This window comes from Streptomyces sp. NPDC001880 (assembly GCF_053594575.1).
In genome coordinates this window covers 1-56,962 of record NZ_JBSFET010000040.1, presented here as the reverse complement: position 1 = coordinate 56,962, position 56,962 = coordinate 1, and the positions used below count along the sequence as shown (strand labels likewise).

The window sequence follows — 56,962 nt, the reverse complement described above, 5'->3', positions numbered from 1 at the left end:
CCCGTCTCGTCGTCGACCCCCACCTGTGCCGTCACGGTGCGGCACACCCGGCCGGTGTAGAACTCGACGGAGCTGTCGGCGTGCACGCCGAGGCCCTTGGCGAAGACCGTGCCGCCGATCGTCAGCGGATGCCCGTCGCCCGCACCGCTCTCACCGTTGCTGGTGTCCCGCTCGACGGGGCCCCAGCCGTTGGCGGCGGAGAGTTGCGGCAGATCGCCGAGGTGGTTGACGCCCGCCGGTGGCGCGACCACCACATGGGCCCGCAACGGAACCGTGGTCCGCACCCGCGTTCCGTCCGGTGAGCGGTACCGGGAGTCGAGTGTCAGGTCGTACGCACCGGTGGGGGTGCCGGCCGGGGCCGTCACCTGCCAGCGGGTGGCCAGGGAACGGCCGGTCGGCAAGGTCGGCGAAGCGGTCGGCGACACCGCCTTCACCTGCCAGCCCGCGGGGCCGGTGAGCAGCGCCGAGACCTTCTTGGCGGGGGTACGGCCCAGGCCGGTGACCGTCGTGGTCAGCGTGGTGGTGCGTCCGGACTCGATCAACGGGCTGGATTCCAGGCCGAGTTCCACGGCGGGCGGATGCGCGGCCCACGTGCCGTCGGCGGCGACCCGCAGCAGCACCGTCCCGTGCGCCGGGACGGTCGCCGCCAGGGTGCCCGCCGTGTTGTACGAGCTGTGCGCCCACAGGTCGCGCATCGTGTACCCGTCGGCCTTCGGCAGCCCCACCGCCGCGGCCGTGGTCGCGATGCGCTGTGCGCTGCCGGTCTCGTTGAAGAGGGCGACGGCACGGCTGCCGTCCTGCATCTCCTTGGCGACCACCCAGCGCCCGCCAGCGGAGGAGACCACGGTGCCCTGCTTGCCGAGCGGGTCCTGATCGACGGCGATGACCTCGCGGTTGGAGAGGATCTCGAAGGTCTCCGCGCTCGCCTTGCGCAGATCGGAGCCGATGAGCAGCGGCGCCGCCATCACGGACCACATGGAGAAGTGCGTGCGGTACTCCGTGTCCGTCATGCCACCGTTGCCGACCTCCAGCATGTCGGGGTCGTTCCAGTGCCCCGGACCTGCGGCGGCCGCGAGGGGCAGGTTCTTCTTCATGATCGACAGCATGCTGCCCCAGCTGTCGTTGATGTCGCCGGTCGTACGCCAGAGGTTGCCGATCTCACCGGCCCATTCCCAGGGCTTGTTCTCGCCCCATTCGCAGATGCTGTAGACGATGGGGCGGCCGGTCGCGGCCAGCGCGTCCCGCATCGTCGTATAGCGCTGCTTCGCGTCGACGCCCAGGTTGTTGCAGTTGTCGTACTTCAGATAGTCGATGCCCCAGTCGGCGAACTGCTGTGCGTCGCTGTACTCGTGGCCCAGCGCGCCAGGGAGTCCCACGCTGTCGCAGGTCTTGGTGCCTGCGCTGGTGTAGATGCCGATCTTGAGGCCTTTGGAGTGGACATAGTCCGCGACTTCCTTGATCCCGTTCGGGAAGCGCTGCGGATCGGCCTCCAGCTTGCCCTCCGCGTTGCGCTGCGGCTTCGCCCAGCAATCGTCGAGATTGACGTAACTGTAGCCCGCGTCCTTGAGACCCTTCTCGACGAAGATGTCGGCGATGCCTTTGACCATCGATTCGTCGAACTCGGCCCGGCAGTGGGTGGAGTTCCAATTGTTGAACCCCATCGGTGGGGTGAGCGCAAGGCCGTTTTCGGACTGCGGTGCCCCTGCGCGATCGGGAGCGGAATCCGGCGAGTCGGCGAGGGCGGGAACGGTCGTGCCCGCGACACACAACAGCCCGGCCATCAGCGCTCCGATGATGACTCCACGGCGGCCGGTTCTGGTTGTACGGGTTGGAAGATGACGCATCGTTACGTTCCTCCATACTCGTGCATGATCGGATGACGACGTGTGCACGCCAATGCGTGCGATTACGTTAGAGCGTGTTGAAGTCTGTTGGTAGAGGGGTGGGCGACGGTAGTCAGACATCTCGTCAAAACCCTTGACGCCGCTGTCGCTTGGGGGTGTGATCCAATCGCACGTTCGGTTGTGTTGGGTTGCATCTCCGGAGGAGTTGGGCATGACGCAGTCTGATGGCGACAGGTCAGGTGTGCCGGGAAGTGTCGCGGGACATCGGATGTCCCGGCGAAGTCTGCTGCGTGGTGCTGCTGTTGGTGCCGGTGCCGTGACGCTGCCCGCGTTGCTCACCGCCTGCGGGGGCGGTCCCGGTGGCGACGGAAAGACCATCACCTTGGGCTCGAATTCCTCCGATCCCGTTCCGAAGAAGGCCTTCGCCGACGCCTTCACCGCGTACGAGGCGCAGTCGGACGGACGAAAGGTGAAGGTCAACACTGTCGACCACAACACCTTTCAGGAGAACATCAGCCGGTATCTCCAAGGCAAGCCGGACGATGTCTTCATGTGGTTCGCCGGCAACCGGATGCAGTTCTTCGCCGAAAAGGGTCTGCTGCACGACATCAGCGACAACTGGCGTGACTACAAAGGATTCTCGCCCGCGCTGAAGGACCAGTCCACCGGGGCGGACGGCAAGCAGTACCTCACGCCCTACTACTACTATCCGTGGGCCGTCTTCCACCGCAAGAGCCTCTTCGTCGACCGCGGTTATCAGGCGCCGAGGACACTCGACGAGTACGTGGCGCTCGCCCGGCAGATGAAGAAGGACAAGCTTGACCCGATCGCGTTCTGCGACAAGGACGGCTGGCCCGCCATGGGCACCTTCGACTACATCGACATGCGGACCAACGGCTACGAATTCCACAAGAGCCTGATGGCGGGGGAAGTCGCCTGGACCGACAAGCGGGTCAGGGAGGTCTTCGACATCTGGCGCCGGCTGCTGCCGTACTGCCAGCAGGGCGCCAACGGCCGTACCTGGCAGGAGGCCGCCAACAGCCTTCAGAAGAAGGAAGCCGGCATGGCCGTCTTCGGACTGCCGCACCCCGGCGCCCAGTTCCCCAGGGGCGAACAGGGCGACATCGACTTCTTCCCCTTCCCCGTCATAAACCCGGAGCACGGGCAGGACGCGGTCGAAGCGCCCATCGACGGTTTCCTGCTGGCGAAGAAGTCGAAGAACCTCAAGAACAAGAAGACCCTGGAGAGCGCCAAGGACCTGCTCAAGTGGCTTGCCACCGGGAAGGCCGAGGACATCTACCTCAAGAGCGACCCGAACAACATCGCGGTCAGCGACCTGGCGGACATCTCCGCGTACTCACCGCTTCAGAAGAAGGCCGTGGAGCTGGTCTCCGGCGCGAAGCAGATCTCCCAGTTCCTGGACCGGGACACCAGACCGGACTTCTCCTCCACGGTCATGATCCCGGCGATCCAGAAGTTCATCAGCGACCCGAACGACGTGGACGGACTGGTCAACGACATCGAACGGCAGAAGAAGACCATCTTCGCCGCCGACTGACCCCGGACGACCCCGATGGCATCCGACCGAATCTGGAGTACCGACCGTGTCGTTGACCCCGGCCCGGCGCACCGGAAGGCGGGCCGCGCGGCGGTTCACCGGCCGCGACCTCGCCGTACTCGGTGTGCTGCTCGGCATACCCGTCCTGCTCGACGCCGTCGTCGTCTGGGGACCGACCCTCGCCTCGGTGGTGCTCTCCTTCACCGGTTGGGACGGCATCGGTGACATCAAGTGGGTCGGTACGCAGAACTACGAGAATCTCTTCACCAACTACCCGCAGTTCTGGCCCGCGGCCCGGCACAATCTGCTCTGGCTCGCCTTCCTCGGCCTGGTGGCCGCCCCGTTCGGGCTGCTGCTGGCGGTGCTCATCGACCGGGGGGTGAGTTTCAGCCGCTTCTACCAGTCGACGCTGTACATGCCCGTCGTGCTGTCGCTCGCCGTGGTCGGGTTCATCGCCCAACTGGTCTTCTCCCGCGACCAGGGCGCACTGAACGCGGTCATCGGGGACAGGGGTTCACCGACGGACTGGCTCGGCGACCCGGACCTGAACATCTGGATGGTCCTGCTGGCCGCCGCCTGGCGGCACACCGGCTATGTGATGATCCTCTACCTCGCCGGCCTGAAGGCCGTCGACCCCTCGCTCAAGGAGGCCGCGGCGATCGACGGAGCGGGCGAGGCCCAGACCTTCTTCCGCATCGTCCTGCCCACCCTGCGGCCGGTCAATGTCATCGTCGGCGTCATCACCGTCATCGAGTCCCTGCGTGCGTTCGACATCGTGTACGCGGTCAACCACGGCCGCAACGGACTCGAACTGCTCTCGGTGCTCGTCACCGACAACATCATCGGTGAGGCCAGCCGGATCGGTTTCGGCTCCGCCATCGCCGTGGTCATGCTCGCCGTCTCCCTGGGATTCGTCGTGACGTATCTGGTCCAGGAGCTCCGAGGGGAGAAGAACCGTTGACCGTCGAAGCCGCCCCCGCCCGCCCCGCCGCCCAGCCGGCGCCGCCGGTTCCCGCCGCGGCCCGGCGCCGGAACCGCGCCGGCCGGATCGGTGTCCATGCCTTCCTGACGGCGGTCTCCCTCGCCTTTCTCACCCCGCTCCTGCTCGCGGTGTACGCCTCGCTGCGGCCGTACGACGAGACCTCGGAGCACGGCTACTTCTCGCTGCCCCGCCACCTCTCCCTGGACTACTACCGGCAGGCGTTCACCGACTCCGGCATGACGAAATACTTCGTCAACACCATGATCATCGCGGTTCCCGGGGTGCTCGTCACCCTCTTCCTCGCCTCGTTCGTGGCCTTCGCGGTGGCGCGCCTGAGGATGCGCGGCGGGCTCGTCCTGCTGATGCTCTTCACCGCGGGGAACCTGCTGCCGCAACAGGTGATCGTGACGCCCCTGTACGTGGTCTTCAACCGCATCCCGTTGCCCTACTGGATGTCCGACTCGATGACGATGTTCGACTCGTACTGGGCCGTCGTCGCCGTCCAGATCGGATTCCAGCTCGGCTTCTGCGTCTTCGTCCTGGCCAATTTCATGCGCACCCTGCCGCAGGAGATCCTGGAAGCGGCCGTGGTCGACGGCGCGGGCGTGTGGACCCAGTACTGGCGGATCACACTGCCCCTGTGCCGCCCGGCCCTGGCCGCGCTCGGCACGCTCCAGTTCACCTGGATGTACAACGACTTCCTGTGGGCGCTGGTCTTCATCTCCGACGGCGACAAGCTCCCGATCACCTCGGCGCTCAACAACCTCAGGGGCCAGTTCTTCACTGACTACAACCTGCTCGCCGCGGGCTCGGTGATCGTCGCCCTGCCCACGATCGTGGTCTTCCTGCTGCTCCAGCGCCATTTCATCGCGGGCCTCACCCTGGGCTCCAGCAAGGGGTAAGGGGTGGGGGCTGTGGCCGCCGCGGAGAACGGATCCACCTGCTCCGCTGGTGAGGGAAGGGTGAGGGAAGGGGAGAGGCGGGGTGACTCTTCGGGGGCCGTCCCCGGCCCGTCCGGTCGAATGGCACGCGGCTTCGGACCGGGCCCCGGCCTCAGCAGTCTCGGTCCGGCGACTGCTGCGGAACGACCGCCAGAAACGCGTCCTGTTCCAGACCATCACCACCTCGACCGCGACGCCCGCGCAGCGGCGGGCGGCCGCGAACTCCTCCGCAGGCCAACTGCCCCGCGGCCCTCCTGCGGGGAAACCGCTCATGCACTGTGCGACGCACACTGCACCCCCTGGTCGTCGGTCGGACAGGTCCGCTCCAACGACCTCCACGCCTCACCGCTACGGCCGTGCGCATCGCCGGACGCATGCGAACGGGCGTCGGCCGTGGGCAGCCGGCGGTTTCGGGCGGGGAACAAGCATCGCCACAGCCGGGTTTTCGCGGCAGGGTGTTGCGGGCAAGCCACAGGGGGCTACGGAGGAGGGGGAACCGTGATCGTCTGGATCAACGGTGCGTTCGGCGCGGGCAAGACGAGCGCCGCGCGTGAACTGATCGATCTGATCCCGAACAGCACTTTCTACGACCCCGAACTGATCGGCGGGGAGCTGCGGCAGTTGCTGCCCCAGAAGAGACTCGCCGAGGTGACGGACTTCCAGGACCTGCCGATCTGGCGGCGACTGGTCGTGGACACCGCGGCGGCCCTGCTCGCCGAGGTGTCCGGTGTGCTGGTGGTGCCGATGACTCTGCTTCGACAGGAGTACCGCGACGAGATCTTCGGAGGACTGGCCTCCCGGCGCATCGCGGTGCGCCACGTCCTGCTCTCACCTGAGGAAACGATCCTGCGCAAGCGGATCGCCGACCGCGTGGAGTATCCCGCCGACCCGGAGCACAGCGAACGGGTACGGCAGTGGGCCTACCAGCACATCGAGCCCTTCCGGGTCGCGCTCGGCTGGCTCAGCCGGGACGCCCACGTCATCGACACCGGCGCGCTCACCCCGTACGGAACGGCCGAGCGCATCGCCGAGGCGGTCAGCAGCGGCGCCGCCACCCCGTGCGAGATCGTGCAGACACCCGAGCCGACCGCGGAGACCGTGGCGGCCGGCGTACTGCTCTTCGACGAGTACGACCGGGTACTGCTCGTCGACCCGACGTACAAGCCCGGGTGGGAATTCCCCGGCGGAGTGGTCGAGTCCGGCGAGGCACCGGCCCAGGCCGGGATCCGTGAAGTGGCCGAGGAGATAGGCATCCATCTCGACCGGGTGCCGAAACTCCTCGTCGTCGACTGGGAGGCCCCCAGCCCGCCCGGCTACGGGGGCCTGCGGCTGCTCTTCGACGGCGGCCTGCTGACCGGCGCCGACGCCCAGCGGCTGCTGTTGCCCGGATCCGAACTGCGCGGCTGGCGGTTCGTCACCGAGGCGGAAGCGGCCACCCTGCTGCCCCCGACCCGGTACGAACGGCTGCGCTGGGCGCTGCGCGCCCGCGAGCGGTCAACCGTGCTCAACCTGGAGGCCGGAGTCCCGGTCGGCTGAGGCGAGCATCGAGGCGGAGAGCGCGTCGAGCACCGCTTCCCTGCTCCCGCTCGCCGCGGACTCCTGAAGCAGTCGTTCAGCCTCCGTCGGCGGTGCCCAGCCGATCCCCGTCCCCTTTGTCACGGGCCGATCCTGTGAAACCGGGCCCGGACCGCCCCGGGGGAGGGTGGTCCGGGCCCGGCCCGGCGGAACGCGGCGCGATCGGTGACGCCTGGTCAGGCGCGCTTGGAATCGGCGTAGTTGCGCAGGAACAGTGCCTCGGCGAGGGACAGCCGCTCCAGCTCCTGGGGCGAGACGCTTTCGTTCACCGCGTGGATCTGTGCCTCCGGCTCGCTCAGGCCGATCAGCAGGATCTCCGCCTCGGGGTAGAGGGCGGCGAGGGTGTTGCAGAGCGGGATCGAGCCGCCCATGCCGGACGTCTGCATCTTCTCGCCCGGGTACGCGACTTCCATCGCCTGCGCCATTGACGTGTACGCCGGGCTGGAGGTGTCCGCGCGGAACGGCTGGCCCTGACCGACCTGTTCCACCGTCACCCTGGCCCCCCATGGGGCGTGGGCCTTGAGGTGGGCGGTCAGCAGCGCGGTCGCCTCGGCGGCGTCCTGGCCCGGCGGGACCCGCAGGCTGACCTGTGCCCGCGCGCTCGCCTGGAGGGACGGTGTCGCGCCGATCACCGGCGGGCAGTCGATGCCGACGACCGTGACGGCGGGCCGGGCCCAGATGCGGTCGGCGACCGTGCCCGTGCCGATCAGCCCCACCCCGTCGAGGACCTTCGCGTCCTTGCGGAAATCGGCCTCCGGGTACTGGAGTCCGTCCCACTCGGTGTCCGTGGTGAGCCCGTCGACGGTTGTGGTGCCGTCCTCGGCGCGCAGCGACGCCAGCAGCTGGATCATCGCGGCCAGCGCGTCCGGGGCGGCGCCGCCGAACTGCCCGGAGTGCAGGTTTCCTTCGAGGGTGTCGAGCGTGACCCGGAGCATCGTCATGCCGCGCAGCGTCGCCGTGACCGTCGGCAGGCCGACCCGGAAGTTGCCGGTGTCGCCGATGACGATGGTGTCGGCGGCCAGCAGCTCGGGGTGCGCCTCCGCGTACCGCTCCAGACCACCGGTGCCCTGCTCCTCGGAACCCTCGGCGATCACCTTGACGGAGACCGGGACGCCGCCGTCGGCCTTGAGGGCGCGCAGGGCGAGGAGGTGCATGATGAAGCCGCCCTTGCAGTCGGCCGAGCCGCGCCCGTACCAGCGGCCGTCGCGCTCCGTCAGCTCGAACGGAGGGGAGAGCCAGGCGGACTCGTCGAGCGGCGGCTGCACGTCGTAGTGCGCGTAGAGCAGTACGGTCGGGGCGCCGGCCGGACCGGGCAGGAAGCCGTAGACCGACCGGGTGCCGTCGGGGGTGTCGAGAAGAGCGACGTCCTGGAAGTCCTCGGCGCGCAGCGCGTCGGCGACCCAGTCGGCGGCCGCCTCGCACTCGCTCTTCGGGAACTGCGCGGGATCCGCCACCGACTGGAAGGCCACCAGCTCGGTCAGCTCCGCCTTGGCACGGGGCATCAGCGAGGCAATGGTCTCGGAAATCGGATGGGCGGTCATGGGCACGCTCCTCGTCGGTGCGACGTTATATGTGTGAATCCGGCTGCATGTGCACCGAGTGTGCGGTGGCGCATGCAGGACGAACGCACGGTCGATCCTCCCACAGCGGGGGCCGGGAGCAACGCGCCGTAGGATGCCGTGAGCAGCATGGGCCACTGGTGGGATCGGGAGCAGAAGCACATCGTGAGCAGCGAGAACGCAGACGCCGTACAGGAGCACGAAGAGTCGTCCGTGTGGGATGTCGTCGTAGTCGGCGGCGGACCGGCCGGAGCCTCCGCGGCATACGCGGCGGCAGTCGCCGGTCGGCGGGTGCTGCTCCTTGAGAAGGCGGAGCTTCCCCGGTACAAGACATGTGGCGGCGGCATCATCGGGTTTTCGCGTGATTCGCTGCCGCCCGGGTTCGAACTTCCACTGCGGGACCGGATCCACGCGGTCACCTTCTCGCTCAACGGGAGGCTGGCGCGGACCCGCCGCTCCAAGCGGATGCTCTTCGGCCTCATCAACCGTCCCGAGTTCGACGCGGGTCTGGTCGAGGAGGCGCAGAAGGCGGGCGCCGAACTGCGCACCGGCGCGACGGTGACGAGGGTCGAGCAGCACGGCGCCTCGGTGCCCGACCGGCGCACGGTCGCCGTGGTGTTGTCCGGCGGCGAGACGGTCCTGGCCCGCGCGGTCGTCGGTGCCGACGGGAGCGCGGGGCGGATAGGAGCCCATGTCGGGGTGAAGCTCGACCAGGTGGACCTCGGCCTGGAGGCGGAGATCCCGGTTCCGGCGACGGTCGCCGAGGACTGGGTGGGGCGGGTGCTCATCGACTGGGGCCCCATGCCCGGCAGTTACGGCTGGGTCTTTCCCAAGGGCGATGTCCTGACCGTCGGTGTGATCTCGGCGCGGGGCGACGGGGCGGGGACCAAGCGCTATCTGGAGGACTTCATCGCCCGGCTCGGCCTCGCCGGTTTCGAGCCGAAGATCTCCTCCGGGCATCTGACGCGCTGCCGCAGCGACGACTCGCCGCTGTCACGCGGGCGGGTGCTGGTGTGCGGCGACGCGGCGGGGCTGCTGGAGCCGTGGACCCGCGAGGGGATTTCCTTCGCGCTGCGGTCGGGGCGGCTCGCCGGTGAGTGGGCGGTCCGGATCGCGGAGTCGCACGACGCGGTGGACGCCCGGCGCCAGGCGTTGAACTACGCCTTCGCCATCAAGGCGGGCCTCGGTGTCGAGATGGGCGTCGGACGGCGCATGCTGAAGCTGTTCGAGCGCCGCCCGGGGGTGCTGCACGCGGTGCTGACCGGATTCCGCCCGGCCTGGAACGCCTTTGCCGGAATCACCCGCGGCACGACTTCGCTCGGCGAGCTGGTCCGTACGCACCCGCTGGCCCAGCGGGCCCTGTCCGCGATGGATCGCTAGGGCGTGTTTCGGAAGTAGCGTCGTCCGCCCGGCGGATCGGGGCCGGGCAGACCCCGGCCGGGCGGACATCGCCCGGCGGATCGGGGCCGGGGAGGGGCCGGCCGCACGGTCAGCCCTCCACGGTGATCCGGAAGACGGGGTGGTCCGGGCAGGCCGCCAGCAGTTCGGCGTCCGAGGACTTCGCGGTGATGCCCTGGAAGTAGTCCTTGACCTCCCAGCCCCACCGCTCCAGGTAGGTGCGGATGACCAGCATCTTCTGCTCGTCGTCCGCGATTTCGACGGCTGTGAAGCCACAGGTCTTCCGGCCCACCCGCAGCTCGCCGCCGCCGGCGACGCGCATATTGCGCACCCACTGGGAGTGGCCCCGGGCGGAGACGAGGTACTGCGCGCCTCCATGGGAGTGGGGGTTCACGGGGATGCGCTGCATCTGACCGCTCTTGCGGCCGCGCACCGACATCTCGGCCGAGCCGAAAAGACTGAGGCCGTGGCGGGCGAGCCAGCCGACGATCCCATTCATCCGGACGTTGAGAGCGCTGCCCTGAAGGTAGTACGGCTGAGACATGGTGACCCCTCGGTGCTTTGAGAGCGGTGCTCTCGCTTGAGATCAGTGTGCACGAGATGGGTGCTCAAAAGCAAGAGCACTGCTCTCGTTCTTGGTCGGTGCTCTGCTTTCATGGCAGACTGAGGGCCATGAGCACTGTCCGAGGAGCCAGAGAGCGGGCCCGCATCGAGGTCACCGCCGCAATCAAGGACGAGGCGAAGAAGCAGCTCGCGGCCGAGGGCGCCGCCAAGCTGTCGCTGCGCGCCGTCGCACGAGAGCTCGGTATGGCGTCGTCCGCCATCTACCGCTATTTCCCCAGCCGGGACGAGCTGCTCACCGCCCTGATCGTCGACGCGTACGACTCCGTGGGTGAGATCGCGGAGGCCGCCCACCGGACCGCCAGTGCCGACGCCGCCCCCCACCTCGCCCGCTGGGTGGCCGTCGCCTGCGCCGTGCGTGACTGGGCGCTGGCCCACCCCCACGAGTACGGCCTGATCTACGGTTCGCCCGTGCCCGGTTACACGGCACCGCAGGCCACGATCGGCCCCGCCTCCCGCGTCGGCTTCGTTCTGATCGCCGTGGTCACGGACGCCTGCCGCACGGACGGCTTGGCCCTGCCGCCGCTCGCCGACGATCTGCGCGCCGAGGCCGAGCGGATGTCCGCCGAGCTCGCCCCCGGCCTTCCGCCGGAGGTCGCCGCCCCGCTGATCGCCGCCTGGTCACAGCTGTTCGGGCTGATCTCCTTCGAGGTCTTCGGCCAGTTCCACCGGGTGGTGGAGGCCAGGGAGGTCTTCTTCCGGGAAGCCGTCACCGAACTGGCCCGCACGGTCGGTCTGCCGAAGACCGTCGCGTAATCCCCGGTGATCGGCGCGCGGCGTCAGATCCGGTGCACAGCAAGGCGGAGGGATGCCCGAGCATGTCCAGCGCGAGCTGCCACTTCGCCCGGTGGTGCTCGCCCGCCGGGATCGGGCGGCGGGATCGGGCGGCGGGCTTGTCGGTCAGGCGCCTGGGCCCCGTTCCAGCCGCGGGGCAGATGCAGCCGCCAGGGCAGCGGGCATGACGCGGTGTCGGACGCCGTGTGGACACCGGCCCCGATCCGGCAGTTCGTGACCCTGCCCCGGGTGCCGGAACACTGTCTGGCCACCCCGGGCTTCGGGAGGCCGGTGTCGTCCACCACACACACCTGCCGGTGCACCACGGCCACCACCCGGCGGGCCGGCCCCGCCCGGACGGTGGACACCGGCCAGGCCGACGAGGACAGGAACTGCTGCGACTGCTGATCGTCCACACCGAGCAGTCCGGCCATCGGCTGGATCGGCCTCCGCCGCCCGTCCAGCAGCAGGCCCCGCAGGTACGGCCCGCCCTTCACCTGCTGATCCGCATGCGCCGGAGGCGCGAACACCTCCCCGGGGCATGTCCCCGGCCGGCCCGCGGCGAGGCTGCCGGTGGACCGGAAGGCCCGTCGGCGCGGGCGGGCCCGTCACACCACCCAGTGCGGGCGGCGGTCAGGCGACGGGGCCTTCAGCCCCTGTTCCTTGGCCAGGGCCATGCGCTGGATCGCCTCGCGCAGGGTCTCGGACGGCCAGGTGTACGGGATGCGCAGACGGTTCTCGAAGACGCCGGGATCGGTGGTGAACCTGGCGCCGCTCTCGATCCGTACGCCGTACTCCAGCGTCCGCTCGGCGAGGACGGAGGCGATGGGTTCACCGAGATCGACCCACAACGACAGCCCGCCCGGCGGTAGTTGCCACTGCCATTGGGGGAAGTATTCGGTCAATGCCGCTGCCAGGGCGTCCCGTTGCTCGCGCACCCGCGCGAGGTGGGCGGGCAGCAGATCCTCGGCGCTGCTGAGCAGCGCTTGCGCCAGAAGTTGGTCCAGCACGGAGCCGCCCAGATCGGAGACGATCCGTTGGGCCGCGAGCTCCGCCACGAGTTGCGTGGGCGCACGCAGCCAGCCGATGCGCAGGCCGCCCCAGTGGGTCTTGCTCATCGAGCCGATGGTGATGACCCTGCTGCCCCCGCCTTGCGCCGCGGAGGCGGCGAAGGGGCGGGGCGCGGGCACGTCGAGAGCCAGATCGGCCATGGTCTCGTCGATCACCAGCCAACTGTCGGCGGCCTGGGCAGCGCGCAGGACGCGGACCCGGTCCTGTTCGGGCATCAGCAGGCCCGTCGGATTGTGGAAGTCCGGCATGAGGAAGGTCAGTCGCGGGACCGTCCGGCGCAGGACGGCCTCGATGGCTTCGACGTCCCAGCCATGGTTCGACACCGGCACGGACGCAGTGCGCAGGCGCTCGCGGCGCATGGCCTCCAGAGCGTTGGGGTACGACGGGTTCTCGACCATGACCCGGTCGCCGGGGGTGGCCAGGAGCCCGAGAACCAGGGTCAGCGCGTGCTGCGCGCCGGAGGTGATCAGGACCTGCTCGGGAACGGTCGCGAGCCCTCGCCGGGTGAACCGCTCAGCGACCGCGGCCCGGAGCTCCGGCAGTCCGTACGGGTGGTATCCGGAAGAGCGTGTGTACACGGCCAGCTGGGGCGTGACCCTGTCGAGGGCCTCGGTCAGCACGTGCGGGGGCAGGCCCGGGGCCGCTCTGGCGAGATCGATGACGGTGTCGGGGGCGGGAAGGGCACGGGCGACGTGCTGGGGCAGTGCCCCCGCGGGCAGAGCCGTCCAGGTGCCGGAGCCCTGGCGGCTGTGTGCGTACCCGTTGGTGCGGAGCAGGTCGTAGGACGCGGTGACGGTCGGCCTGCTGAGATCGAGGGCCGCCGCCAGTGCCCGCTCGGCGGGCAGCCTGATGTGCAGGGCGATCCGGCCGTCGAGGATCAGCGCGCTGATGGCTTCGGACAGCTCGCGGTATACCGGCCGCGCGCCCGTGAGGTCGGGCAGCAAACTGGCCAGTTGTCGTCCGCTGAGGGATCGCGAGGGGCTGCTCACCTGGCCGCCCACAACATATTGGCCATGATTGCCATACCACTCTCCTCGTATTGGCCATCCAATTGCCGCCGCCGACTCTACAGACTCGCCGAGGGCGCAAGGAGCACCCGGAGAGCCTGAGGAGCAGCCATGGGAATCGCCACCGCATCGAGGCGGCAGCAGAACACGCACAAGGGCGGCCCTCCGCTGCCGCCTCTCGGTTACGTGTCACTCGCCGAACGCCCCCTGCGGCGTCTGACCCAGTTGTTCGTCGGACTGGCGCTGTACGGATTCAGCCTGTCCCTGCTTGTCCGGGCGGCGCTGGGTGTCAATCCGTGGAGCGTTCTCTACGAAGGGCTTCAGCGGCACTCGTCGCTGAGTTTCGGCACCATCACCGCCGTCGTGGGGGTTCTGGTGCTGCTGATCTGGATTCCGCTCAATCAGCGGCCGAGGTTCGGCACCTTCGCCAATATCGCCGTGCTCGCCTGCGCATCGGACCTGGGTCTCGCGCTCATCCCCGAGAGCGTGGGACCGGTGGCCCGGACCGGGCTGCTGCTGTCGGGCATCCTCCTCAACGGGTTCGCCGTCGCCGTCTATGTCGGTGCTCGCTTCGGCCCTGGCCCCCGGGACGGTCTGATGACCGGGGCCGCCTCGGTCACGGGGCGCTCGATGCGCCTCGTCCGTACGGCGCTGGAGGTCTCGGTCCTTGCTGCCGGCTGGGCCCTCGGCGGGACAGTGGGCGTCGGCACCGTCCTCTACGCATTGCTGGTCGGGCCGATCACGCAGTTCTTCCTGCCCCGTTTCACGTACCGCCGGGCGGCGGAATCCGCCGACGGAGCCGGGCGTGCAGGGTAAGGCCCATGTCAGCCGCACCATGGTGAAACCGGGCGCCCGCGACCGGGCCCGACTCGTTGTCCTCGCCTACGAGTCGGGGCTGGTACGCCCGGGCCGGCCGGGCTGACCCGGGCGCACCGTCCTCCTCGTTCGCCGGACGGTCCCGCACCGAGACCCTCTGCGCGTCCTCGGCTGTCCGGATGTCGAGCGACGGGAGGTCACAGCGCACAGGCCGCACCGAGCAGCAGCATGGACGGCAGGATCACCACGGCATACGAAAGGTGAGGGTGATCCGCACGCGAGCTGCACCGGCACAGCCTCGGCGCCGGCGATTTCATCGCCCGGCCCGCGGTCAGGACCAGGTGACCCCGGACTTCTCGCGCCAGATGTGCGCGGGCTCCGGGTCGCCCGTCACGGTGACCGCCGTGAGTGGCAGCCGGTTCCAGAGCGTGAGGTAAAGATCCTCGGCCGATCCGCTCAACTCGCAGTCCACGGACCTCTCTTCGGACGCTCCGACCGCCCGTACGGTGTGCGGCGGTTCCGGCGAGAGCCGTACGGTCCACACGGCATCGGCGTCCGTGGCGCGTACCCGCAGGGAACGCGGCTCCGGGGAGCGCACCCGGCTTTTCGGGCGGGTGTGCATGCCGAGCAGCAACTCGTCGATGCCGTCCACCGCGTGAGCGGCCGGGACGGGTGACGGCCGTCCGCCGCGCGCCGTCTCCGCGTCCACTCGGTGGATCGTGGTCTCGTGTGCCTGCCGCCGGGCCCAGAAGGCCAGCGGGGACGGCGCGGGCAGGAAGGTCCAGCACTCCAGCCCGGACGGTGCGGTGTCCAGTGCGTCCACGAGGAGGCCGTGGCCCTCGCGGAACCAGTCGAGCAGTTCCGGCCCGTCCAGCTCAGGCTCCCCGCCGTCCGGCTGGTACGAGGTATGGCCCTCGGTGACGAACGCGGCCGCCCAGCGGTGCACCATCCCGGTGTGCCGCAGCAGATCGCGTACGTACCACTCCGGACACGTCGGCACCCGCGCCCCGGTCCCCGCCTCCTGCGCGGCGGCGGCCAGCAGTTGTCCATCGGCGGTCAGGGACTCGATGTGGTCGGTGATCTCCATGGCCCGATTCTGCCGGCGGTACGGGCTTCCCGGCGCTGTGAGTCCGGCCGCTCACGCGTGGGCCGCCTTGTGTGCTCCGTACCCCGGTGCCGCGGCGGCGGTGGCCGGCAGAGCCACCGTGGTGAGGGCCACCGGGAGCGAGAACCAGTCGGTCAGGGCGGTACGGAGGTGGGCCGACGGAGGTTCGGCGGTGTTTCCACCCGGCCCCCCGGTAGGGCCGATCCATAATTTGTTTAGTCGTGGCACAAAATCGGCGTAGGGGCGCCGCGACAATGGACGCAAGACGGTCGGCAGAGGCACAACCGCGCCACCGGGGCGTCGGGCGTACCTCCGGACCATGGGAGACTCGCCCCCATGAACGGCAAGGTGTCCACCACGCGGACAAAGTTGGAGAGAGGCCGCAGCGCGCTCGGACCCGCGCTGGAACTGGTCCACACCGGACGCGCGCCCACCCGCGCCGTCCTCACCTCCGAGCTCGGCGTCACCCGGGCGACGGCCGGCGCGGTCGCCGCGGAACTGGAGGCGCTCGGCCTGATCCGGGTCGACTCCCGGCCGGGCTCCGCCGCCGGCTCGCAGGGCCGCCCCTCGCACCGGCTGTCGGTCCGGGAGTCCGGACCGGTCGCCATCGCCGCTCAGGTGCACGCCGACGGATTCCGTGCCGCGCTCGTCGGGCTGGGCGGGCGGCTCGTGGCCACCGCTCCCGGCTGTGTCACCGTCACCGCCGACCCGGCGCAGGTCATCGGCGAAGTGGTCGACGACTGCGCCCGATTGCTGCGCGACAGCGGACTGCACTGCGTCGGCGCGGGGCTCGCGGTGCCGTCAGCGGTCGCCGAACCGGAGGGCACCGCGCTCAACCCGCTGCACATCGCCTGGCCGGCCGGTGCCCCGGTGAGCGAGATCTTCGCCGACTGCGTACGCCAAGCGGGCATCCCCGGACCGGCGTTCACCGGGAACGACGTCAACCTCGCCGCGCTCGCCGAACACCGGCACGGCGCGGGCCGCGGCGCCCAGCATCTGCTCTGCGTGGCAACCGGCCATCGGGGTGTGGGCGGCGCCCTGGTCCTCGACGGCCGCCTGCACGCCGGGAGTTCGGGCCTCGCGCTGGAGGTGGGCCACCTCACGGTGAACCCCGAGGGACGCCCCTGCCACTGCGGCGGGCGCGGCTGCCTGGACGTCGAGACCGATCCGCTGGCCTTCCTCGTCGCCGCCCGCCGCGAACCGGGCCCCGAGGAGTCGCTGCTCAAGCAGGCCGGGGATCTGCTGCGGACGGAGTACGAGGACGCGGCGGTGCGCGGCGCGGCCGAGGAGCTGATCGACCGGCTCGGCCTCGGGCTCGCCGGGCTGGTCAACATCCTCAACCCCGACCGCATCATCCTCGGCGGACTGCACCGCGCCCTGCTCGACGCGGACCCGGAACGGCTGCGTGCCGTGGTTGCCGACCGCAGCCTGTGGGGACGGAGCGGCAGCGTGCCGATCCTGCCGTGCACGCTCGACCACAACAGCCTGGTGGGTGCAGCGGAGTTGGCCTGGCAGCCGGTGCTGGACGACCCGCTGGCCGCGCTGGCCTGACGGCTCCGAGCAGTAAAAACGCTCCTCGGTCCCCGGGACCGCTGCCAATGCCGTGCGGTGACGGGCGGCCGGGCGGGGGAGGGCAGCCGCTGCCGCCCCTCCAGGTACGCCGGTCCGAAGCGGCACCCCCGGGCGGCCGAAGTCCCGGGGCACGACCACTGCCGCGCCGGCCTCCGAACCCGCCCCCGCACCCGCCGGCCCGGCGGGCGGCGCGACTGAACGTGCTCCGCGCCATCGCCGCCGATCAGCCCACGTCAGCCGACCACCGCCGACCGCGCGGCGGAAGGCGTGGCGCTCTCCAGGAACGTGAGGGCGTTCAGCTCGAACGGACCGTCCGTGGTGGCCCCGTACACCGGGTGGGGCGGGAACGGAGCGCACCGGGGCGGCGCCGGAAGGGTGAACCAGACGACCTTTCCGGCCCCGCCCCTCGGGCGGACCCCCCAGCTCTCGCTGACCGCGGCGATCAGCGCGAGCCCGCGCCCCGAGGTACTGGACGCGCTGGGCTCGCGCATGGTCGGCATCCGTGGGTCGTGGTCATGGACGGACACCGTCAGCCGTTCGAGCAGCAGCTCTATCTCGACGGTGCATGACTTGTCCGGCTGGGCATGCCGGTGGACATTGGTCAGCAGTTCTGTGACGCCGAGCGCCGCCTGGTCGATCAGAGGATCGAGATGCCAGTAACGCAATTGCGCCGAGATGATTCTGCGGACCTGTCCGATCCGCGACGGCAGGGCCTGGAGCTCCACCGTGCAGTGCCTGCTTGGCTCGCTGATCACGGCTGCGACTCCCCGAAATAGGTCCGGAAGAAGACGAAGGAACGGATCCAGCAGCTGGCCGGCTGCTGATTCGGCCCCCGGCGGCATGGATCACAGTGTCACCGCCGGTGAACCATGAGTGACGTGTCCAATGTCGCCCAGGGGTCATGGCTCCGCAACTTGCACTCTCCCGGTGCAGCCGACCGCGTCAGGTCATCCGCCCGCCCGCGCTGCGCAGCGTCTCCAGGAACCGGCGGGCCGGCCCGGACCGGTCCGGCCCCCGGTTGCGCTGCCCCATCGTCAGCCGGTACCGCGTCCCGTTGAGGCGGGCCACGGTCGCGCCGGCCCCGGCGAACCACGGCCTGCCCGCACTCACCGTCACCACCGGAGCGCTGTCGATCTCCCGCCCGTTGCTGGTCAGCAGGGCCAGTCTGCCGTCCTTGACGATCACCTGTCCGGCCCTCGTGAGCGAGCGGGCCCACCGCTCGATCCGTACCCCCGTCGCACTGAACTCCGTTTCCGGCATGACTGCTTCGCCCCCTTCGTAACGCTTCTGAAGGGAAAGTCTGCACAAACCGGGAGCGACGCGCCAGGCCGCGTCCCGGTCGGAGTCGGGGGTGCCGGCCCGCTGACGCCAAGGCAGGGCTATGGAGCATCAAAGTGAACGTTTGTGCAGGCAGGGGGAATAGGTTGTGGTGGAGAGCGACGGTGACACGAGGAGGAGCGTGCTGATGGGCACCGAGAAGCACGGAGCCGGCGGTCAGACCGCGGCGACGATCGACATCGACCGTTCCGACGCCGGGTACCGGGCCTGGCTGAAGGAGGCGGTGCGCAAGGTCCAGGCCGACGCCAACCGCTCCGCCGACACTCATCTGCTGCGCTTCCCGCTGCCCGAGGCATGGGGCATCGACCTCTACCTCAAGGACGAGTCGACCCACCCCACCGGCAGCCTCAAGCACCGGCTGGCCCGCTCGCTCTTCCTCTACGGGCTCTGCAACGGCTGGATCCGGCCGGACAAGCCGGTGATCGAGGCGTCCAGCGGTTCGACCGCCGTCTCGGAGGCGTACTTCGCCAAGCTGATCGGTGTGCCGTTCATCGCCGTGATGCCCCGCACCACCAGCCCCGAGAAGTGCCGGCTGATCGAATTCCACGGCGGCCGATGTCACTTCGTCGACGACTCGCGGAAGATGTACGAGGAGTCCGCCACGCTCGCTGCGGAGACCGGCGGACACTACATGGACCAGTTCACCTACGCCGAGCGGGCCACCGACTGGCGCGGCAACAACAACATTGCCGAGTCGATCTACCAGCAGTTGCGGCTGGAGCGCTATCCGGAACCGACGTGGATCGTCGCCACGGCCGGAACCGGTGGCACCTCGGCGACCATCGCCCGCTATGTGCACTACATGCAGTTCGACACCCGGATCTGCGTGCCCGACCCGGAGAACTCCTGCTTCTTCGACGGCTGGACCAACCACAACCCGCTGGCCACCAGCGACTGCGGCTCCCGGATCGAGGGCATCGGCAGGCCCCGGATGGAACCGAGCTTCGTGCCCGGGGCCATCGACCGGATGATGAAGGTGCCGGACGCGGCCAGTATCGCGGCCGTACGCGCCCTGGAGAGCGCCATCGGCCGCAAGGCCGGCGGCTCCACCGGCACCGGGCTGTGGAGCGCGTTCAAACTGGTCGCAGAGATGGTCGAGCAGGGCACTGCGGGCAGCGTCGTCACCCTGATCTGCGACCCGGGCGACCGCTATCTCGACAAGTACTACTCCGACAGCTGGCTCGCCGAGCAGGGCCTGGACATCGCCCCGCATGCCGCGACCATCGACTCCTTCCTGGCCGACGGCAACTGGCCCTGACCGCCGGAACCGAACCGCGTGCGTTCGGCACGGCGGCGCTCAGGCCACGGACCCGGTCAGCCGCCGGTCCAGGTTCCGCACCGCGGCCCGGAAGGACCGGCCCACTCCCGGCCGGGCCAGCCGCAGGGCGAATCGGAAGGGCGCGGAGCCGTCGGCGGCGAACGTCCACCGCACTTGTGTCCCGGTCCTGGCCGGGGTGAGCCGCCACTCCTCCAACAGGGCCCGCATTCCAGGGGCGTTGGTCTGGTCGGCCCGGTAGGCGTACCGCTTGCCGGGCTCCGCCGCCATGATCGTCTCGCGGATCACGAAGCCGCCCTTGAGCCGGACCTCGCGGCCCGCGCCGCCCTCGGTGGACCGGGCAGCCGTCACCGCCGTGAACCAGCCGGGCCAGCCCGGAACGTCGTCGGCCAGCGCGCGGTAGACCTCCTCGGGAGCGGCGGACACTTCGGCGGCGAAGACCAGTCGCAGCGCAGCGGTCTCAGTGAACTCAAGTTCCACGGAACGGAGTCGGCGTGGCATGGAACGCACCTCCCGTGCGGTCGGCGGCGGACGGGGTCGCGCACACGATAGCTGACGCTTCATCAGGTGTCGCCGTCCGTGCGGACATCACGGATGCGCCCCCAACCGGCGCACCCGCTACGGACAGTGCCGCGCCGGACGGTCCAGCATGCTGTCGAGCACCCGGCCGAAGATCCGGCGGCCCGCCCCGGCGATCAGCGGGTCACCCCATCGCGGCAGCAACCGAACGCCCAGCTCCTCCACCCATACCACATGGGATCCGGAATCCGTCGGATACACATCGATCGACGCCCGGCCCAGCACCAGCGAACCGCGCTTCTCCAGCCGGCACAGCCCAGCGCGCCCGCCGGCCGGCGGAATCCACCGCACCACTTCCATCGGATCGTCGAACGCCAGCGGTCCCAGGCCGGTGCGCGCCACGAAGACGGTCCCGACCCCCGTCGGCAGACCCGCGGGGACGGTGATCGTGGTCAGAGGTACATGCGCGGCGTGCCGTTCCCAGTCCGTCACCCGGCGCCAGGACTCGGCGGCGGGGAGGGAGGTGCAACGCTCGATCCGGAAGACGGCCACACCACGATCCTAAGGGCTTGCCGCAAGGTCCCGGCCTCGCGCACCGTCCGGCACGAGCCGAACGGAATCCGCGCACGGCCGGCCGGCTCAGGCGCCGGTGTCCCCGGTCCGGCCCGCCACCACCAGGCCCGGCAGCTGCTCCTCGATCTCCTCACGGGCGGCGGCCGAAAGCCCCGAGTCCGTCACGAACGTGTCCACCTGCTCCAGCGTCGCGAACGAACTCAGGCCCACCGTTCCCCACTTGGTGTGGTCTGCGACCACCACCACCCGCCTGGCCGACCGGACGAAACGGCGGTTGGTCTCGGCCTCCGCCAGATTCGGCGTGGAGAGCCCGGCCTCCACCGAGATCCCGTGCACCCCGAGGAACAGCACATCGAAGTGGAGGGAGGCGATCGCCTGATCGGCGACCGGACCGACCAGCGAGTCCGAAGGAGTCCGCACCCCACCGGTGAGCACCACCGTGGCGGCCCCGGGCCGTGTTCCGGCCGCGCCCCCCGGCCGCTGCGCGGCGTGGAAGACATCGGCGACCCGCACCGAATTGGTCACCACTGTCAGGTCCGGTACGTCCAGCAGCTGCTGCGCCAGCGCGTATGTCGTCGTGCCGCCGGAGAGCGCGATCGCACTGCCGGGAACCGCCATGGCCGCCGCCGCCCGCGCGATGTCCTCCTTGGCGGTCAGCTCCAGCGCCGACTTGGCCTCGAACCCGGGCTCGTGCGTACTGGCCTCGACCACCGGAACGGCCCCGCCGTGCACCTTCTCGACGACCCCCTGGCGGGCCAGCGCGTCCAGGTCGCGGCGGACCGTCATGTCGGAGACGTTCAGCTTGCGGGTCAGCTCGTTGACCCGGACCCCGCCGCGCCTGCGGACCTCGTCGAGGATCAGGGCGCGCCGCTGCTCCGCGAGCAGGTTCTGATTCTCGCTCAACGCCGGATCCGGTCCTTCCCTCTGGCCGTGCAGCAGTCTCTTCGAACGGGCTCATCCTGCCACGCGGTGTCGCCGGCCGCCGCACTGGGGAGATTCCGTGAGAGGGGTACGGCCACTGGCCGTCTGCCACGATTCTGATGACCATCCATCAACACTCCCCCCACAAAAGAGAGAGCGAGTCACTCCAGTGCCACCTGCCACCCAGGCCCCGCAGAGTCCGGGGCCCGCGCTGGAACTGCTGGTCCACGGCGTGGGCGGCGCCACCCCCCAGGAGATGCTCGACGATCCCCGTACGGTCCGGATCACCGGCGACGCGACCGCCGCCATCTACCGGCGGGCCGAGGACACGGACGCCGAACAGCACCCCGAGCGGTACCGCGACCGGCCCATCCCCGAGGCCTACTGCTGGTCCAACCTGACCTCCGGCAACGGCTCCCGTGCCCTGTGGCTGCTCCTGCTCCCGTTCATGGTGGTCAACCTCGCCCACTGGATGCGCCCCACCGCCCGATCCCGCACCCGCACGGTGCGCCTGTACGGCGTCCTCGTCCGGCTCGTCGCGCTCAGCCTCACGGTCCTGCTGACCGCGGCGGCCTGCGAGGTCGCGCTCGATCTGGCGGCCTGGCAGTGCGCCGGCGCACCGGACTGCTCGAACCGGCGGTCCTGGCTCGGCTTCCTGTCGACGGCGCAGGGCGGCTGGTGGTCCCAGCCGGGCCGCAGACTCGCCCTCGCCGCCCTGGTGCCCACCGCCCTGGTGGGGCTCCTCTGGTTCCTGTCCAACCGGACCTGGAGCGCTTACGAATCACAGCGCCCGCTCACCGGAACCGAACCGGACGACGAGATCGACCCGGCGCCCGCGCCCGCGCCCGCCCCGGTCACCACCGGCACCGCGCCCATCGGCCGCCCCGCCCTCGGCCGGCCCGGATTCTGGTACGGCCGCCGGCTGGTCGCCCGGCTGCGCGCCGCCCACACCGCCGCCGGATTCCTGACCGTCGCCGCGTCGGTCGCGGGCGCCGCGGCCCGCCACGACCGCTCCGTCACCGGCCCCGTGCCCGGCCTCCTCGGCCGGCTGATCGAGGCGGCACTGGTGCTCGGCGGGATCGTGGTGCTCTGGGTGGTCTGCCGGCGGGGCCGCAGCGAACGGCGTCTCGACAACCGGCTCGACCGCGCCCTGATCACCTACCTGCCCGGCGCCGCCCTGGCCCTGCTCGTCCTCGCCGCCGTGTACGCGGCCTGGCCCCGTCCCGACTGGGTCTCGTCCGGCTCCCTGCCCGGCGATCTCGTCTTCAGCGTCATCACCCTCGGCCAGGGTGTACTCGTCGTCGTACTCGCCGTTGTGTCACTGAGCCTGTACCGCCGGACCCCCGAACCCCGCACCGTCATGTTCGGACTCGGTGGCCCCGTGGTCGCCATGCTCGCCTGCGCCCTCGGCGGCGTCATGAGCGGCGGGGTCTCCCAGCGCGTCGCCGACTGGTTCGACGGCCCCGGCACCCCCGGCATGGGCCGCAGCTCCGTCATCGAGGGGCCGCCGGTGCTGCTCAGCTGGCAGGCATCGGTCATCCCCGTGCTCCTGGTGCTGCTGGCCGTCCCGGCACTCCTGCTGCTCGTCCGGACCTGGCAGTCCGCCCGCGCCCTGGAGCCCCGCATCGACCAGGAGTACGAGGAGGAGCGGCCGGAGCCCGCCAGGACCCGGCAGATCGCCCGGATCCAGGCAACGGCAGCCCTCACCGATTCCGCGCCCTGGATCCTCGGCCCGGTCTGCGGCGCCACCCTGCTGCTCGGTGCGGCAGCGGTCGGCGGGGCCTGGGCGAGCGGAGAGGTGCCCGGGATCGCGATGAAGGGCAACGGCGCGTTCATCGAGTCCGTCGCCCAGGCCGCGCAGTCGACCGGCTCCTGGATGGTCGGACTCGGCTTCATACTCTTTGTCACCTGGGGCCGCCGCGCCTACCGTGACGCCTCCGCCCGGCGCACCATCGGCATCCTCTGGGACGTCGGCACGTTCTGGCCGCGCGCCGCCCACCCCTTCGCGCCGCCCTGCTATGCCGAGCGTGCCGTCCCCGACCTGGCGTCACGGATGTCCGGCTGGACCGGTCTCACCCGCGGCAGACTCGTCATCTCCGGACACTCCCAGGGGAGCGTCCTCGCGGCATCCGCGGTCTGGCAGCTGCCCGCCCACACCCGCGGCCGGGTCGCCCTGCTCACCTACGGCTCGCCGATCGAGCGGCTGTACGCGCGCTGGTTCCCGGCCTACTTCGGCCCCGGACCGCTGCACGCGCTGCACCGGTCCGTGCATTGCTGGCGCAACCTGTGGCGGGCCACCGACCCGATCGGCGGCCGGGTCCGGCTCGACGAGGGACCCGGTCCCGAGGTGGACCGCGGGCCGCTGAAGGACCCCCTGGTCTACGGACGTACCCCCGAACATCCGCTGCCCGAAGCCGTCCTGGGACACTCGGACTACCAGGCCGACCCGGTCTTCGCGCAGGAACGGGCCGCGCTGCTGGAGCGGCTGGACCCGGTCCTGCCCCGCCAGGCCGACGGGGAGGAAGGCTCGGGGGTCCCGCGGACTCAGGGCAGTTCCGGCAAGTCCTCGGGATAGAGCAGGGTGAGGTCGTCCGTGCTCGGCTCGGTGAGCTGGGCGACCCGGCCCGCATGCCGCTCCACCATCGACTCGAAGGTCTGGCGCGCGGTGCGGCCGTTGCCGAACGCCGGCCCCTTGGGGAGCTCGGTGAAGTACTTCAGCAGCGCCTCCCCGGCCCCGGAGGCCAGGCTGTACTCGTGCTCGTCGGCCTGCTGCTCCACGATCCGCAGCAGCTCGGCGGGCTCGTAGTCGCTGAAGGTGATGGTCCGGGAGAAACGTGACGCCACCCCGGGGTTGACGGTGAGGAACCGCTCCATCTCATGGGTGTAGCCGGCGACGATGACGACCACCGCGTCGCGGTGGTCCTCCATGAGCTTCACCAGCGTGTCGATCGCCTCCCGGCCGAAGTCCCGGCCGGAGTCCTCCGGCGACAGGGCGTACGCCTCGTCGACGAACAGAACCCCGCCGCGCGCCCGGTCGAAGGCCTCCTGGGTACGGATGGCGGTCGAGCCGATGTGCTCACCGACCAGATCGACACGTGACACCTCGACCAGATGGCCCCGCTCCAGCACCCCGAGCGAGGCAAGGATCTCGCCGTAGAGCCGGGCCACGGTGGTCTTGCCGGTGCCGGGGGAGCCGGTGAAGACGAGATGGCGCCGCACCGACGCGGCCTTGAGCCCGGCCTCCTGGCGCCGGCGCCCCACCTCGATCATGTCGGTGAGGGCGCGCACCTCCCGCTTGACGCTGTCCAGGCCCACCAGCGCGTCCAGTTCCCCGAGCACCGCGTCCGAAGCGCGCGCCGGCGCGGTGGCGGGCGCCTCGGCCGGGGCGGGCTCCACGGCACGCTGTCCGGGAAGGCCACCGAACAGCCCGGGGGCCGACTGGGTCGCCGTCAGCATGGCGGGCGCCGGGGGAGCGGGGGCGCGCAGCCCGCTCTCGTCGCTCGTGCAGTCCTCCACGACGGGGCCGGTCCCCTGGCCGTCGCCGTGCGCGGCGCCCGGCTCGGCGAACTCGTATCCGCCGCGCGCGCACCGCTCGGTGCGGCAACGGGTCAGCGTCGTACGGCAGCCGTCCATCACATGGAAGCCGTAGCCGTCGCTGCCCGTGACCCGGCAGCTGTTGAACGTGCCGCGGCCCTCGGCGGAGACGTAGAAACCGGCCTCGGCGGGCGAAGTGACCGTGCAACGCTCGATCGTCGGGTCGGCGCCCTTGGTGACGATCACTCCGGTCTGCGCCGTGTCGATGGTGCAGTTGTTGAGAGTGCCTCCGCTGCCGTGGTCGCGGAACCAGGCACCGGTGGACGCCTCACGGATGCGGCAGTCGTCCAGCTGAGCGGTCGCCCCGTCGCTCACCGACACCGCGGTGTTGCGGACCTGGGACAGATCGCTGTCGACGACATCGGCGCGCGAACCCCGGTCGAGCACGAAGATGGCGTCCGGTACGTCGTGGACCCGGCAGGAGTCCAGTATCACGGTCGCCCCGTCGCTCACCCAGACCGCCGGGTAGTCGCCCGTACTGTCGTGGATCTCGCACTGGTTGGCGTCGACGCGGGTACCGGGGTCCCAGACCGAGAGGCCGTTGCGGCCGAAGCGGCGCACCGTGGACCGGGTCAGAGTGAGGACCGAACGGGAGCGCAGGTCCACGGCGTTCTCCGGGATGTCGTGGATGTCGCAGTCGGCGAGCGTCAGCACGGCGTCGGTGTCGAGTGTGACGCCGTCCGCCGAGGTGCGGTGCACCGTGCACTCGGTGAGGTGAGCGGCCGCACGGGCGGTCACCTGTATCCCGCTGCCCTTGATCTCGTACACCTCGCAGCCGACGCCCTCCAGACCGCTGCCCTCTCCGGTGACGTTCAGCCCCGACCCCGAAGCGTGGTGGATCCGGCAGCGCTCCAGCCGGGGATGCGCGCCGTCACGCACGGAGACACCGGACTGACCGGCGGAGACGACCTCGCACTCCTCGAACACGCCGCCCGCGCCGTCGAGTACGGCGATGCCGACCCCGGCGGGATTGTCGACCGTGCAGCGGCGCACGGTCGGCCGGGCCGCCCCGCGCACCTCGATCCCGGCGGCGGAACGGGTGACGATCCGCAGGTCCGCGATCTCCGCCGCGCCGTCCTCGACCAGCAGCGCGGGGGCCGTCGAGTCCTGGCCCTCCACATGCAGGTCCGAGACGACGGCGGAGGCGCGTACGGTCAGCGGCACCCCGTCGGCCGGGGCGATGCGCACGGAGCCGACCGTCCCCTCGGAGCCACGCAGCGTCACCGCGCGGTGCAGGACCAGATTCTCCCGGTAGGTGCCGGGGGCGATGGTGAGGACATCGCCGTCTGCCGCGGCCTCCAGCGCCGCGGTGAGGGTGGCGTATTCGCCTGTGCGGCGCCGCCACCGCGATGTTCCGGTGTGCGTCACCTGGACCGTGCCCTGTGCCATGGCGCTGTTGTGCCCCCACCTCGTGCGTGCGTGATGCCCGTGTCGCCGGCCTTCCGGCAGCGGTGAATCCCGGGACCGCCCACCGGGAAGAGCGGGCGGGCCGGTCCACCGTAGCGCGAGAGGCGGGCGGCAGTTGACCCGATCAGCACCTGATCAGCTGCCGGCCCCCGTCCTGCCCCAGTCAGGACCGGTTCTGGCCCAGTCCTGGTCGATCAGGGTGTACCGCCGTCGCATCATGTGCCGGACGGTCAGTTGCCGTACGCCCTCGATCAGTCCGACGCCGAGCAGCGTCGCCCCCAGCCCGGCCAGCACCGCATGGGTGCGGGCGGTCGCGGCGTCCATGGGGCGCTGTACGGGACGGCCGTCGAGGTCCGTCCAGATCTCCACCTCGGAGCCGGGGCCGGTCCTCCGGGGGGAGGTCATCACCGTGCCGCGGCGGTCCGTGCCGTCCGGGGCCTTCCAGCGCGCCACCACCGAGGTCTGCGAGGCGTGCTCCGAGGATGTCCCGGGATCGGTGACGAAACGAGCTCCCGGTGACCGGCGCACCACGACAGCGGTGGTTGCCTGACGTCCGGCCCGCTGGGCCCGCACAGACTTCTGCAGGGCGTCGTCGGTGTGCACCCCGCACACCCAGCCCAGTGCCGGCGCCGCCAGCACCATGAGGAGCAACGCGACAAGAGCCACCCGTGCCTCGCGCCGGTCAGTGGCGCGGCGCAGGGGATTGCGCCGCCAGCGCCACACGCCCGTAACCGCTCGCACAGTCCTGCACCCCCTTCCCGTATCCGTCTTGGCCCGGTACGGCACGCTTCACGCGCGGAAGGAGCGAAGAGAGAGCAACTTCACCCCGACCAACGCACGGACCAGCCCCGTGAGTTCCCCCCCGGCCGGACTGACGGCCCGTCCGGTCCGGGAACGCACGAAGCCGCCGTCGAGTCCCCATGGCCCGACGACGACTTGGTGCGACCGTGCGTGAACTCCGGCCCGGTACCCCCGGCTCAGTAACCCCGGCCCTGGTACGGGCGGTTGTACGGGTCCTCGTAGGGCGAGGGCGAGGGCGAGGGCGCCGGGGCCGGGCGCGGCGCCGGGCGTGGTGAAGCCGGGCGCATCGCCTCGTAACCGGTGCCCGGCGTGGGCCGCTGCTGATGCTGCGGATGAGGCGCCTGATACCCGCCGCGGGCCGCGGTCGGCTGCTGCGGGATGTACGGCGCCGGGGCGTGCTGCAGCTGCGCGGGCTGCATCGGCGCGTAACCCTGCTGAGCAGGCGGTTGCTGGTAGCCGTACGACGGACCGGGCTGCGAAGGTGCCGCGGGAAGAGCCGGCAGCGCCGCCGGGAGCGCCGGCAGATAGTTGTTGCCGGTGTCATAGGCGGCAGGCACTCGGATCGGAGCGATCTGAGGAGTGCCCCGCTCCGCGACCAGCGAGTCGTAGATCGGAGTGTCGGCGAACGACGGTGCGGCGTAGTAGCCGCCGCCGTATGTGGAGCGGGGGGAGGTCATGACACCTAAGTTAAGCCCACGATGTGCTGGTTGGGGAGTCCCAATCTCGGGGTCTTCCGTTTTACGCTGGTTCTGCCGGCCTGACCTGCTAAGACAACGATAAAGCTTTCGTTGGTCGCGGGGCTTTTTCGTCGGAGGGCCCCTATGAGCACGCCTATGGAGAATTTCTTCGCCCCGCAAGATCTGGAACGGCAGAGGCCCCTGCCCAATCATCCTCGTCCTGTTCAGCGAGAACCCCGAGTTCCGTGAGAACACCTGCGCCCACCACGAGCTGCTCGCCGAGTACGGCGAAGCCCGGCGTAATGCCGGAGGAGTGGCTGCACTTCACGGTCCAGGACTCCACTATGCGATCGACAGCACGCTCACGGGAGCCGGCGCGGTTGACGCGGCTCCGGTCATGCGTCCCCTGGAACGCGCCGGATCCGTAGCGGGCAACAGGGGTGGACCGGTTGCAGGGCCGGCCGCGCGAGGCGGTGCGGACGGCGAGCGGCCACCACGCGTGGACCGCTGGCCGGCCGGTATCCATCTCTGAAAAGCCGTTTCGGGGCATTTTCTGGGCATTTCCGAGCGGAGGGAGTGAGGCGCACTTCATGTCCAGAGCTGTTCGCCGAGAGTCCCGTCGGACGCGGCGCCGGGCAGGACGTAGGCCACGGCCGAGGCCCGGTGCTGGAGGAACGGGGTGAGGGCGTCGCCGGCGGCCAGGCGGTTCTGTACGCGGGTGAACTGGGCGGAGTTGCGCATGAAGGCACAGAAGAGAAGGCCGCGGTCGGTCGGGCCGTCGTCGTAGCTGTAACTGCGGCGGAGCATACGGGCACCGCCGTCGAAGCGGGGGCTGGCGAGACGCACGTGGGCGGTGGCGGGGATGACGTAGGAACCGTCGGGGTTCTTGGCGTAGATGTCCGGCTCGTCGTGCTCGGCGGTGCCACTGAGGGCGACGCCGTCGTGGGCACGGCGGCCGATCACCCGGTCGCGCCGGCCCTCGGAGAGGGCCGCGAAGCCGGTGATGTCCATGTGGATCCTGCGGTAGACCAGAACGGTGCTGTCCCCGTGGGCTCCGGGTGGGCCCCAGACCCACTGCTCGGCCGCCGCGTGATCGGGGTTGGCGGTGCCGTCCTTGGAGCCGAACAAGTTGCGTGGGGTGGTGCCCGGGGCCGTCTGGGGCAGGAAGCCGGACTGGGTCCAGCGCGGCACGGCGCCGGCGGCGTGTGTGGCCCTGCCGACGAGTTCGGCAACGACGGTGAGCGTCCAGCGGTCGGCCGCGCACAGTTGGACAAGAAGATCGCCGTTGCTGCGGCGCGGGTCGAGGCGGTCGCCGGGGAACGGCGGCAACTCCCCGAGCGATGCAGGTACGTTGAGGTCGAGCCGGGCGGCGAGAGTGGGGCCGATGCCGACCAGAGAGCTGAGCCGGGTCGTACCACCGCCCTGGAGCCGCGGGTCCGGCGGGGCGTCGGAGGCTGCGGTGGCGAGCGTGCTGGTCAGCGCGCCGAGGACGCTGCGAAGGGCTTTCCGGCCGGTGGCGGCCGAGGCCGGGGGGAGGTCGAAGGAGAGCAGGTGCGTCGCCGGTTGCTGGGGAGCCGTCACACCTGCCTGTCGGGAACCGTGGAAGGGAATCGCGGCCTCGGCCGGCGGCGCACCGCTGGTGGCACGGCTGGTTGTCCGGTCACCTCTCGCCAGTTCGCCGGCTGCCGCGCCGACCCCGGCGGCGAGTACCGCTCCTGCTGCGAGCAGTGCCCGACGCCGCCCGAGACCGGTTGCCGCGGGTCGCGATGGATCCTGCGCATTTCCCTGTTCAGTGGGCATAGGCCTATTGGAGACGATAAAACATCTGCCATGCAAACGCTGTATGCAGAAAGCCTGTTGAACCGCTCGGTGGTCCCGACGGCGGTGTTCCGGGCGGCGCTGCGTCTGTCGGTACTGGTTGTTTCGGTCGCGTTGGCAGCCACCGGATGCTCCGGCACGGGGTCGACGTCCGACGATGCGCGGCATCCGCCAGGGAGCGTACTGCGCGTCCCGCAGGATTTCCCCTCGGTGCAGCAGGCGGTGGACGCCGCTCGTGAGGGCGAGACGGTGCTGATCGGACCGGGTGTGTACCGGGAGAGCGTGCGCGTCACAAAGCCCCGCCTGGTGCTGCGCGGAACGGACCGCAACAAGGTGGTCTTCGACGGTGGTGTGCGTCTGGCCAACGGCATCACCGTGACCGGCGCCGGCTCGGTGGTCGAGAACCTCACCGTGCACGGCTACCTCGCCAACGGCGTGCTGTTCACGGGCGTCACCGACGAGCGGTTGCAGCAGCGCGGCGCCGGCGGCTCCGCCTACGACCCGCTGGACACCACCCGCTTCCCTGCAGTCCGGGGCTTCCGCGCGACCCGGGTCACGGCATACAACAACGGCCTGTACGGCATCTACGCGTTTGACGCGCGCGACGGCGTGATCGAGGACTCCTACGCCTCCGGGCACGCCGACTCCGGCATCTACGTCGGCCAGTGCAAGCCCTGTGGCACCGTTGTGCGTGGCAACATCGTGGAGCGCAACGCGGTCGGCATCGAACTGACCAATGCCTCGGACAGCTTGTCGGTGCTGGGCAATCGCATCGCCCGCAACCGGGTCGGCGTCACAGTCAACTCCAACGATCTGGAGGCTCTCGCGCCGCAGCACGGCGCGCTGATCGCGGGCAACGTGGTCGCCGACAACAACGCCGCCGACACGCCCGAGCAGGCGGACGGGGGCTTCGGCATCGGCATCGGCATCGGCGGCGGTACCGCGAACCGCGTCCAGCGCAACCTCGTCCGGGGCAACCGGGCGGCCGGAGTGGTCGTCACCGACCCGCCGGGGCATCCGGCGAGCGGCAATCACGTCGAGGACAACCGCACCACCGGCAACGGCATCGACCTCGTGCTGGCCTCGGCCGACCCCGGCAACTGTTTCGCGGGCAACCGGCCCGACACCCAGAGCCCGAACGGCCTGGAAGGCCGGGCGGGCTGTGGCACCCGCGGCCGGGGCGCGCTGCCCACCGGCCGGACCGCGTCGGTGCAGGCGCCGCCCGGCGTCCCGTTCAGCCAGGTACCGGCCCCACCCGCCCAGCCGTCCATGCCGGACCCGATGGCCCCGGGCAGCCCGGCGACCGGCCTGCCGGGGGCCGTCGACGCGGCCGCGTATCCGCTCCCGAAGAACGTGGACGCCGTGCCGCGCTCACGCTGAGCGTGGCGCTGCCGTGGCCTCGGCCCCCGCTCTCCGTGACCCGCCCCGAAGGGCGGGTCACGGAGAGCCGTCGGCAACCGCGGAAGCCGGGGCGCATCGGCACCGGGATGTCAGCCGGTGCCCCATGGCGCCTCGGGGAGCTTCGCGCGGCCCTCGCGCCCGGAGAACTCCACGGTGGTCGGAGTCCCCAGGCCCGGCATCCGCATCGTCACCCGCCGCAGGCCGCCGTCACTGTCGACCCAGTACGTCAGCGGCGACCGTCCGCCGTCGGAACCCGCACCGGGCTTGGTGCCCTGGGCGCGCGGCCCGGCGAACCGGTCGTAGCCGCGGCCGTCGATGCGATCACGCTCCAGCCGGCGAGCCCCGGACTGGGCGAGCAACAGCGGGTTGTCAGGGCGGTCCGCGCCGAGCTCGATCAGCAGCTGAAGCCCGGCGTCCAGGGGATCGGACGTGTACGAGCGCGCGGACCAGCCCGAGCGCGGGATGTGCTCGGCCTGCTGCCAGGCCGGTCTGTGGTCGCCCTTGGGCACGGGGGCCAGGCCGAGGCCGCCGGTGTCCCAGACGATCAGTCCGTGGTCCAGCTGCTTGGCGGCAGGCCCGGAGGCAGGCCCGGAGGCAGGCCCGGAGGTGCCGGAGGAACCGGAGGGTCCGGTGACTTGGTAGCTCCCCACGGCCCGGTGGGTCCGGTAGTCCACGACCCCTTTGACCCGCACCACCACTCCGCCGCCCTCGCGGGCTGTCAGGGTCACCGCCACGGGACTGGCCCGGTACAGATTCAGCCGCGACAGCGCCAGCCTGGACGCCTCCTCCATCGTCACCGGCCGCTCGGTGGTGGTGTCGTCGGAGTAGGTCCGGTAGGCGGCCAGGCCGCCCACTGCGGCGCCGCACGCCGCGATCGCGATCAGTGTTCTCAACCAGAGGGCCCGACGCGGCGTACGGCCGTCGGTCTTCCTCTTCCGGGCCATGCTGTCGCCTTCTCTCATCGGTCGGTCACACAGGAGGGCGGGTTCGCGAACCGCTGGTCCGCGAACCCGCCCGACCCGGCCCGGAGGGTCACCGGTGCCGGTCGCCCCGCTCAGGGGTCAGCGGTGCTGCGCCCTTCGCCTGCGCATCAGTACGACCAGTGCCGCACCGAGGGCTGTGAGCGCGGCGCAGCCGGCCAGGGCCAGCGGAACCACCTGGCTCATGCCGGTGGAAGCCAGTCCCGAGTCGGGTGAGTGGTCGGGTGCACCCGGTGTGCCTGGAGCCCCCGGCGAACCCGGATCGCCCGGTGTGTTCGGAGCCGGCGTCGTCGGCTTCGGCGTCGGCTCGGTGGTGGGAAGCCGCCGGTTGACGGCTGTCACCGAGACCCCGTCGTCGAGGTTGTCGGAGTTCAGCACCAGTGGCCCGAAAACGGCCACGTCCGGTGCGGCGTAACCTGTGGGCGGGCTGACCTCCTGCCAGTAGTACGTGCCCGGTGCGCCGGTGCCCCGGCAGATGCCGTCGGTTCCGGTCATGCAGGGTTTGCCGACCCTCGTGTCCGGCTCCGCCCCGGTGGTCTGCAACTCGTCGGAGCCGTTCGTCTCCTTCCACAGCTGGAATTTCGCCCGGGCCAGCGCTCTGCCGTCCTGGTCGTGCTTGACCAGGCGCAGCACGCCTTCCTGTTGCCGGAATCCGAAGTCGTAGGTGTGGTCGTTCTCCCCGGGCCCGCCGGTGGTCAGCGCCCGCTCCGGGAACTTTGCGTCGCGCGGGACGATTCCCTTGGAGTCGATGAAGTGGTTGTCACCGACATCCGCGTCCGTGGGCACCCACTGGTGGAGCGGGCCGCCCTTGGCGTAGTCGGCCGGTTTGTCGAGGCGGATGGTGTACTTGGTCCTCGGCCGGAGGCCACCGGTGACATTGGAGTCGTCGAAGTAGTACTCGCCACGTGCCGTCGTCTCGGTCGTCCCCAGGAGCTTGCCCGACGCGTCGTACAGATTGACGGTCGCGCCCACGACCGGGCGCTGGCCCGGGTTCTGGATGCCCTTGCGCTCGGGATCGTACCAGACCCGGTTGCCGATCTGAAGCGGGGCCTGGTCGCAGAGCACCTCCAGGTCGCCCATCGAGGCGCCCTTGCCGAACGGGGCCACGGTGCCGGGCGGGTTGAGGCGCAGGCCGCCCTTCGGGTCCTGCTTTCCGTCGCGCTGGACGAAGGCGGTGCCGTACCCGAAGGCGGTGCTGTTGGTGTCGAAGCCGGAGGTCGCGATGGTGTTCTCGACCTTGGAGAGCGCCATGCCCGCGAAGCCCGCGTTGTGGTGGGAGGCCATCCGGCTGGTGTCGAAGAAGCGGGTGCCCCGGGGGGAAAGCCCGCAGCCGTTGTTGGTGTCCATCACGTACACCCCACCCGCCAGGCATGCCTTGTCCAGGTCGCCGCCTGACATGACGTTGCCGGGTGTGCTGGGTGTGGGACCGGCCGGGGCGCGGTCGCCGAAGCGGTCACGGAAGGCCAGCAGCATGGAGCCGTCGGCCTCGAAGCCGATCTCGCCCAACTCCGGTTCGGGTTGGGCCAGATAGTTCCGGCAGGCCTGACCGTTCTGAGAGGTCGGGAAGGTGTTGGTCCAGGGGAACCAGCCCGCGCCGTCGCATGGGCCACCGCCAACCGTGGACTGGCGCGGGTAGTCCAGCGGCTGGTCCAGCACCGCCTCGCGGAACGCTCCGGTGGCGAGGTTGAAGGGCATGACCACCGCGCGCAGGTCCGAGACCTTCCCGGTGGACTCGCCGGAGCACACGCCGCCGAGGTAGCCGACGCCGTCCTGCAGGCCGAGGCCGAAGGGGCGCCAGTCCACCGCCGCCGGACAGCCCGGGTCCGGGATGCCGTAGACAGCCTTCGGCGCCGAAGCGGTCGCCGCCGTGGCGTCGTAGCGGTAGAGCTTGCGGTTGTTGAGGTTGACGACGAACAGGTCCTTGCCGTCATCGGTGATCTTGATGCCGCCCAGGCTCTCCTTGCCCGGTACGGCAAGGAAGGCGTCGTCGGTACCCGACCCGTGCGCCGTCGTCCCCGCGTCCGGGACGACGGTGAACAGCGTGGTTTTCTTCTGCGCGAGGTCGGTCACGTAGATCCCCCCGGCGCCGCCCGGACCGTAGTCCGTGGTGCGCTTGGCCAGCGCTGAGGAGAACACCCGCTTGTCGGCCTTGTTCCACGCGATGCCGAACAGTGTGCCGGTCTCGGCGTTGGTGGCTACGTTCGTGACGTCGATGTCGACGCCGTCCTGGCCGCGAGCGTCGTACGGGAAGGAGACCAGCGTGCGCTGAGTCCCGCCCTCGCGCGTGGTGGGCTGACAGGTCGTCACCAGTGGTGCGTTCTTCTGGCAGTAGTCACCCGGACTCCACAGCCCGGTGGTGTACGCGACGTTCTTCCCGTCGGAGAGGTCGACGAACTCCTCATTGCTGCTCAACTGGTTGGGCGCACCGTCCAGTCCCTGGCGCGAGGCGAAGGCCGGGAACAGCACACCCGGCTTCGGATTCACCACCTGCACCCGGTACTTGCCGCTGGTGGCCCTGCCCGCCGCCGGAGTCAGTGTCACGGTGCCGTCGGCTGCCGTGACCCCCTCGATGCCCGCACCCGCGTCGTCGGTGAGGGTCACCTTGACGCCCGCGATGCCCGGTTCCAGCGCGGGTGTCCACACGCCGCTGTTGTCCACGGCCCGGATCACCCGGACCGTCACCGACCCGTCCTCCGCCTGCGAGTGCGCCGCAGGCGCCATGGCTAACGAGCCACTGCCGATTCCCAAGGCGAGCGCGGCCAGGCAGCCGACGGTGCGGCGGCCGAGCATGCCCGGCCGCCGCCGACGCGGCTCGGGCGCGGCTTCCTTCACTTGTTCATTCGTAGATGCCATCTCCTGCTCTCAGCGTGTCAGAAGGGCCTGATGCCCTGCTCATGAGGGAGTACATCGAGATGCGGAGAACCGCCTTGCCAGGGATCTTAGAAGGCCTTTCGGTAAGATCGTGGCGGAATGGTGAACTCGTCCTCCGTAGAACCCTCATGCAACGGCCTGCGAGTGCTTCAGAGGCGGGACGGCGGGTGATCGGCCGGCCGGAGACGGCGATCACGCGCGCTTGAACGGGTTGCAGCCGAGAGCGGCCACGGCGGCCGGGCCGGTGTCTCGCACGCGAGACGTCTCGGTGCCGGCGGCGCCCCTGCCGTGGATCGCGGCCGGGACGCGGGCGACGCCCAGCAGCCGGCACGCCTGCGCGCGAAAGATCCCGAACTCCGCCTTGCCGTACGGTGCCCAGCTGCCGTGCCCGAGCGGCACCCGGACGCGGCCCGGGCAGCGCGGGCGGTCACCGGCGGATCGCAGGACCGGTCCGGATGTCTGTGGTCCCTGTGACGGTCCGGGGGAATAGGTTGGCGGAGAAAAGATTTCGGGCAGCCGGACTCGCGATGGGGGCGAGCATGACCATGCTAAAAGGAGCAAATGTTCCGGTGGCGGCTCAGGCCGTGCGGGTCGAATTGGGGTGGCGCAGCTCCCCGGGCACACCGGATGTGGATGGCTCGGCGCTCCTTCTCGTGTCGGGAAAGGTGCGCAGCGACGCCGACTTCGTCTTCTACAACCAGCCTTCCCACGCATCCGGCGCGGTGCGCCACGAGGGGAAGCGGGCCGCCGGTGCCGGGATGACGGACAGCCTCGCTGTCGACCTGGCGCGCGTCGAGCCGGCCATCGACCGCGTGGTCCTGGCGGCCTCCGCGGACGGCGGCACGTTCGGCCGGGTGACCGGGCTGTACGTGCGGATCACGGACGCGGCCGACGGCAGGGAACTCGCGCGCTTCGACAGCGCGGACGCGACGGTCGAGACCGCTTTCATCCTCGGGGAGCTCTACCGGCGCCAGGGGGCCTGGAAATTCCGGGCCGTCGGACAGGGGTACGACACCGGCCTCGAAGGCCTCGCGACCGACTTCGGGATTTCCGTCGACGAACCGCAGCAGCCCCAGCGGACTCAGCCGTATCACCAACCCCAAACGCCTCAACAGCCCCAGAGTGCGACACGGGTTGACCATCGGCAGCCGGCCCCGCAGGCACCTCCGACGGCGTCGCCGGTACCTTCCGTACCTCCCGCCGCCGCACCCGTCCGCCTGTCCAAGGTGACTCTCACCAAGGACGCGCCGTTGGTCTCCCTCGCCAAACAGGGCGGCACTTCGGGAGTGCTTCGTGTCAATCTCAACTGGCAAGTGCGCAAACAGTTCAAGGGCTGGGGAAGCAAACTCGGCAGAGCGGTCGCCAACCACTCGGACCTCGATCTTGATCTCTGCGCTCTCTACGAACTGACCGACGGCCGCAAAGGAGTCGTGCAGGCGCTGGGAAACGCGTTCGGCGCTCTCCACCACCCTCCCTATATCCATCTCGACGGGGACGACCGCACCGGCGCCGTCGACACCGGAGAGAACCTCACCGTCAACCTCGACCACAAGAACAAGCTCCGGCGCGTCCTGATCTTCGTCACCATCTATGAAGGCGCCCGGAGTTTCGCCGATCTCCACGCGACCGTCACCCTCCAGCCCCAGCACGGCGCGCCGATCGACTTCTCGCTCGACGAATGCACCGTCCCGTCCACCGTCTGCGCACTCGCGCTCCTGACCAACAACGGGGGAGACCTCACGGTGCAGCGCGAGGCCCGCTATCTCGTCCCCGAGCGCGGAGTGAGCCCGCAGCGCACCATCGACTACGCCTATGGGTGGGGCATGAACTGGACGCCCGGCCGTAAATGACCCCCCGGCGGTCCGGTCGGTCCTGCACCCATCGGCTCACCACCGGCTCCGCTCACCGGTCCGGCGCGGCCTCGGGACGGGCGTACGTACGCCCCTTCCAGGCCGCGCCCCGGCCCCGGTGGTGCTGCACCGCCGAATCGACCGTCATCAGCAGATAGAGCACGGCGGTGAACGGGAGCAGTGGCGCCTGCCACAGCGACTGCCGGTAGTAGCCCAGCATCGGCAGATACGTCCCGGTCATCACCGCCCACGCCACGCCGCCCACCCACGCCGCCACCGGGTCACCCGTCAGCAGCCCGGCGGCGAGCGCGAGCGGCGGCGCGAGATAGACCAGCGCGAGCCCCAGCACCGTCCCCAGCAGCAACGGCGGACTGTGCCGCAACTGGGCGTACGCGCTCCGCGACACCATCCGCCACAGATCCGCCAGCCGCGGATACGGCCGCACGCTGTCCACCCGCTCCGCGAGCCCCAGCCAGATCCGCCCGCCGCTGCGCTGCACCGCCCGCGCCAGCGACACGTCGTCGATCACCGCCTGCCGGATCGACTCCGGCACCCGGGCCCGCTCCGCCGCCCCGGTCCGCAGCAGCACACAGCCACCGGCCGCCGCGGCCGTCCGTGCGCCCGCCCGGTTCACCCACCGGAACGGATAGAGCTGCGAGAAGAAGTACACGAAGGCGGGTACGACCAGTCGCTCCCAGACACTCGACACCCGCAGCCTCGCCATCTGGGAGACCAGGTCGAAGCCGCCCGACAAGGCGGCGGCGACCAGCTCCCGCAGACTGTCCGGCTCGTGCGCGATGTCGGCGTCCGTCAGCAGCAGATACTCGGGCTCCCGGGTCCGGGCCAGCGCGATCCCGTGCCGTACGGCCCAGAGCTTGCCCGTCCAGCCCGGCTCGGGCTCGCCCGGCGACACCACCGTCACCGGCAGTCCTCCGTACCGCACGGACAGCGCACGGGCGATGTCCCCGGTCCCGTCCCTGCTGCAGTCGTCGACGAGGACGATCTCCGCCTTGCCCGGATAGTCCTGCGCCAGCAGCGACGGCAGGCTCACCGGCAGCATGTCGGCCTCGTCACGTGCGGGCACCACGACCGCGACGGACGGCCATCGGTCGGGGGCCCTGCGGCGGGGCAGCCGCTGGCCGGTCCGCCAGAAGAATCCTTGTCCCAGCAGCAGCCACACCCATGCGGCCAGCGAACCCATGGCGATCCAGGCAACGGCGCTCATTCGCCGCAGTCTGCCCCACCGGAACGGAACCGCAAGGGCGGTCGACTATGGTGACCGGGTGAAGATCGCGCTCATGGACTCAGGAATCGGCCTGCTCGCGGCAGCCGCCGCAGTACGCCGGCTGAGGCCCGACGCCGATCTGGTGCTCTCCTCCGACGCCCCCGAAGGCACGCCCTGGGGACCGCGTACGCCCGAGTACGTGACCGACCACGCACTCGATGTGGCCCGCGCGGCAGCCGCCCACCGGCCGGACGCACTGATCGTCGCCTGCAACACCGCCTCCGTGCACTCCCTGCCGGCCCTCCGCGCCGCGCTCGAACCCATGCTGCCGGTCATCGGCACCGTCCCCGCGATCAAGCCGTCCGTCGCCGACGGCGGCCCGGTCGCGATCTGGGCCACGCCCGCCACCACCGGCAGCCCGTACCAGCGCGGACTCATCAATGAATTCGCCCGCTCCGTCGACGTGACCGAGGTGCCCTGCCCGGGGCTCGCCGACGCCGTGCAGAACGCCGACGAGACCGCGATCGACCGGGCCGTCGCCGCCGCCGCAGCGCTCACCCCGCGTGACGTCCGGGCCGTGGTCCTGGGCTGCACCCACTACGAACTGGTCGCCGATCGCATCCGCGCCGCCGTCCGGCAGCCCGGTCTGCCGCCCGTCGCGCTGCACGGATCCGCCGGCGCCGTCGCCGCCCAGGCACTACGCCGGATCGGGGCCGAACCCGCTCCGTCGGCCGAACCGTCCGCCGCTCTCGCCGTGCTCATCGGCGGCCGCCCCGCCGAGCTGCCGAAAGCCGCTCTGACCTACGCCGAAGGGCAGCTGCTGGGCGCCGTCAGCCCCGCCCGCTGACCCCTCGGGGGCCGTTCGACCCAGCCCCGGCGTGCGGAAATGTGAGTACGCTGCTTGACATGAGGGACCACTCCCGAAATCCCCGGCACACCGGATCCGACCCCCACTCCGCCGTCTGGGTCGGCCGAGCCACCAACCGGGCCCAGTGGGTACTCGCAGTCGCCGGAGCCGCCTGTCTGGCGCTCGGCGTCCAACTGGCCGTGAGCTCCGACTGGACCTCCGGCATCGCCCCGCTGCTGATGTCCGTGATCGGCTGTGTCGCCGCCGGACTGCTCATGCTGTTCGGCACGCTCGCCTTCGTGAACGTGGCCGTCACGGTCGACGGGGACGCCCTGGAGGTGCGCTGCGGCCACATGGGCCTGCCGCGCCGCCGGATCCTGCTCACCCATGTGGTGGGCGCGGAGTTCGCACCCGAGGTCACCCCGCGTCAGTGGGGCGGCTGGGGCTACCGCTGGCGCCCCGAGCAGGGCACGGCCGTGGTGGTCCGCAGGGGCGAGGGTCTGGTGCTCCGGCTCGGCGACGGCAGGACGTTCACCATCACGGTCGACGACGCGGAGGCGGGCGTGCGCTTCATCCGCGAGCGCCTGCACCTCCCGGCGACCGGAGCGGCGGCCGGAGCCTGACCCCCGGACGGCAGCAGGCCTGATCTGTGCGGGAATACGCCCGAACGATCCGGCACGAACGATTCAACCACCCGGGCGGGGCTGCCGGAGTCACAGCCGGCCACCGTAGACTCCGCCGGGTGAGCGCCACCATCACCCAAGTCGAAGCCGCGCAGCCGGCCTCATCCCCCGTGTCCCGGACACGACGCCTCCTGCGGCCCGCCGCCGCCGTGATCGCGGGAGTACTGCTGTATCTGAGCTTCCCGCCGCGCCCCCTGTGGTGGCTGGTCCTGCCCGGTTTCGCCCTGCTCGGCTGGGTGCTGCACCGAAGACGGCTCCGCGCCGGCTTCGGGCTCGGCCTCCTCGCCGGACTGGGCTTCATGCTGCCGCTGCTGCACTGGACCGGCGAGGAGGTCGGCCCGGTGCCGTGGCTGGCCCTCGCCGCCGCCGAGGCGCTGTTCATCGCGGTCGGCTGCATCGGGATCGCCGCCGTCAGCCGCCTCGCCTGGTGGCCGGTGTGGGCCGCCGCGGTCTGGGTACTCGACGAGGCGGTCCGGGCGCGCGTGCCGTTCGGCGGTTTCCCGTGGGGGAAGATCGCGTTCGGACAGGCGGACAGTGTGTTCCTGCCGCTCGCGGCCGTGGGGGGCACGCCACTGCTCTCCTTCGCGGTGGTGCTCTGCGGCTTCGGTCTCTGCGAAGCGGTACGCCAGTTCCGCGCCTACCGCCGTACGGGCACCCTGCCGGGGGCGGCCGTCGCCGCCGCGGCCGCGACCGTCCTGGTGCCCGTCGCCGGAGCAGTCGCCGCGCTGCCCCTCGTCGACGACTCGGCGGAGGACGGCACCGCGACCGTCGCCGCGATCCAGGGCAATGTGCCGCGGCTCGGACTCGACTTCAACGCCCAGCGCCGTGCCGTCCTGGACAACCACGCGCGCCGCACGGAGCAGCTCGCCCGGGAGGTGAAGGAGGGCAAGGTCCCGCAGCCCGACTTCGTCCTGTGGCCCGAGAACTCCTCCGACCTCGACCCGTACCGGAACGCCGACGCCCGGATCGTGATCGACGAAGCGGTGAAGGCGATCGGCGTGCCCACCGTGATCGGGGCGGTGGTCGAGCCCGACACCGGGAAGCTGCGTAACACCCTCATCCAGTGGGATCCGGACAAGGGCCCGGTCGACACGTACGACAAGCGCCACATCCAGCCGTTCGGCGAGTACATACCGATGCGTTCCGTCGCACGGATCTTCAGCTCGGACGTGGACCGGGTGCAGCGCGACTTCGGACCCGGGAAGAAGGTCGGCGTCTTCGACCTGGCGGGGACCGACGTGGGGCTCGTGACCTGCTACGAGGCCGCGTTCGACGACGCCGTACGGGACACCGTCATGCACGGCGGCCAGCTGATCGCCGTACCGAGCAACAACGCCACCTTCGGCCGCAGCGAGATGACCTATCAGCAGCTGGCCATGTCCAGGGTGCGGGCCGTCGAGCACGGCCGGTCCGTAGTCGTCCCCGTCACCAGCGGGGTCAGTGCCGTCATCCGTCCGGACGGGAAAATTGTCCAGCAGACGAAGATGTTCACCCCGGACGCGCTGGTGGAAGAGGTCCCGCTGAGGTCCTCGCTGACGCCCGCGACCAGGATGGGCACGCTCCCCGAAGGGGTGCTCGTGCTGATCGCCGTGGCCGGGCTCGGCCTGGTCGCCGTCCGGTCGGTGCGGAGTCGGCGCAGCCGGTGACCCACCGGCCGCGCCGCGTAGGGTCGGACCATGGCTACTCCTGATTTCATCCGCGAGATCCGCGCCACCGCCGGCCAACAGCTGCTCCTGCTGCCGGGAGTCACCGCCATCGTCTTCGACGACGAGGGCAGAGTGCTGCTCGGACGCCGCTCCGACACCGGCAAATGGTCGGTCATCGGCGGCATCTGCGAGCCCGGCGAGCAGCCGGCGACGACCGCGGAGCGCGAGGTGTTCGAAGAGACCGCCGTGCACTGCGTGGCGGAGCGGGTGGTCCTCACCCAGGCTCTGGAGCCCGTGCAGTACGCGAACGGCGACCGCTGCCAGTACCTCGATGTCACCTTCCGCTGCCGGGCGACCGGCGGCGAGGCACGCGTCAACGACGACGAGTCGCTGGAGGTGGGCTGGTTCCCGGTGGACGCGCTGCCCCCGCTGAACGAGTTCGCGCTGTTCAGGATCAAGCAGTCCATGACCGACGAACCCACCTGGTTCGAACGCACTGCACAGCAGTGACAACCGCTGCCCGCCGGGCGAGCCGGGTCTGCCGGCCCGCCCGGCGGACCGTGCTCAGACGGTACGGGCGTCCGCCGGCAGGGCTCCGGACGCGTCCGGGGCGGCCGCGGTCCCCTCGATGTCCGTGAGATCCCGGTGCCTGGTCTCCCTGGCGCAGGCGACCGCCAGCAGGGTGATCAGCACCGCGGCGATGACGTACAGCGAGATGGGCGTCGAACTGCCGAAGTCCGCGAGCAGCGCGGTGGCGATGAGCGGCGCCGGGGCACCGGCCGCGACCGACGAGAACTGCGCGCCGATCGAGGCGCCCGAGTACCGCATCCGGGTCGCGAACATTTCCGAGAAGAAGGCCGCCTGCGGTGCGTACATCGCCCCGTGGAAGACGAGCCCGACGGTGACGGCGAGCAGCACGCTTCCGAAGTTCCGCGTGTCGATCAGCGCGAAGAACGGGAACGTCCACACTCCTACACCGATCGCTCCGGCCAGATAGACCGGCTTGCGCCCGACCCGGTCCGAAAGCGCGCCCCACATCGGAATGACCGCGAAGTGGACGGCCGAGGCGATGAGCACCGCGTTGAGCGCCGTCTGCTTGCTCAGATCCGCTGCTGTGGTCGCGTAGACGAGCACGAACGCCGTGATGACGTAGTAGCTGATGTTCTCCGCCATCCTGGCGCCCATGGCGATCAGCACATCGCGCCAGTGGTGCTGCAGCACGGAGACGAGGGGCATCTTCTCCGCCGCCCCGGCAGCGGAGCGGCGGTCCTCGGCCTGCGCGAGCGCGGCCTTGAAGACCGGTGATTCATCGACAGAGAGCCGAATCCACAAGCCGACGATCACCAGGACACCGGAGAGCAGGAAGGGGATTCGCCAGCCCCATGCGCCGAATGCGGACTCCGACATCAGCGCGGTGAGCGCGGCGAGCACCCCGGTGGCGAGCAACTGACCGGCCGGCGCTCCCGTCTGCGGCCAGGAGGCCCAGAAGCCGCGCCGCCGGGCATCCCCGTGCTCCGACACCAGCAGCACGGCCCCGCCCCACTCACCCCCGAGCGCGAAGCCCTGCACCAGCCGCAGAACGGTGAGCAGTACGGGGGCGGCGGACCCGACCGTGGCATGCGTCGGCAACAGCCCGATGGCGAACGTCGCTCCGCCCATCATCAGCAGACTGAGCACCAGCAGCTTCTTGCGACCGAGCCGGTCGCCGTAGTGCCCGAACACCAGGGCACCGAGCGGCCGGGCTGCGAAGCCGACCGCGTACGTGAGGAAGGACAGGAGCGTTCCGACGAGAGGGTCGGACTCGGGGAAGAACAACTTGTTGAAGACCAGCGCGGCGGCTGACCCGTACAGGAAGAAGTCGTACCACTCGATGGTGGTCCCGATGAGGCTTGCGGCGACGATACGCCTGAGGTTCGAGGGTGCTGGCGGGGAGGTTGCTGGGGCGGCCATGGGTACCACTTCCGGACGGTGGGCGGGGACGGTTCCGTGTCGCCACACCGTAGGAACGGGCAGGTCAGGGGCGTATGTGGTGGGACACCATAGTTCTCGGGCCAGGTGTGCGCGGAGCCACCATCCCGGGTGTGGGAAGAGCGTTCCGAAGGCCGCCGGGTGGCCGCCCGAGCCGCGTCGGGCCCCGGCGCCCAGCTTTGCTTCGCCCGGCAGCACGCGGTGACAGCCGTGGCCGGTACGGTCGTTGCGGTCGTCCTGGTCGAACTGTGCGTGGCGTCGCGATCGAGGCCCACCTCGATCCGATTCACACGTGACCGCATCGCCGGCGCACACTCCGGGCGCGTGCTCAGACGCGGTACGCGTGGGTCTGTGCCGCCTTCACCGTCGCCCAGACCTCCGCACCCGGGTGCAGGTCCAGTTCGGCGGCGGCGACCGTGGTGAGGTCGGCGGCGAGGGGGAGGTCGCCGGTGAGGGCGGCGCGGATCTGGTCGCCGTGGATCTCCAGACCGGCGACCTCGCAGTGCCAGACGTTGCGGGCGCTGGAGCCGGTGGGGCGGTTGCGGTGGAGGGTGATGGCGCTGGGGGGGAACGCCACGAAGACCGGTCCGGACAGTACCTCCGCGGTGGTGATGGCGGGGCCGGTGTCCAGACGGACCGTGTGGCCGTTTGCGTGGCCTCGGTGGAGGTTGAGACCGACGAGTTGCGCGATGTAGTCCGTACGGGGGTGGCGGGCGATGTCGGAGGGGCTGCCCTCCTGGACGACTTCGCCGTGCTCGACGACGACCAGACGGTCGGCGAGGACCATCGCGTCGAGCGGGTCGTGCGTGACGAGTACGGCGACGGCCTCGAACTCGGCCAGGTGGCGCCGGAGTTGGGTGCGTACCTCCAGGCGGGTCCGGGCATCGAGTGCGGCGAGGGGTTCGTCGAGGAGGAGCAGCCGAGGCCGGGTGGCGAGGGCGCGGGCCAGCGCGACGCGCTGCGCCTGGCCGCCGGAGAGCCGCCGGGGCTTGGCGCGGGAGTGATCCGCGAGACCCAGGCGGTCGAGCCACTGGGCGGCATGTGCCCGCGCCTCTGCCTTGGTCGCCCCCTGGCAGCGCGGCCCGAACGCCACATTGTCCAGGGCGGTCAGGTGGGGGAAGAGGAGGTAGTCCTGGAAGACGACGCCGACCGGCCGGGACTCCGGCGGCGTACGCTCCAGTGCCGCGCCGTCCAGCCGCAGGTGGCCGCCGGTGAGTGGGGTCAGGCCGGCCAGTGCGCGCAGGGCCGTGGTCTTGCCGGCGCCGTTCGGACCGAGCAGGGCGACGACCTCGCCGGGCGCGACGGCCAGCGCCACGTCGAGCCGGAAGGCGCCGCGGTCCACCACGAGCCGGGCGTCGAGCCCGTCGGTTCCGGTGCCGGCACGGAGGGCGTGGGTCTCGGTCATGCGGCGATCGTCCAACGGTTGTGGTTCCTGGTCATCCGGCGGTCATCCAACGGTCGCGCAGCCCGGCCAGCACCGCGACGGACACCGCCAGCAGCACCAGGCTGAGGGCGATCGCCGCCTCCGGGTCGCTCTGCAGAGCGAGGTAGACGGCGAGGGGCATGGTCTGCGTACGGCCGGGGAAGTTGCCGGCGAAGGTGATGGTCGCGCCGAACTCGCCGAGCGCGCGGGCCCACGCCAGCACCGCACCCGCCGCGATGCCCGGCGCGATCAGCGGGAGCGTCACCCGGCAGAACGCGGTGAAGCGGGACGCGCCCAGCGTGGTCGCCGCCTCCTCGTAACGCGGATCGGCGGCCCGCAGCGTTGCCTCGACACTGATGACGAGGAACGGCATCGCCACGAAGGCTTCCGCGACCACGACCCCCGCCGTGGTGAACGGCAGGGTGACGCCGAACCAGGAGTCCAGCCACTGCCCGACGATGCCGTTGCGGCCGAGCGCCGTCAGCAGCGCCACACCGCCCACGACCGGCGGCAGGACCAGCGGGAGCGTCACAAGAGCGCGTACGAGGCCGCGACCGCGGAACTCGACCCGGGCCAGCAGCCAGGCCAGCGGCACCCCGAAGACCAGGCTCACGGCGGTGGCGGCGGTGGCACAGATCAGGGACAGCCGTAGCGCCTGCCACACCTCGGCGCTGGCCAGCAGTTCGGGCATGCTGCGCCACGGGGCCCGTACGAGCAGGGCGATCAGCGGCACCACCAGGAACGCCAGGCCGATCAGCGCGGGTACCAGCAGAGGAAGCGGAGCGCCGCGGCCGCCCCCCGCCCGGACACGCCGACGCCGTGCCCCACCCCGGAGGGTGCCGGTCGCGGCGTCGGACTTCGCGGTCGCGGTCACGGCTTCAGGAACCCGGCCCCGGACAGGACCTTCTGACCCTCGGCGGACTGCACCAGGTCGATGAATGCCTTGGAGGCCTCCGCGTTGGGGGCATCCTTGAGCAGGGCGATCGGATAGTCGTTGACGGCGCCGGCCGATTCGGGGAACTCCACGCCCTCCACCTCGTCACCGGCCGCCTTCACGTCGGTCTTGTACACGACCGCCGCGTCGGCCTCCTTCAGCTCGACCTTGGTCAGGGCGCTCCTGACGTCCTGCTCGTACGAGACCGGGGTGAGCTTGAGACCGCTGGCGTCCAGGGCCTTCTGGGTGGCGGCGCCGCACGGCACTTCCTCGGCGCAGAGCACGACCTTCAGGCCCGATCCGGTGAGGTCCTTGAGAGAGGCGATCCTGTCGGGGTTGCCCGGCAGCGTTGCGATCTCCAGCTGGTTGCGAACGAAGGTGGCGGGAGTGCCGGAGACGTCTCCCGCATCGGTGACGATCTTCATCGTCCTGGGGCTGGCCGCAGCGAACACATCGGCCGGTGCGCCGCCGGTGATGCTCGCGGCGAGCGAGTCGCTGCCGCCGAAGCTGAAAGTCACCTTCGTACCCGGGTGTTGCTTCTCGAACTCCTTGCCCAGGGTTGTGAAGCTCTCCTTCAGCGAGGCCGCGGCGAACACGGTCACCGTGCCGGACAGCTTGCCGGACGAGGAGGACGGGGCGGAGGAGTCCGACTTCGCCGACGAGGAGCAGGCGCTCAGGGCAAGCAGCGCGGCGGTGCCCGCACCGGCCGCCTGCAGGGTCCGGCGGGTCCGGCGCGCGGTACGGGTTGTCACGGGTCCACTCCCTCTGGTCCTGACGGACACATCACATCTACGGTCTGTCGACGACCACGTCGGCCGACCCGACCACGGCAACCGCCGGAACACCGGGCTGCGGCTTCAGTTCCTCAGCCGACTCGCGGCTGACCGTCGCCGCGCCCGGAACGGCCCGGCCCGGACATCCGCCAGCGCTGATGATACTGCCGCAGATGCGAAGGGAAAGTCATCTCCTGCTTTGCATGAGCAGGCTCATGGATCTTTGTGGATTGCATGTGCGTCTGTGCAGGCCGGGTGTCCGGGTACGGGCCTCCGGGAGGTGGTAGCCCGTGAGCCGGCCCCCCGCAGCGGCGGACGGGGTGGCGCAATTCGCTCTCGCCGGCGATCTGTCCCGTCCGGTCCGCCTGACCGTGGCCGACCTGCACGCCTGGCCGCAGCACGAGGCCGACGTCAGCTTCGCGTGCGCCACCAGCGGCATCCAGCACCACCGCTTCACCGGGCCGCTCCTGCACGACGCCCTGTCGGCGGCCGGTCCCGTCTCCGACCTCGACCGCCGCAAGGACCGCCTGCGCTTTTTGATCGCGGTGTCCGGCGCGGACGGCCACCACGCCCTGCTGTCCTGGGCGGAGATCGACCCCGACTTCGGCCGCGCGCCCGTACTGCTCGCCACCACGGTCGACGGCACGCCGCTCGACCGCGTGGGCGCCCAGCTCGTCCTGCCGGCACCCCGATGCGCCGCACCGACAAGGCCGGACGCCGCCGCTGGATCCTGGAGATCCATCTCGTCGACCGGGAGCGGGAGTTCGGCGGCTTCTACGAGGAACTGCTCACGCTCCGACCCGACGGGCACCGGCCCCGCGCCGCGGTCAGACGCGGTCGATGTGCACATTCGTCGACTTGACCCGGGCCGTGGCCTCCATTCCGACCTCCAGCCCCAGCTCCTCCACAGCCTCCCGCGTCAGCAGCGACACCAGCCGGTGCGGGCCGGCCTGGATCTCCACCTGGGCGGCGACATCGCCGAGCTTCACCGCGGTGACGATCCCGGGGAAGGCATTGCGGACCGAGGTGTACGAGGTGTCCTCCTCGCCGCCACCGCCCTTGGCCAGCTCCACGGAGAACTCGGCGAGATCCCTCCCCTCGATGAGCCGTCGCCCGCCCTCGTCCCGATGGGTGGACATCCGGCCGGCGTCGGCCCAGCGACGTGCGGTGTCGGGGCTCACGCCGAGGAGCCGGGCGGCCTGGCCGATTGTGTAGAACTGCATACCATTCAAGATAGGCCCATCCGTGGACGCCGATGCCCACCGCATCACCGGCATCGTGGGTACCATCCGCATCACCTCGCCGCCGCCGGCCGGCCGGATCTCGCATCCGGGACCGGACCACGTGTCCCACGTCGCCGTGGCCGCCGACCCGGAGGCAGTCGCGGCCGAGATCACACCGCTTGCCGAGGCGGCCCGGGCCGTTGTCCGGGCGGTGTGAAGCACGCCCGCCGGTCACCGGAGCGACGGTTGTCGAGGAAGCACGGATGTCGGCCGCACCGTCAGCCGAGTGCGTGCGCCGTGCTGTCCCGGACCACGAGCCGTGTCGGCACCAGAGTCGTTCCCCGCTCCGCCTCGCCCTGCCGCACCTGGCGCAGGGCGCTCTCCACGCAGCGCCGGCCGACTTCGGCGAAGTCCTGGTGGACCGTGGTCAGCGGCGGCAGGAACGAGCCCGAATCCGGGATGTCGTCGAAGCCGATGACCGAGACGTCCTCGGGGACCTTGCGGCCGCGCTCGTGGAGGGCCCGCAGCAGGCCGAGCGCCATCTGGTCGTTGGCGGCGAACACCGCGGTGCAGTCGGCCTGTTCGGCCAGCTGGAGGCCGGCCCGGTAGCCGGACTCCGCCGACCAGTCGCCGCGCACGAGGGGCGGGGGCACGCGGCCCGCCTCCTCAAGTGTGCTGCGCCAGGCGTCCGTTCGGCGCTGCGCCGCGAACGACGCCTCCGGTCCGGCGAGGTGCCACACCGTTCGGTGCCCGAGGTCCAGCAGGTGCCGCACGGCGTCCCGTGTGCCGCCCGCCTGGTCCGTGTCGACGACCGCGTACCGGTCCCCGGCATCCGAGTCCGCGACCACGATCTTCACATGCGGCGGCAGCGACAGGCTTGCCGAGTCGAGCAGATGGACCTCCATGATGACGATGACCGCGTCCACCGCCAGCTCGCCCAACCGTGAGAAGGCGCCGCGCACTTCGTCCTGGGTGGGGACCGCGACCGGCAGAAGCGTGACCGAGTACCCCTCCTGCGCGGCCGAGGTCGCGATGGCCTCCAGCGTGCGCATGTTCCCCGTCGTGGACAGAGTGAACGTGATCACGCCAATCGTGCGGAACTCGCCCCGCTTCAGCGCACGGGCCGCGCTGTTGGGCCGGTAGCCGAGTTCCTTCATCGCCGCGAGCACCCGTTGCCGCGTCTCCTCGTTGACGCCGGGGAAGCCGTTGGCGACGCGGGACACCGTCTGCGAGGAGACCCCCGCGACCCGGGCGACGTCTGCCATCGACGCGCTCTGTGCCCGGCGCCGGCCGCTGCTCCCGCCCCGCGCCGGGGCGCTGTCCGCTGCTCCCACCGTCCCTCTCTTTCACCAACTGCCCCGTTCGTATACCGGGCGACAGACTCTTGACCGTGATCAACGGGGCGGTGTAGACATGCCGCCACCGGATGTTTACGTAACCATAACAGTCGTCGGTTCCTTGCACGCCGGAATGGTTACGCAAACATCAGGGTCAGCACCCGCGAGGGACGTAGGAGCGAGGACGCGAGATGACGACGCTGCAACCGTCGGCGGCCACAGGGCCCCGCCCGGCCGGACCACCGGTGCGACGGGCACGCCGCTCGTGGACGGGATGGGGGTTCATCGGCCCCTTCGTCCTCGTCTTCGCACTGGCCTTCCTGGCGCCGCTCGGATACTCGGTCTATTTGAGCCTGTTCAGGACCCGGATCATCGGCGGTACCACCTTCGTGGGCCTCGACAACTACCAACAGGCCCTTCAGGACGGTCAGTTCTGGGAAGGTGTAGGCCGCGTCGGCCTCTTCCTCCTGATCCAGGTGCCGATCATGCTGGGCCTCGCTCTGCTGATCGCGCTCGCCCTCGACAGCGGTCGCCTCTACGGCAAGGACTTCTTCCGGATAGCCGTCTTCCTGCCGTACGCGGTGCCCGCCGTCGTCGCCTCCCTCATGTGGGGCTTCATCTACGGCACCCGCTTCGGCCTGGTCGGCGACATCAACGAGGCGTTCGGCGTGAAGCTGCCCGACCCGCTCTCCCCGGACCTGATCCTGGCGTCCATCGGCAACATCGTGACCTGGGAATTCGTCGGCTACAACATGTTGATCTTCTTCGCCGCGCTGCGAGTCGTCCCGCACTCGCTGTACGAGGCGGCGGAGATCGACGGCGCGGGTCAGTGGCGCGTCATCTCGGCGATCAAGCTGCCGGCCATCCGCGGCGCGCTCGTCATCGCCACCATCTTCTCGATCATCGGCAGCTTCCAGCTCTTCAACGAGCCCGCCATCCTCCAGAAGCTGGCACCGAACGCGATCACCACCGACTACACCCCGAACTACTACACGTACTCGCTGTCCTTCTCCGGCCAGCAGCACAACTACTCAGCGACGGTCGCCATCGTCATGGGCGTGATCACCATGGTCGTCGCCTATGCCGTCCAGTTGCGCGGCATGCGCAAGGGAGCGTGAGCCCAATGACTGGACCGAGCACCACCGTCCCCGCCGCCTCCCGCTCCACAGCGGTACCGCCGAAGTCCGCCGCCCCGCGCCTTCGCGCCCCGCGCCGCCACACCCCGGGACGCCCAAGGCGCAGTGTCCTGCTGACCGTGCTCGCCGTCGTTGTCCTGCTCTACAGCCTCGTACCACTGTTGTGGCTGCTGATCAGCGCCACCAAGACACAACGGGGCCTGGGGCGCTCGTTCGGCCTGTGGTTCGACGGGGACTTCGCCCTGTGGGACAACATCACCCGGACCTTCACGTACCAGGACGGCGTCTTCGGGCGCTGGCTCCTCAACACCCTGCTGTACGTGGTGGTGGGCGCGGGCGGAGCCACCTTCCTCGCCGTCCTCGGCGGGTACGCGCTCGCCAAGTTCTCCTTCCCGGGCAAGCGCGCCGTGTTCGCGGTCGTCATCGGCGCGGTCGCGGTGCCGACCACGGCGCTCGCCGTCCCGACCTTCCTCATGTTCAGCAAGATCGGCCTGACCGACACCCCGTGGGCGGTCATCATCCCCTCCCTGATCTCGCCGTTCGGCCTGTACCTGATGTGGGTGTTCGCCACTGAGGCCATCCCCACCGAACTGATGGAGGCCGCCCGCATCGACGGCGCGAGCGAACTGCGCACCTTCTTCCGGGTGGCCCTGCCACTGCTCGCGCCCGGCACGGTCACCGTTCTGCTCTTCACCACGGTCGCGACGTGGAACAACTACTTCCTGCCGCTGATCATGCTGAAGGACCCCGACTGGTACCCACTGACCGTCGGACTCGACGCGTGGAACAAACAGGCGTACGCGGCCGGCGGCGAGGTCGTGTTCAACCTGGTCATCACCGGCTCGCTGATCACCATCGTGCCGCTGATCGCCGCGTTCCTGCTGCTCCAGAAGTACTGGCAGTCCGGCCTCGCCGCCGGAAGCGTCAAGGAATAGGCGCGGCAAGGAGGTCCCGATCAGCAACCCCGGTCTTCACCGTTTCTCACATCCCCCTGCAGGACCACGACGAAGTGGAAGAATCGCCATGCCCAAGCACCCCCGCCGCCTGCTGCGCGGCATCGGTCTCGTCTGCGCCCTCGCCCTCGGGGCGACCGCCTGCGGCGGCTCCGGCAACGACGACTCCGGACAGGAAAAGGTCGGCTCGGCCGACATCCAGGCCGCGCTGAAGAAGGGCGGCACCGTCACCGTATGGGCGTGGGAGCCCACCCTGAAGCAGGTCGCCGCCGACTTCGAGAAGAAGTATCCGAAGGTCGACATCGAACTGGTCAACGCGGGCACCAACAACGACCAGTACAAGGCCCTGCAGAACGCGATCTCCGCCAAGAAGGGCGTCCCCGACGTCGCGCAGATCGAGTACTACGCCCTCAGCCAGTACGCGCTGACCAAGTCGGTCACCGACCTCGAGCCGTACGGCGCCGAGAAGCTGGCCGACGCGTACTCACCCGGCCCGTGGAACGCGGTGCAGGCCGGTGACGGCATCTACGGACTGCCGATGGACTCGGGACCGATGGCGCTCTTCTACAACAAGAAGGTCTTCGACAAGTACGAGATCGCCGTCCCGACGACATGGGACGACTACGTCGAGGCGGCCCGCAAGCTGCACAAGGCGGACCCGAAGGCGTACATCACCAGCGACCTCGGCGACGCGGGCCTGACCACCAGCCTTCTGTGGCAGGCCGGTGCGCACCCGTACAAGGTCGACGGCACCGAGGTCGGCATCGACTTCACCGACGCCGGCGCGAAGAAGTACACCGAGACCTGGCAGAAGCTCATCGACGAGAAGCTCGTCTCGCCAATCGTCGGATGGAGCGACGACTGGTACAAGGGCCTCGGCGACGGCACCATCGCCACACTGCCCATCGGCGCGTGGATGCCCGCCAACTTCGCCTCCGGCGTGGAGGGAGCCTCCGGCGACTGGCGCGTGGCCCCGCTGCCGCAGTGGACCAAGGGAGCGACGGACAGCTCGGAGAACGGCGGCAGCTCGCTCGCGCTCCCCGAACTCGGCAAGAACAAGGAACTCGCCTACGCCTTCGTCGAGTACGCCAACTCCGGGGCGGGTGTGCAGACCCGCATCAAGAACGGCGCGTTCCCCGCGACCACCGAGGACCTGGAGTCCGAGGCGTTCCAGAGCACCGAATTCCCGTACTTCGGCGGCCAGAAGGCCAACAAGATCTTCGCCGAGTCCGCGAAGAACGTGCCGGCCGACTGGAAGTACCTGCCGTACCAGGTCTACGCCAACTCGATCTTCAACGACACCGTCGGCAAGGCCTACATCTCCGGCACCAAGCTGTCCCAGGGCCTGAAGGCGTGGCAGGACGCGTCCGCCAAGTACGGCACCGAGCAGGGCTTCACTGTGAAGAAGTAGCCACTGGAGTCCCGGAGGCTCACCCCCTTCGCGCCAATGCGCAACGCATCATCGGACCTCGGAAGGATCTGCATGACCTCCCCCCGCACCTCCCGTTTCCCGTACCCGGCGGGCAGCGACGGCAGCCGACGCCTCGGCTACGGCGCCGACTACAACCCCGAGCAGTGGCCGCGGGAGGTGTGGGAGGAAGATGTCCGGCTGATGCGCGAGGCCGGTGTCAACGTCGTCTCCCTGGCGATCTTCTCCTGGGCCCGTCTCCAGCCAACCGCAGAAACTTGGGACTTCGGCTGGCTCGACGAGGTCATGAACCTGCTGCACGCGGGCGGCATCGGCGTCGACCTGGCCACCGCGACCGCGTCCCCGCCACCGTGGCTCACCACCGCCCACCCGGAGATCCTGCCGGTGACCGCGGCCGGTGAGACGCTCTGGCCGGGCGCGCGCCAGCACTGGCGGCCCACCTCACCGGTCTTCCGCACCCACGCGCTCCGCCTGGTACGGAAGTTGGCCACGCGCTACGCCGGACACCCTGCCCTGGTCGCCTGGCACGTCAACAACGAGCTGGGCTGCCACAACATCTACGACTACTCCGACGACGCCGCCCGCGCCTTCCGTGCCTGGCTGCGCCGCCGCTACACCACAATCGAAGCCCTCAACCACGCCTGGGGAACTGCCTTCTGGTCCCAGCGCTACAGCGACTGGGACCAGATCCTGCCGCCGCGCCTCGCTGCCTCGCATCCCAACCCGACGCAGCAGCTCGACTTCAAGCGGTTCTCGTCGGACGCGCTCAAGGATCATCTGATCGCGGAGCGCGAGGTGCTGCGCGAACTGACCCCGGACGTGCCGGTAACCACCAATTTCATGGTGATGGGCGGCACCAAGGGCATGGACTACGCGGACTGGGCGGGCTCGGGAGCGATCGACTTCGTCTCCAACGACCACTATGTCGTGCCCGGCCCTCAGGACCGTGACGAGCTGTCCTTCTCCGCCAACCTGACCAGTGGCATCGCAGGCCACCTCCCGTGGTTCCTGATGGAGCACTCCACCGGTGCCGTGAACTGGCAACCTGTCAACCTGGCCAAGAGACCTGGTGAGTTGGCGCAGGACTCGCTGCTGCATGTGGCGCACGGCGCCGATGCCGTCTGCTTCTTCCAGTGGCGCCAGTCGGCGGCCGGAGCCGAGAAATACCACTCGGCGATGGTGCCGCACGCAGGTCCCGACAGCGAACTCTTCCGTTCCGTCACCGAGCTGGGGCGCACCCTGGAAGCGCTCGCACCGATCGCCGGAGCCGTTCGTGAACCCGCCCGCGTGGCCGTCCTGTTCGACTGGGAATCGTGGTGGACCAGCGAGCACGACTCCCACCCCACATCACGGCTCGACTACCACCGCGAGGCCCTCGACTGGTACTCCGCGCTGCTGCGGCTCGGCATCCGCGCCGACGTGGTGCCCGCGCACGGCACCGACCTCTCCTCGTACGATGTGGTGATCGCTCCCGTGCTGCACGTGGTCTCGCAGCCGTACGGCCAGGAGCTGACCCGGTATGTCGAGGGCGGCGGGCACCTTGTCACCACGTACTTCTCCGGCGTCGTCGACGAGAACGACCACATCTGGCTCGGCGGCTACCCCGGCGCCCTGCGCGAGCTGCTCGGGATCCGCATCGAGGAGTTCGGGCCGCTGCTCGACGACGTCACCGTCGGTCTCGACAACGCGACGACCGGCAGCCTGTGGACCGACCGGATCACCGTCACCGGGCCGGACGTGGAGGTGCTGGCCCGCTACCGCAGTGGCACCTACGCCTCCCGCCCGGCGGTCACACGTCGTACGACAGGCCGAGGCTCGGCCGCGTACGTTTCCACCCGCATGGGCACCGAAGGCCTGGCCGAACTGCTGCCGGAGCTGCTCCGACCGGCCGGTGTGTCCAGCGAACTCCCATACGGAGCACGTGGGTCGGTCGAACTCGTCGTACGCCGCGACGCCGGGAGCCGCTATCTCTTCTTCGTCAACCGCAGCGACGTGCCGGTGCCGCTTCCCGGTGTGACCGGTGAGCTCCTCGTCGGTCCCGGGACGGAAGACGCCCTCGTACTACGGCCCCGGGGCGTCGCCGTGCTCCGGCAGCCCGCCCCCTGAACCGCACCACCACCGCAGTACCAACCACTCGCCCACACTCATGATTCGGGAGTACACGTTGGCACGCCGCACCCGCGCCCGACGACTCCCCGGCCTCGCCGGCAGCGCCGCCCCGGCCTCCGGAGCAGCCCTCGCGACCGCCCCGCCCGCGACCGCGGACGCATCGACGGCCGCCGTCGCGGTGACCCCCGACCCCTCGTACCAGCAGCAGAAGTTCTGTCCGTCATGTGGTCAGAGACGGCGGCTGGATCGTCGACGGATACGCGGTGGCGGGCTGACCGGAGGGAGGGCGGCGCCGCGCCGACGGGGTCGGCTGATCTAGAGTGCTCAGGCCAGTTCCCGGACCGCGGACCTGAGAAGGAATCACGGATTATGCCCACTGAGACGTTCGAGTTTCAGGTGGAAGCGCGACAGCTTCTGCAGATGATGATCCACTCGATCTACTCGAACAAGGACGTGTTCCTGCGCGAACTCGTCTCCAACGCCTCCGACGCGCTCGACAAGTTGCGGCTCGAAGCACTGCGCGACGACTCGCTCGACGCGGACGTGTCCGACCTCCACATCGCCATCGAGACCGACCGGCAGGCCCGCACGCTGACCGTGCGGGACAACGGCATCGGAATGTCTCACGACGAAGTGGTCCAGCTCATCGGGACCATCGCGAACTCGGGCACCGCGAAGTTCCTGCGGGAACTCAAGGAGGCCGAGGGAACCACCGCGGCAGAAGGGCTGATCGGTCAGTTCGGCGTCGGGTTCTACTCCAGCTTCATGGTGGCCGACGAGGTCACGCTGCTGACCCGGCGCGCGGGCGAGAGCCAGGGCACCCGGTGGACGTCGACGGGTGAGGGCACGTACACGATCGAGACCGTCGACAGCGCGCCCCAGGGGACCGCCGTCACGCTCCGGCTCAAGCCGGAGGACAGCGATGACCAGCTCCACGACTACGTCTCCCCGTGGAAGATCAGGGAGATCGTCAAGCGGTACTCGGACTTCATCACCTGGCCCGTCCGGATGGCTCCCGAGGCGGCCGACGGCGTCGACGGTGCGGAAGGGGCCGACGACGCCCCGCGCGATCCCGAGACGCTCAACTCGATGAAGGCCCTGTGGGCGCGCTCGCGCGACGAGGTGACCGACGACGAGTACCACGAGCTGTACAAGCACATCAGCCACGACTGGAGCGCCCCGCTGGAGACCATCCGTCTCCAGGCGGAAGGCACCTTCGAGTACCAGGCGCTGCTCTTCATCCCGTCGCACGCGCCCCAGGACCTGTTCATGCAGGGCTACCAGCGCGGCATCCAGCTCTATGTGAAGCGCGTCTTCATCATGGACGACTGCGAAGCGCTGATGCCGCCGTACCTGCGCTTCGTCAAGGGCGTCGTCGACGCGCAGGACCTGTCGCTCAACGTGTCGCGCGAGATCCTCCAGCAGGACCGCCAGATCCAGTTGATGCACCGGCGGCTGGCGAAGAAGGTGCTGTCGACGGTCAAGGACATGATGTCCGCCGAACCGGAGCGGTACGCCACGTTCTGGCGGGAGTTCGGCCGTGTCCTCAAGGAGGGGCTGCTGAGCGACTTCGAGAACCGCGAGGCGATCCTCGGTGTCTCGTCCTTCGCCACGACCCACGACAAGGACGAGCCGACCACGCTGCGGCAGTACGTGGAGCGGATGAAGGACGGCCAGGAGCACATCTTCTACCTGACGGGCGAGTCCCGGCAGGCCATCGAGAACTCCCCGCACATGGAGGCGTTCCGCGCCAAGGGCGTCGAGGTGCTGCTGCTCACCGACCCCGTCGACGAGGTGTGGGTCCAGGCGGAGCCCGCCTTCGACGGCAAGCAACTGCGGTCCGTCGCCAAGGGCGAGGTCGACCTCGGCACCGAGGAGGAGAGGAAGGAGGCCGCCACCGAGCGCGAGGGCCGGCAGCAGGAGTACGCGGATCTGCTCGGCTGGATGACCGACCGGCTGAGCGGGACCGTCAAGGAGGTGCGGCTCTCCTCGCGCCTCACCGTCTCGCCCGCCTGCATCGTCTCCGACATGCACGACGTGACACCGGCCCTGGAGAACATGTACCGCGCCATGGGCCAGGACGTGCCCCAGGTCAAGCGCATCCTCGAACTCAACCCGGAGCACACGCTGGTCAGTGGTCTCAACAGGGCGCACGCCGAACGCGGTGAGGAGGACGGCACCGGCCTCCAGGAGACGGCCGAGCTCCTCCACGATCTGGCGCTGCTGGCCGAGGGCGGCGAGCTGGGCGACCCCTCGCGCTTCGTCAGGCTGATGGCCGACCGCCTCGAACGCACCCTGTGAACGTGACCGCTCCCGCACGCCCGGGAGCGGTGGACGAGCGCGCCACCGGTCGAGAGGGGGCCGAAGATGTCGTACACCGACAGGTCGAAGCCGAGCTGCGCCAGTCCGAGCACACGGTCGTCGGCG

Annotated in this window: 47 protein-coding genes and 4 pseudogenes (1 of these 51 cut by a window edge); 25 read left to right on the top strand and 26 right to left on the bottom strand. The window is 70.3% G+C overall.

Annotation, left to right across the window (positions count from 1 at the left end; all coding sequences use genetic code 11):
- On the bottom strand, positions 1 to 1,844 hold the 5' portion of the coding sequence (locus tag ACWCQ6_RS21765; protein ID WP_451091521.1) for an NPCBM/NEW2 domain-containing protein. 202 nt of this gene lie to the left of the window's left edge; the window shows 1,844 of its 2,046 coding nt (coding positions 1–1,844); it begins with the start codon at positions 1,842 to 1,844; the stop codon falls past the left edge of the window.
- A 268-nt stretch (positions 1,845 to 2,112) separates the two neighbouring features.
- Here ACWCQ6_RS21765 and ACWCQ6_RS21760 point away from each other — a divergent pair, with 268 nt between their 5' ends.
- From ACWCQ6_RS21760 to ACWCQ6_RS21745, 4 genes are all read left to right on the top strand, one after another.
- Entirely contained in the window at positions 2,113 to 3,402 is a 1,290-nt protein-coding gene (locus ACWCQ6_RS21760; protein WP_451091519.1) for an ABC transporter substrate-binding protein, read from the top strand.
- 46 nt (positions 3,403 to 3,448) lie between these two features.
- Positions 3,449 to 4,363, top strand: coding sequence for a carbohydrate ABC transporter permease (locus tag ACWCQ6_RS21755; RefSeq protein WP_451091517.1), 915 nt, complete (start codon positions 3,449 to 3,451; stop codon positions 4,361 to 4,363).
- Positions 4,360 to 5,286 (top strand): carbohydrate ABC transporter permease, encoded by a 927-nt coding sequence (locus ACWCQ6_RS21750; protein WP_451091515.1) that lies wholly within the window; start codon positions 4,360 to 4,362, stop codon positions 5,284 to 5,286. The genes ACWCQ6_RS21755 and ACWCQ6_RS21750 overlap by 4 nt, the downstream gene beginning before the upstream one ends.
- Positions 5,287 to 5,823: 537 nt before the next feature.
- The gene (locus ACWCQ6_RS21745; protein ID WP_451091513.1) at positions 5,824 to 6,861 is read left to right on the top strand and encodes an NUDIX domain-containing protein; all 1,038 of its coding nucleotides are present in this window, start codon (positions 5,824 to 5,826) and stop codon (positions 6,859 to 6,861) included.
- Positions 6,862 to 7,076: 215 nt separating this feature from the next.
- Here the strand turns inward: ACWCQ6_RS21745 and ACWCQ6_RS21740 are convergent, their stop codons facing one another.
- Positions 7,077 to 8,441, bottom strand: coding sequence for a M20/M25/M40 family metallo-hydrolase (locus ACWCQ6_RS21740; RefSeq protein ID WP_451091511.1), 1,365 nt, complete (start codon positions 8,439 to 8,441; stop codon positions 7,077 to 7,079).
- A 183-nt stretch (positions 8,442 to 8,624) separates the two neighbouring features.
- Between ACWCQ6_RS21740 and ACWCQ6_RS21735 the strand changes: the two genes are divergently transcribed.
- Positions 8,625 to 9,839 (top strand): geranylgeranyl reductase family protein, encoded by a 1,215-nt coding sequence (locus tag ACWCQ6_RS21735; RefSeq protein ID WP_451091533.1) that lies wholly within the window; start codon positions 8,625 to 8,627, stop codon positions 9,837 to 9,839.
- A 109-nt stretch (positions 9,840 to 9,948) separates the two neighbouring features.
- Here ACWCQ6_RS21735 and ACWCQ6_RS21730 read toward each other — a convergent pair whose 3' ends face one another.
- On the bottom strand, positions 9,949 to 10,401 hold the full coding sequence (locus ACWCQ6_RS21730) for a nitroreductase/quinone reductase family protein (protein ID WP_451091509.1): 453 nt from the start codon (positions 10,399 to 10,401) through the stop codon (positions 9,949 to 9,951).
- A gap of 128 nt (positions 10,402 to 10,529) precedes the next feature.
- Between ACWCQ6_RS21730 and ACWCQ6_RS21725 the strand changes: the two genes are divergently transcribed.
- Positions 10,530 to 11,234: a TetR/AcrR family transcriptional regulator gene (locus ACWCQ6_RS21725; RefSeq protein WP_451091507.1), complete on the top strand. Its 705-nt coding sequence runs from the start codon at positions 10,530 to 10,532 to the stop codon at positions 11,232 to 11,234.
- A 23-nt stretch (positions 11,235 to 11,257) separates the two neighbouring features.
- Here the strand turns inward: ACWCQ6_RS21725 and ACWCQ6_RS21720 are convergent, their stop codons facing one another.
- Both ACWCQ6_RS21720 and yczR read right to left on the bottom strand, forming a co-directional pair.
- Positions 11,258 to 11,749, bottom strand: coding sequence for a transposase (locus ACWCQ6_RS21720; protein ID WP_451091505.1), 492 nt, complete (start codon positions 11,747 to 11,749; stop codon positions 11,258 to 11,260).
- Between the two features lie 111 nt (positions 11,750 to 11,860).
- Positions 11,861 to 13,312, bottom strand: a complete 1,452-nt coding sequence (yczR, locus tag ACWCQ6_RS21715; protein ID WP_451091503.1) for a MocR-like transcription factor YczR — start codon at positions 13,310 to 13,312, stop codon at positions 11,861 to 11,863.
- 129 nt (positions 13,313 to 13,441) lie between these two features.
- Between yczR and yczE the strand changes: the two genes are divergently transcribed.
- Positions 13,442 to 14,146 carry a membrane protein YczE gene (yczE, locus tag ACWCQ6_RS21710; RefSeq protein WP_451091501.1) on the top strand — a complete coding sequence of 235 codons (705 nt, stop codon included), beginning with the start codon at positions 13,442 to 13,444 and terminating at the stop codon, positions 14,144 to 14,146.
- Positions 14,145 to 14,252 (top strand): annotated as a pseudogene (locus ACWCQ6_RS21705) (DNA-binding response regulator); the annotation flags it as partial. The gene yczE and the pseudogene ACWCQ6_RS21705, both read left to right, overlap by 2 nt.
- A 225-nt stretch (positions 14,253 to 14,477) precedes the next feature.
- Here ACWCQ6_RS21705 and ACWCQ6_RS21700 read toward each other — a convergent pair.
- Both ACWCQ6_RS21700 and ACWCQ6_RS21695 read right to left on the bottom strand, forming a co-directional pair.
- A complete protein-coding gene (locus tag ACWCQ6_RS21700) occupies positions 14,478 to 15,233 on the bottom strand; it encodes a maleylpyruvate isomerase family mycothiol-dependent enzyme (RefSeq protein WP_451091499.1) in 756 nt (251 codons plus the stop codon).
- A 51-nt stretch (positions 15,234 to 15,284) separates the two neighbouring features.
- Positions 15,285 to 15,452 (bottom strand): annotated as a pseudogene (locus tag ACWCQ6_RS21695) (MFS transporter); the annotation flags it as partial.
- A 135-nt stretch (positions 15,453 to 15,587) separates the two neighbouring features.
- Between ACWCQ6_RS21695 and ACWCQ6_RS21690 the strand changes: the two are divergent.
- Positions 15,588 to 16,802: an ROK family protein gene (locus tag ACWCQ6_RS21690; protein ID WP_451091497.1), complete on the top strand. Its 1,215-nt coding sequence runs from the start codon at positions 15,588 to 15,590 to the stop codon at positions 16,800 to 16,802.
- Between the two features lie 254 nt (positions 16,803 to 17,056).
- On the opposite strand, the gene ACWCQ6_RS21685 is transcribed toward ACWCQ6_RS21690, so the two are convergent.
- Both ACWCQ6_RS21685 and ACWCQ6_RS21680 read right to left on the bottom strand, forming a co-directional pair.
- Entirely contained in the window at positions 17,057 to 17,548 is a 492-nt protein-coding gene (locus ACWCQ6_RS21685) for an ATP-binding protein (RefSeq protein WP_451091531.1), read from the bottom strand.
- A gap of 217 nt (positions 17,549 to 17,765) precedes the next feature.
- Positions 17,766 to 18,083 (bottom strand): hypothetical protein, encoded by a 318-nt coding sequence (locus ACWCQ6_RS21680; RefSeq protein ID WP_451091495.1) that lies wholly within the window; start codon positions 18,081 to 18,083, stop codon positions 17,766 to 17,768.
- 205 nt (positions 18,084 to 18,288) lie between these two features.
- On the opposite strand from ACWCQ6_RS21680, the gene ACWCQ6_RS21675 reads away from it, so the two are divergent.
- On the top strand, positions 18,289 to 19,419 hold the full coding sequence (locus ACWCQ6_RS21675; protein ID WP_451091493.1) for a PLP-dependent cysteine synthase family protein: 1,131 nt from the start codon (positions 18,289 to 18,291) through the stop codon (positions 19,417 to 19,419).
- A gap of 39 nt (positions 19,420 to 19,458) precedes the next feature.
- Here the strand turns inward: ACWCQ6_RS21675 and ACWCQ6_RS21670 are convergent, their stop codons facing one another.
- From ACWCQ6_RS21670 to ACWCQ6_RS21660, 3 genes are all read right to left on the bottom strand, one after another.
- A complete protein-coding gene (locus ACWCQ6_RS21670; RefSeq protein ID WP_451091491.1) occupies positions 19,459 to 19,938 on the bottom strand; it encodes an SRPBCC family protein in 480 nt (159 codons plus the stop codon).
- Positions 19,939 to 20,055: 117 nt separating this feature from the next.
- On the bottom strand, positions 20,056 to 20,508 hold the full coding sequence (locus ACWCQ6_RS21665; RefSeq protein WP_451091489.1) for an SRPBCC family protein: 453 nt from the start codon (positions 20,506 to 20,508) through the stop codon (positions 20,056 to 20,058).
- Positions 20,509 to 20,595: 87 nt separating this feature from the next.
- The gene (locus ACWCQ6_RS21660) at positions 20,596 to 21,432 is read right to left on the bottom strand and encodes a DeoR/GlpR family DNA-binding transcription regulator (protein ID WP_451091487.1); all 837 of its coding nucleotides are present in this window, start codon (positions 21,430 to 21,432) and stop codon (positions 20,596 to 20,598) included.
- 187 nt (positions 21,433 to 21,619) lie between these two features.
- On the opposite strand from ACWCQ6_RS21660, the gene ACWCQ6_RS21655 reads away from it, so the two are divergent.
- Positions 21,620 to 24,025: a hypothetical protein gene (locus ACWCQ6_RS21655; protein WP_451091485.1), complete on the top strand. Its 2,406-nt coding sequence runs from the start codon at positions 21,620 to 21,622 to the stop codon at positions 24,023 to 24,025.
- On the opposite strand, the gene ACWCQ6_RS21650 is transcribed toward ACWCQ6_RS21655, so the two are convergent.
- The 4 genes from ACWCQ6_RS21650 to ACWCQ6_RS21635 form a co-directional block, all read right to left on the bottom strand.
- On the bottom strand, positions 23,995 to 26,433 hold the full coding sequence (locus ACWCQ6_RS21650) for a right-handed parallel beta-helix repeat-containing protein (RefSeq protein WP_451091483.1): 2,439 nt from the start codon (positions 26,431 to 26,433) through the stop codon (positions 23,995 to 23,997). The genes ACWCQ6_RS21655 and ACWCQ6_RS21650 overlap by 31 nt on opposite strands.
- A 153-nt stretch (positions 26,434 to 26,586) precedes the next feature.
- The gene (locus ACWCQ6_RS21645; RefSeq protein WP_451091481.1) at positions 26,587 to 27,192 is read right to left on the bottom strand and encodes an Rv1733c family protein; all 606 of its coding nucleotides are present in this window, start codon (positions 27,190 to 27,192) and stop codon (positions 26,587 to 26,589) included.
- 236 nt (positions 27,193 to 27,428) lie between these two features.
- Positions 27,429 to 27,929 (bottom strand): DUF6643 family protein, encoded by a 501-nt coding sequence (locus tag ACWCQ6_RS21640; protein ID WP_451091479.1) that lies wholly within the window; start codon positions 27,927 to 27,929, stop codon positions 27,429 to 27,431.
- Positions 27,930 to 28,517: 588 nt separating this feature from the next.
- Positions 28,518 to 29,510: a Dyp-type peroxidase gene (locus ACWCQ6_RS21635; protein WP_451091477.1), complete on the bottom strand. Its 993-nt coding sequence runs from the start codon at positions 29,508 to 29,510 to the stop codon at positions 28,518 to 28,520.
- Positions 29,511 to 29,759: 249 nt separating this feature from the next.
- On the opposite strand from ACWCQ6_RS21635, the gene ACWCQ6_RS21630 reads away from it, so the two are divergent.
- On the top strand, positions 29,760 to 31,127 hold the full coding sequence (locus ACWCQ6_RS21630) for a right-handed parallel beta-helix repeat-containing protein (RefSeq protein ID WP_451091475.1): 1,368 nt from the start codon (positions 29,760 to 29,762) through the stop codon (positions 31,125 to 31,127).
- 110 nt (positions 31,128 to 31,237) lie between these two features.
- Here ACWCQ6_RS21630 and ACWCQ6_RS21625 read toward each other — a convergent pair whose 3' ends face one another.
- The 3 genes from ACWCQ6_RS21625 to ACWCQ6_RS21615 form a co-directional block, all read right to left on the bottom strand.
- A complete protein-coding gene (locus ACWCQ6_RS21625; protein ID WP_451091473.1) occupies positions 31,238 to 32,092 on the bottom strand; it encodes a hypothetical protein in 855 nt (284 codons plus the stop codon).
- A gap of 117 nt (positions 32,093 to 32,209) precedes the next feature.
- The gene (locus ACWCQ6_RS21620; RefSeq protein WP_451091471.1) at positions 32,210 to 34,960 is read right to left on the bottom strand and encodes an SdrD B-like domain-containing protein; all 2,751 of its coding nucleotides are present in this window, start codon (positions 34,958 to 34,960) and stop codon (positions 32,210 to 32,212) included.
- A 231-nt stretch (positions 34,961 to 35,191) separates the two neighbouring features.
- Complete coding sequence (locus ACWCQ6_RS21615) at positions 35,192 to 35,398, bottom strand: hypothetical protein (RefSeq protein ID WP_451091469.1); 207 nt, start codon at positions 35,396 to 35,398, stop codon at positions 35,192 to 35,194.
- Positions 35,399 to 35,526: 128 nt separating this feature from the next.
- On the opposite strand from ACWCQ6_RS21615, the gene ACWCQ6_RS21610 reads away from it, so the two are divergent.
- Positions 35,527 to 36,849: a TerD family protein gene (locus ACWCQ6_RS21610; RefSeq protein WP_451091529.1), complete on the top strand. Its 1,323-nt coding sequence runs from the start codon at positions 35,527 to 35,529 to the stop codon at positions 36,847 to 36,849.
- 52 nt (positions 36,850 to 36,901) lie between these two features.
- Here ACWCQ6_RS21610 and ACWCQ6_RS21605 read toward each other — a convergent pair whose 3' ends face one another.
- Complete coding sequence (locus ACWCQ6_RS21605) at positions 36,902 to 38,074, bottom strand: glycosyltransferase (RefSeq protein WP_451091467.1); 1,173 nt, start codon at positions 38,072 to 38,074, stop codon at positions 36,902 to 36,904.
- Positions 38,075 to 38,132: 58 nt separating this feature from the next.
- On the opposite strand from ACWCQ6_RS21605, the gene ACWCQ6_RS21600 reads away from it, so the two are divergent.
- The 4 genes from ACWCQ6_RS21600 to ACWCQ6_RS21585 all read left to right on the top strand — a co-directional run bounded on the left by ACWCQ6_RS21600 (position 38,133) and on the right by ACWCQ6_RS21585 (position 41,760).
- Positions 38,133 to 38,921, top strand: coding sequence for a glutamate racemase (locus ACWCQ6_RS21600; protein WP_451091465.1), 789 nt, complete (start codon positions 38,133 to 38,135; stop codon positions 38,919 to 38,921).
- Positions 38,922 to 38,980: 59 nt separating this feature from the next.
- A complete protein-coding gene (locus ACWCQ6_RS21595; protein ID WP_451091463.1) occupies positions 38,981 to 39,544 on the top strand; it encodes a hypothetical protein in 564 nt (187 codons plus the stop codon).
- A gap of 119 nt (positions 39,545 to 39,663) precedes the next feature.
- On the top strand, positions 39,664 to 41,250 hold the full coding sequence (gene lnt, locus ACWCQ6_RS21590) for an apolipoprotein N-acyltransferase (RefSeq protein ID WP_451091461.1): 1,587 nt from the start codon (positions 39,664 to 39,666) through the stop codon (positions 41,248 to 41,250).
- A gap of 30 nt (positions 41,251 to 41,280) precedes the next feature.
- Entirely contained in the window at positions 41,281 to 41,760 is a 480-nt protein-coding gene (locus ACWCQ6_RS21585) for an NUDIX hydrolase (protein ID WP_451091459.1), read from the top strand.
- Positions 41,761 to 41,814: 54 nt separating this feature from the next.
- Here ACWCQ6_RS21585 and ACWCQ6_RS21580 read toward each other — a convergent pair whose 3' ends face one another.
- The 4 genes from ACWCQ6_RS21580 to modA form a co-directional block, all read right to left on the bottom strand.
- Positions 41,815 to 43,200: an MFS transporter gene (locus ACWCQ6_RS21580; protein WP_451091457.1), complete on the bottom strand. Its 1,386-nt coding sequence runs from the start codon at positions 43,198 to 43,200 to the stop codon at positions 41,815 to 41,817.
- Between the two features lie 346 nt (positions 43,201 to 43,546).
- Positions 43,547 to 44,623 (bottom strand): ABC transporter ATP-binding protein, encoded by a 1,077-nt coding sequence (locus ACWCQ6_RS21575; protein ID WP_451091455.1) that lies wholly within the window; start codon positions 44,621 to 44,623, stop codon positions 43,547 to 43,549.
- 31 nt (positions 44,624 to 44,654) lie between these two features.
- Positions 44,655 to 45,515: a molybdate ABC transporter permease subunit gene (gene modB, locus ACWCQ6_RS21570; RefSeq protein WP_451091453.1), complete on the bottom strand. Its 861-nt coding sequence runs from the start codon at positions 45,513 to 45,515 to the stop codon at positions 44,655 to 44,657.
- Positions 45,512 to 46,327 (bottom strand): molybdate ABC transporter substrate-binding protein, encoded by an 816-nt coding sequence (gene modA, locus ACWCQ6_RS21565; protein ID WP_451091451.1) that lies wholly within the window; start codon positions 46,325 to 46,327, stop codon positions 45,512 to 45,514. Before modA ends, modB begins: the two co-directional genes overlap by 4 nt.
- A 341-nt stretch (positions 46,328 to 46,668) precedes the next feature.
- On the opposite strand from modA, the pseudogene ACWCQ6_RS21560 reads away from it, so the two are divergent.
- Both ACWCQ6_RS21560 and ACWCQ6_RS21555 read left to right on the top strand, forming a co-directional pair.
- Positions 46,669 to 47,049, top strand: a pseudogene (locus ACWCQ6_RS21560) (molybdopterin-dependent oxidoreductase); the annotation flags it as partial.
- Positions 47,034 to 47,144, top strand: a pseudogene (locus ACWCQ6_RS21555) (M24 family metallopeptidase); the annotation flags it as partial. The pseudogenes ACWCQ6_RS21560 and ACWCQ6_RS21555, both read left to right, overlap by 16 nt.
- 31 nt (positions 47,145 to 47,175) lie before the next feature.
- On the opposite strand, the gene ACWCQ6_RS21550 reads toward ACWCQ6_RS21555, so the two are convergent.
- Positions 47,176 to 47,571 carry a TOBE domain-containing protein gene (locus ACWCQ6_RS21550; RefSeq protein ID WP_451091449.1) on the bottom strand — a complete coding sequence of 132 codons (396 nt, stop codon included), beginning with the start codon at positions 47,569 to 47,571 and terminating at the stop codon, positions 47,176 to 47,178.
- Between the two features lie 22 nt (positions 47,572 to 47,593).
- On the opposite strand from ACWCQ6_RS21550, the gene ACWCQ6_RS21545 reads away from it, so the two are divergent.
- Positions 47,594 to 47,788 (top strand): hypothetical protein, encoded by a 195-nt coding sequence (locus ACWCQ6_RS21545; protein ID WP_451091447.1) that lies wholly within the window; start codon positions 47,594 to 47,596, stop codon positions 47,786 to 47,788.
- A gap of 61 nt (positions 47,789 to 47,849) precedes the next feature.
- Here the strand turns inward: ACWCQ6_RS21545 and ACWCQ6_RS21540 are convergent, their stop codons facing one another.
- A complete protein-coding gene (locus ACWCQ6_RS21540; RefSeq protein WP_451091445.1) occupies positions 47,850 to 48,836 on the bottom strand; it encodes a LacI family DNA-binding transcriptional regulator in 987 nt (328 codons plus the stop codon).
- Between the two features lie 263 nt (positions 48,837 to 49,099).
- Between ACWCQ6_RS21540 and ACWCQ6_RS21535 the strand changes: the two genes are divergently transcribed.
- The 5 genes from ACWCQ6_RS21535 (at position 49,100) to htpG (ending at position 56,836) form a co-directional block, all read left to right on the top strand.
- Entirely contained in the window at positions 49,100 to 50,026 is a 927-nt protein-coding gene (locus ACWCQ6_RS21535) for a carbohydrate ABC transporter permease (RefSeq protein ID WP_451091443.1), read from the top strand.
- A 5-nt stretch (positions 50,027 to 50,031) separates the two neighbouring features.
- Positions 50,032 to 50,979, top strand: a complete 948-nt coding sequence (locus tag ACWCQ6_RS21530) for a carbohydrate ABC transporter permease (RefSeq protein WP_451091441.1) — start codon at positions 50,032 to 50,034, stop codon at positions 50,977 to 50,979.
- Positions 50,980 to 51,067: 88 nt separating this feature from the next.
- The gene (locus ACWCQ6_RS21525) at positions 51,068 to 52,408 is read left to right on the top strand and encodes an ABC transporter substrate-binding protein (RefSeq protein WP_451091439.1); all 1,341 of its coding nucleotides are present in this window, start codon (positions 51,068 to 51,070) and stop codon (positions 52,406 to 52,408) included.
- 72 nt (positions 52,409 to 52,480) lie between these two features.
- Entirely contained in the window at positions 52,481 to 54,532 is a 2,052-nt protein-coding gene (locus tag ACWCQ6_RS21520) for a beta-galactosidase (RefSeq protein WP_451091437.1), read from the top strand.
- Positions 54,533 to 54,904: 372 nt separating this feature from the next.
- Entirely contained in the window at positions 54,905 to 56,836 is a 1,932-nt protein-coding gene (gene htpG / locus ACWCQ6_RS21515; RefSeq protein WP_451091435.1) for a molecular chaperone HtpG, read from the top strand.
- Positions 56,837 to 56,962: the final 126 nt, after the last annotated feature.

What these genes read in the sequence shown, in the direction of transcription:
- ACWCQ6_RS21550 (WP_451091449.1), bottom strand. Translation starts at nt 47,571, where the DNA reads ATGCAGTTCTACACAATCGGCCAGGCCGCCCGGCTCCTCGGCGTGAGC.
- ACWCQ6_RS21595 (WP_451091463.1), top strand. Translation starts at nt 38,981, where the DNA reads ATGAGGGACCACTCCCGAAATCCCCGGCACACCGGATCCGACCCCCAC.
- ACWCQ6_RS21680 (WP_451091495.1), bottom strand. Translation starts at nt 18,083, where the DNA reads ATGCCGGAAACGGAGTTCAGTGCGACGGGGGTACGGATCGAGCGGTGG.
- ACWCQ6_RS21610 (WP_451091529.1), top strand. Translation starts at nt 35,527, where the DNA reads ATGGGGGCGAGCATGACCATGCTAAAAGGAGCAAATGTTCCGGTGGCG.
- ACWCQ6_RS21585 (WP_451091459.1), top strand. Translation starts at nt 41,281, where the DNA reads ATGGCTACTCCTGATTTCATCCGCGAGATCCGCGCCACCGCCGGCCAA.
- ACWCQ6_RS21530 (WP_451091441.1), top strand. Translation starts at nt 50,032, where the DNA reads ATGACTGGACCGAGCACCACCGTCCCCGCCGCCTCCCGCTCCACAGCG.
- ACWCQ6_RS21690 (WP_451091497.1), top strand. Translation starts at nt 15,588, where the DNA reads ATGAACGGCAAGGTGTCCACCACGCGGACAAAGTTGGAGAGAGGCCGC.
- ACWCQ6_RS21625 (WP_451091473.1), bottom strand. Translation starts at nt 32,092, where the DNA reads ATGGCCCGGAAGAGGAAGACCGACGGCCGTACGCCGCGTCGGGCCCTC.
- ACWCQ6_RS21740 (WP_451091511.1), bottom strand. Translation starts at nt 8,441, where the DNA reads ATGACCGCCCATCCGATTTCCGAGACCATTGCCTCGCTGATGCCCCGT.
- yczE (WP_451091501.1), top strand. Translation starts at nt 13,442, where the DNA reads ATGGGAATCGCCACCGCATCGAGGCGGCAGCAGAACACGCACAAGGGC.
- ACWCQ6_RS21700 (WP_451091499.1), bottom strand. Translation starts at nt 15,233, where the DNA reads ATGGAGATCACCGACCACATCGAGTCCCTGACCGCCGATGGACAACTG.
- ACWCQ6_RS21760 (WP_451091519.1), top strand. Translation starts at nt 2,113, where the DNA reads ATGTCCCGGCGAAGTCTGCTGCGTGGTGCTGCTGTTGGTGCCGGTGCC.
- ACWCQ6_RS21670 (WP_451091491.1), bottom strand. Translation starts at nt 19,938, where the DNA reads ATGCCACGCCGACTCCGTTCCGTGGAACTTGAGTTCACTGAGACCGCT.
- ACWCQ6_RS21540 (WP_451091445.1), bottom strand. Translation starts at nt 48,836, where the DNA reads ATGGCAGACGTCGCCCGGGTCGCGGGGGTCTCCTCGCAGACGGTGTCC.
- ACWCQ6_RS21525 (WP_451091439.1), top strand. Translation starts at nt 51,068, where the DNA reads ATGCCCAAGCACCCCCGCCGCCTGCTGCGCGGCATCGGTCTCGTCTGC.
- ACWCQ6_RS21675 (WP_451091493.1), top strand. Translation starts at nt 18,289, where the DNA reads ATGGGCACCGAGAAGCACGGAGCCGGCGGTCAGACCGCGGCGACGATC.
- ACWCQ6_RS21575 (WP_451091455.1), bottom strand. Translation starts at nt 44,623, where the DNA reads ATGACCGAGACCCACGCCCTCCGTGCCGGCACCGGAACCGACGGGCTC.
- ACWCQ6_RS21605 (WP_451091467.1), bottom strand. Translation starts at nt 38,074, where the DNA reads ATGAGCGCCGTTGCCTGGATCGCCATGGGTTCGCTGGCCGCATGGGTG.
- ACWCQ6_RS21725 (WP_451091507.1), top strand. Translation starts at nt 10,530, where the DNA reads ATGAGCACTGTCCGAGGAGCCAGAGAGCGGGCCCGCATCGAGGTCACC.
- ACWCQ6_RS21650 (WP_451091483.1), bottom strand. Translation starts at nt 26,433, where the DNA reads ATGGCACAGGGCACGGTCCAGGTGACGCACACCGGAACATCGCGGTGG.
- ACWCQ6_RS21520 (WP_451091437.1), top strand. Translation starts at nt 52,481, where the DNA reads ATGACCTCCCCCCGCACCTCCCGTTTCCCGTACCCGGCGGGCAGCGAC.
- ACWCQ6_RS21580 (WP_451091457.1), bottom strand. Translation starts at nt 43,200, where the DNA reads ATGGCCGCCCCAGCAACCTCCCCGCCAGCACCCTCGAACCTCAGGCGT.
- ACWCQ6_RS21535 (WP_451091443.1), top strand. Translation starts at nt 49,100, where the DNA reads ATGACGACGCTGCAACCGTCGGCGGCCACAGGGCCCCGCCCGGCCGGA.
- ACWCQ6_RS21630 (WP_451091475.1), top strand. Translation starts at nt 29,760, where the DNA reads ATGCAAACGCTGTATGCAGAAAGCCTGTTGAACCGCTCGGTGGTCCCG.
- htpG (WP_451091435.1), top strand. Translation starts at nt 54,905, where the DNA reads ATGCCCACTGAGACGTTCGAGTTTCAGGTGGAAGCGCGACAGCTTCTG.
- ACWCQ6_RS21730 (WP_451091509.1), bottom strand. Translation starts at nt 10,401, where the DNA reads ATGTCTCAGCCGTACTACCTTCAGGGCAGCGCTCTCAACGTCCGGATG.
- ACWCQ6_RS21640 (WP_451091479.1), bottom strand. Translation starts at nt 27,929, where the DNA reads ATGACCTCCCCCCGCTCCACATACGGCGGCGGCTACTACGCCGCACCG.